Source organism: Sinomicrobium halophytocola, from assembly GCF_052983395.1.
This window is the reverse complement of sequence record NZ_JBRKIT010000018.1, coordinates 57,672-109,267: the sequence shown is the minus strand read 5'-3', so window position 1 is coordinate 109,267 and position 51,596 is coordinate 57,672. Positions and strand designations below refer to the sequence as shown.

General features: G+C 43.2%; 44 protein-coding genes and 2 tRNA genes (1 of these 46 only partly in view). 30 read left to right on the top strand and 16 right to left on the bottom strand.

Features of this window, described 5'->3' with window-relative positions; all coding sequences use genetic code 11:
* Positions 1-954, top strand: a 954-nt coding sequence (locus tag ACVBDY_RS06560) for an ISAon1 family transposase (RefSeq protein WP_447174663.1), incomplete at its 5' end; no start/stop codon positions are given.
* A gap of 144 nt (positions 955-1,098) precedes the next feature.
* On the opposite strand, the gene ACVBDY_RS06555 is transcribed toward ACVBDY_RS06560, so the two are convergent.
* Together ACVBDY_RS06555 and mce are read right to left on the bottom strand one after the other, a co-directional pair.
* Positions 1,099-1,172, bottom strand: a tRNA-Ile gene (locus ACVBDY_RS06555).
* Positions 1,173-1,276: 104 nt separating this feature from the next.
* A complete protein-coding gene (mce, locus tag ACVBDY_RS06550) occupies positions 1,277-1,675 on the bottom strand; it encodes a methylmalonyl-CoA epimerase (RefSeq protein ID WP_447174662.1) in 399 nt (132 codons plus the stop codon).
* A gap of 109 nt (positions 1,676-1,784) precedes the next feature.
* Here mce and rbfA point away from each other — a divergent pair, with 109 nt between their 5' ends.
* Entirely contained in the window at positions 1,785-2,177 is a 393-nt protein-coding gene (gene rbfA, locus ACVBDY_RS06545; RefSeq protein WP_447174661.1) for a 30S ribosome-binding factor RbfA, read from the top strand.
* Between the two features lie 52 nt (positions 2,178-2,229).
* Positions 2,230-3,438: an ABC transporter permease gene (locus ACVBDY_RS06540; RefSeq protein ID WP_447174660.1), complete on the top strand. Its 1,209-nt coding sequence runs from the start codon at positions 2,230-2,232 to the stop codon at positions 3,436-3,438.
* Here the strand turns inward: ACVBDY_RS06540 and dusB are convergent.
* Positions 3,435-4,427 carry a tRNA dihydrouridine synthase DusB gene (dusB, locus tag ACVBDY_RS06535; protein WP_447174659.1) on the bottom strand — a complete coding sequence of 331 codons (993 nt, stop codon included), beginning with the start codon at positions 4,425-4,427 and terminating at the stop codon, positions 3,435-3,437. The two genes, ACVBDY_RS06540 and dusB, sit on opposite strands and share 4 nt — an antisense overlap.
* A 173-nt stretch (positions 4,428-4,600) precedes the next feature.
* Here dusB and ACVBDY_RS06530 point away from each other — a divergent pair, with 173 nt between their 5' ends.
* The 5 genes from ACVBDY_RS06530 (at position 4,601) to mtgA (ending at position 10,360) form a co-directional block, all read left to right on the top strand.
* Positions 4,601-6,031 carry a sulfatase family protein gene (locus tag ACVBDY_RS06530; RefSeq protein WP_447174658.1) on the top strand — a complete coding sequence of 477 codons (1,431 nt, stop codon included), beginning with the start codon at positions 4,601-4,603 and terminating at the stop codon, positions 6,029-6,031.
* A gap of 319 nt (positions 6,032-6,350) precedes the next feature.
* Entirely contained in the window at positions 6,351-8,147 is a 1,797-nt protein-coding gene (lepA, locus tag ACVBDY_RS06525) for a translation elongation factor 4 (protein ID WP_447174657.1), read from the top strand.
* 73 nt (positions 8,148-8,220) lie between these two features.
* Entirely contained in the window at positions 8,221-8,400 is a 180-nt protein-coding gene (locus tag ACVBDY_RS06520; protein ID WP_447174656.1) for a hypothetical protein, read from the top strand.
* Between the two features lie 156 nt (positions 8,401-8,556).
* On the top strand, positions 8,557-9,675 hold the full coding sequence (locus ACVBDY_RS06515; protein ID WP_447174668.1) for an NAD(P)/FAD-dependent oxidoreductase: 1,119 nt from the start codon (positions 8,557-8,559) through the stop codon (positions 9,673-9,675).
* A 1-nt stretch (position 9,676) separates the two neighbouring features.
* Positions 9,677-10,360: a monofunctional biosynthetic peptidoglycan transglycosylase gene (mtgA, locus tag ACVBDY_RS06510; RefSeq protein ID WP_447174655.1), complete on the top strand. Its 684-nt coding sequence runs from the start codon at positions 9,677-9,679 to the stop codon at positions 10,358-10,360.
* 4 nt (positions 10,361-10,364) lie between these two features.
* Here the strand turns inward: mtgA and ACVBDY_RS06505 are convergent, their stop codons facing one another.
* The 3 genes from ACVBDY_RS06505 to ACVBDY_RS06495 all read right to left on the bottom strand — a co-directional run bounded on the left by ACVBDY_RS06505 (position 10,365) and on the right by ACVBDY_RS06495 (position 12,173).
* Positions 10,365-10,808, bottom strand: coding sequence for a GNAT family N-acetyltransferase (locus tag ACVBDY_RS06505; protein ID WP_447174654.1), 444 nt, complete (start codon positions 10,806-10,808; stop codon positions 10,365-10,367).
* A gap of 100 nt (positions 10,809-10,908) precedes the next feature.
* On the bottom strand, positions 10,909-11,340 hold the full coding sequence (gene rpiB, locus ACVBDY_RS06500) for a ribose 5-phosphate isomerase B (RefSeq protein ID WP_447174667.1): 432 nt from the start codon (positions 11,338-11,340) through the stop codon (positions 10,909-10,911).
* 593 nt (positions 11,341-11,933) lie between these two features.
* On the bottom strand, positions 11,934-12,173 hold the full coding sequence (locus ACVBDY_RS06495; protein WP_447174653.1) for a putative signal transducing protein: 240 nt from the start codon (positions 12,171-12,173) through the stop codon (positions 11,934-11,936).
* 356 nt (positions 12,174-12,529) lie between these two features.
* Between ACVBDY_RS06495 and rnr the strand changes: the two genes are divergently transcribed.
* The 3 genes from rnr (at position 12,530) to ACVBDY_RS06480 (ending at position 16,162) form a co-directional block, all read left to right on the top strand.
* A complete protein-coding gene (rnr, locus tag ACVBDY_RS06490; protein WP_447174652.1) occupies positions 12,530-14,725 on the top strand; it encodes a ribonuclease R in 2,196 nt (731 codons plus the stop codon).
* Positions 14,726-14,792: 67 nt separating this feature from the next.
* Positions 14,793-15,467: a head GIN domain-containing protein gene (locus ACVBDY_RS06485; protein ID WP_447174651.1), complete on the top strand. Its 675-nt coding sequence runs from the start codon at positions 14,793-14,795 to the stop codon at positions 15,465-15,467.
* An 11-nt stretch (positions 15,468-15,478) separates the two neighbouring features.
* A complete protein-coding gene (locus tag ACVBDY_RS06480) occupies positions 15,479-16,162 on the top strand; it encodes a LysE family translocator (RefSeq protein ID WP_447174650.1) in 684 nt (227 codons plus the stop codon).
* A gap of 194 nt (positions 16,163-16,356) precedes the next feature.
* On the opposite strand, the gene ACVBDY_RS06475 is transcribed toward ACVBDY_RS06480, so the two are convergent.
* Together ACVBDY_RS06475 and folB are read right to left on the bottom strand one after the other, a co-directional pair.
* Positions 16,357-16,427 (bottom strand) — tRNA-Cys (locus ACVBDY_RS06475).
* Positions 16,428-16,503: 76 nt separating this feature from the next.
* A complete protein-coding gene (gene folB / locus ACVBDY_RS06470) occupies positions 16,504-16,887 on the bottom strand; it encodes a dihydroneopterin aldolase (RefSeq protein WP_447174649.1) in 384 nt (127 codons plus the stop codon).
* 141 nt (positions 16,888-17,028) lie between these two features.
* Between folB and ACVBDY_RS06465 the strand changes: the two genes are divergently transcribed.
* The gene (locus ACVBDY_RS06465) at positions 17,029-18,714 is read left to right on the top strand and encodes a glutamine--tRNA ligase/YqeY domain fusion protein (protein WP_447174648.1); all 1,686 of its coding nucleotides are present in this window, start codon (positions 17,029-17,031) and stop codon (positions 18,712-18,714) included.
* Positions 18,715-18,847: 133 nt separating this feature from the next.
* On the opposite strand, the gene ACVBDY_RS06460 is transcribed toward ACVBDY_RS06465, so the two are convergent.
* From ACVBDY_RS06460 to gltX, 3 genes are all read right to left on the bottom strand, one after another.
* On the bottom strand, positions 18,848-19,267 hold the full coding sequence (locus ACVBDY_RS06460; protein WP_447174647.1) for a GNAT family N-acetyltransferase: 420 nt from the start codon (positions 19,265-19,267) through the stop codon (positions 18,848-18,850).
* Positions 19,268-19,489: 222 nt separating this feature from the next.
* The gene (locus tag ACVBDY_RS06455; protein WP_447174646.1) at positions 19,490-20,428 is read right to left on the bottom strand and encodes an SPFH domain-containing protein; all 939 of its coding nucleotides are present in this window, start codon (positions 20,426-20,428) and stop codon (positions 19,490-19,492) included.
* Between the two features lie 103 nt (positions 20,429-20,531).
* Positions 20,532-22,046 carry a glutamate--tRNA ligase gene (gltX, locus tag ACVBDY_RS06450; protein ID WP_447174645.1) on the bottom strand — a complete coding sequence of 505 codons (1,515 nt, stop codon included), beginning with the start codon at positions 22,044-22,046 and terminating at the stop codon, positions 20,532-20,534.
* Positions 22,047-22,204: 158 nt separating this feature from the next.
* Between gltX and ACVBDY_RS06445 the strand changes: the two genes are divergently transcribed.
* From ACVBDY_RS06445 to ACVBDY_RS06415, 7 genes are all read left to right on the top strand, one after another.
* Positions 22,205-25,504, top strand: a complete 3,300-nt coding sequence (locus tag ACVBDY_RS06445) for a coiled-coil domain-containing protein (protein ID WP_447174644.1) — start codon at positions 22,205-22,207, stop codon at positions 25,502-25,504.
* Entirely contained in the window at positions 25,497-25,916 is a 420-nt protein-coding gene (ybeY, locus tag ACVBDY_RS06440) for an rRNA maturation RNase YbeY (RefSeq protein WP_447174643.1), read from the top strand. Before ACVBDY_RS06445 ends, ybeY begins: the two co-directional genes overlap by 8 nt.
* Positions 25,917-26,013: 97 nt before the next feature.
* Entirely contained in the window at positions 26,014-27,885 is a 1,872-nt protein-coding gene (mnmG, locus tag ACVBDY_RS06435) for a tRNA uridine-5-carboxymethylaminomethyl(34) synthesis enzyme MnmG (RefSeq protein WP_447174642.1), read from the top strand.
* An 8-nt stretch (positions 27,886-27,893) separates the two neighbouring features.
* Entirely contained in the window at positions 27,894-28,412 is a 519-nt protein-coding gene (locus tag ACVBDY_RS06430; protein WP_447174641.1) for a hypothetical protein, read from the top strand.
* Entirely contained in the window at positions 28,412-29,293 is an 882-nt protein-coding gene (locus tag ACVBDY_RS06425) for a class I SAM-dependent methyltransferase (RefSeq protein ID WP_447174640.1), read from the top strand. The genes ACVBDY_RS06430 and ACVBDY_RS06425 overlap by 1 nt, the downstream gene beginning before the upstream one ends.
* A gap of 253 nt (positions 29,294-29,546) precedes the next feature.
* A complete protein-coding gene (locus ACVBDY_RS06420) occupies positions 29,547-30,062 on the top strand; it encodes an OmpH/Skp family outer membrane protein (RefSeq protein WP_447174639.1) in 516 nt (171 codons plus the stop codon).
* Positions 30,063-30,365: 303 nt separating this feature from the next.
* Positions 30,366-32,273 (top strand): alpha/beta hydrolase family protein, encoded by a 1,908-nt coding sequence (locus tag ACVBDY_RS06415; RefSeq protein WP_447174638.1) that lies wholly within the window; start codon positions 30,366-30,368, stop codon positions 32,271-32,273.
* Between the two features lie 14 nt (positions 32,274-32,287).
* Here ACVBDY_RS06415 and ACVBDY_RS06410 read toward each other — a convergent pair whose 3' ends face one another.
* Both ACVBDY_RS06410 and ACVBDY_RS06405 read right to left on the bottom strand, forming a co-directional pair.
* Positions 32,288-32,683: a DoxX family protein gene (locus ACVBDY_RS06410; RefSeq protein ID WP_447174637.1), complete on the bottom strand. Its 396-nt coding sequence runs from the start codon at positions 32,681-32,683 to the stop codon at positions 32,288-32,290.
* Positions 32,684-32,702: 19 nt separating this feature from the next.
* Positions 32,703-33,848, bottom strand: a complete 1,146-nt coding sequence (locus ACVBDY_RS06405; protein WP_447174636.1) for a DNA polymerase III subunit — start codon at positions 33,846-33,848, stop codon at positions 32,703-32,705.
* A 406-nt stretch (positions 33,849-34,254) separates the two neighbouring features.
* Between ACVBDY_RS06405 and ACVBDY_RS06400 the strand changes: the two genes are divergently transcribed.
* The 4 genes from ACVBDY_RS06400 to ACVBDY_RS06385 all read left to right on the top strand — a co-directional run bounded on the left by ACVBDY_RS06400 (position 34,255) and on the right by ACVBDY_RS06385 (position 40,483).
* Entirely contained in the window at positions 34,255-35,445 is a 1,191-nt protein-coding gene (locus tag ACVBDY_RS06400; protein ID WP_447174635.1) for a phosphoglycerate kinase, read from the top strand.
* A 156-nt stretch (positions 35,446-35,601) separates the two neighbouring features.
* Positions 35,602-37,149, top strand: coding sequence for a LysM peptidoglycan-binding domain-containing protein (locus ACVBDY_RS06395; RefSeq protein WP_447174634.1), 1,548 nt, complete (start codon positions 35,602-35,604; stop codon positions 37,147-37,149).
* A gap of 25 nt (positions 37,150-37,174) precedes the next feature.
* The gene (locus ACVBDY_RS06390; RefSeq protein WP_447174633.1) at positions 37,175-38,263 is read left to right on the top strand and encodes a DUF4837 family protein; all 1,089 of its coding nucleotides are present in this window, start codon (positions 37,175-37,177) and stop codon (positions 38,261-38,263) included.
* A gap of 90 nt (positions 38,264-38,353) precedes the next feature.
* Positions 38,354-40,483: a Tex family protein gene (locus ACVBDY_RS06385; protein ID WP_447174666.1), complete on the top strand. Its 2,130-nt coding sequence runs from the start codon at positions 38,354-38,356 to the stop codon at positions 40,481-40,483.
* A 99-nt stretch (positions 40,484-40,582) separates the two neighbouring features.
* Here ACVBDY_RS06385 and tatA read toward each other — a convergent pair whose 3' ends face one another.
* A complete protein-coding gene (gene tatA / locus ACVBDY_RS06380) occupies positions 40,583-40,774 on the bottom strand; it encodes a twin-arginine translocase TatA/TatE family subunit (protein ID WP_447174632.1) in 192 nt (63 codons plus the stop codon).
* A 110-nt stretch (positions 40,775-40,884) separates the two neighbouring features.
* On the opposite strand from tatA, the gene ACVBDY_RS06375 reads away from it, so the two are divergent.
* The 6 genes from ACVBDY_RS06375 to ACVBDY_RS06350 all read left to right on the top strand — a co-directional run bounded on the left by ACVBDY_RS06375 (position 40,885) and on the right by ACVBDY_RS06350 (position 47,860).
* Positions 40,885-41,766 (top strand): M23 family metallopeptidase, encoded by an 882-nt coding sequence (locus ACVBDY_RS06375; protein WP_447174631.1) that lies wholly within the window; start codon positions 40,885-40,887, stop codon positions 41,764-41,766.
* 68 nt (positions 41,767-41,834) lie between these two features.
* Positions 41,835-43,331: a GH3 family acyl-acid amido synthetase gene (locus ACVBDY_RS06370; protein ID WP_447174630.1), complete on the top strand. Its 1,497-nt coding sequence runs from the start codon at positions 41,835-41,837 to the stop codon at positions 43,329-43,331.
* Between the two features lie 5 nt (positions 43,332-43,336).
* The gene (locus tag ACVBDY_RS06365) at positions 43,337-43,987 is read left to right on the top strand and encodes a hypothetical protein (protein ID WP_447174629.1); all 651 of its coding nucleotides are present in this window, start codon (positions 43,337-43,339) and stop codon (positions 43,985-43,987) included.
* A 75-nt stretch (positions 43,988-44,062) separates the two neighbouring features.
* Positions 44,063-45,778, top strand: a complete 1,716-nt coding sequence (locus ACVBDY_RS06360; protein WP_447174628.1) for a DUF6909 family protein — start codon at positions 44,063-44,065, stop codon at positions 45,776-45,778.
* A gap of 60 nt (positions 45,779-45,838) precedes the next feature.
* On the top strand, positions 45,839-46,825 hold the full coding sequence (locus tag ACVBDY_RS06355) for a hypothetical protein (protein WP_447174627.1): 987 nt from the start codon (positions 45,839-45,841) through the stop codon (positions 46,823-46,825).
* 57 nt (positions 46,826-46,882) lie between these two features.
* Positions 46,883-47,860 carry a LuxE/PaaK family acyltransferase gene (locus ACVBDY_RS06350; RefSeq protein ID WP_447174665.1) on the top strand — a complete coding sequence of 326 codons (978 nt, stop codon included), beginning with the start codon at positions 46,883-46,885 and terminating at the stop codon, positions 47,858-47,860.
* A gap of 106 nt (positions 47,861-47,966) precedes the next feature.
* On the opposite strand, the gene tyrS is transcribed toward ACVBDY_RS06350, so the two are convergent.
* Complete coding sequence (tyrS, locus tag ACVBDY_RS06345) at positions 47,967-49,268, bottom strand: tyrosine--tRNA ligase (protein ID WP_447174626.1); 1,302 nt, start codon at positions 49,266-49,268, stop codon at positions 47,967-47,969.
* A gap of 309 nt (positions 49,269-49,577) precedes the next feature.
* On the opposite strand from tyrS, the gene ACVBDY_RS06340 reads away from it, so the two are divergent.
* The gene (locus ACVBDY_RS06340; RefSeq protein ID WP_447174625.1) at positions 49,578-50,600 is read left to right on the top strand and encodes an NAD-dependent epimerase/dehydratase family protein; all 1,023 of its coding nucleotides are present in this window, start codon (positions 49,578-49,580) and stop codon (positions 50,598-50,600) included.
* Here ACVBDY_RS06340 and ade read toward each other — a convergent pair.
* Positions 50,590-51,596 carry the 3' portion of an adenine deaminase gene (gene ade, locus ACVBDY_RS06335; protein WP_447174624.1) on the bottom strand. 625 nt of this gene lie beyond the right edge of the window, so only the last 1,007 of its 1,632 coding nucleotides appear in the window; its start codon lies beyond the right edge, outside the window; its stop codon occupies positions 50,590-50,592. The genes ACVBDY_RS06340 and ade overlap by 11 nt on opposite strands.

The window sequence follows — 51,596 nt, the reverse complement described above, 5'->3', positions numbered from 1 at the left end:
ATTGGATTTTTCTATGGCGTAAACGGGAAGAAACTCCAACGTCAATATAAGGATTACATGAGTGATTTTATGTCCTGGAATCAGAAGTCACATGCCCGCACATGGCTTTTATATCCGGAGAATATGGGGCCTTATCTCTCCATTGATGAAACAGCCCTTTCTAAAGGTGAACTCTACACGATTATCACCAATAAGAAAGCCAAGGGTAAAAAGGGTGCCTTGGTAGGGATTTTTCAGGGAACCAAGGCCGAACCCATCATCAAACACCTGCTAAAACTTCCTTGTTCAGTACGTAATAAGGTTCGGGAAATTACACTGGATATGGCACATTCGATGAAGCATATTGTCAAGGTATGTTTTCCTAAAGCTACGCAGGTAACGGATCGTTTTCATGTTCAGAAATTAGCCATAGAAGCACTTCAGGAACTTCGGATCAAATACCGGTGGGAAGCTTTAGATCAGGAAAATGAAGCTATTAAACAGTGCAAAATAAACGATAAGGAATATAAGCCGGTAATCCTTCCTAATGGAGATACAGCAAAACAGCTACTTGCCAGAAGCCGGTATCTGCTATATAAATCTCCGCAAAAATGGACTCCAAGTCAAAAGGAACGTGGAGAGATCCTATTTAAGGAATATCCATTATTAAAGAAAGCGTATAAGCTGGTTCAAGGATTAAGAAATATATTTAACCAGGATACGGATATAAAAATAGCCTACACCAAATTAGCCCACTGGTATAAAGAGGTGGAAGAAGCCGGGTTTAAAAGCTTCCAAACCGTAGCAAATAGTATGCGCTTGAATTATCGATCAATTCTAAACTACTTTGTAAATCGAAGTACAAATGCCTCAGCAGAATCCTTTAATGCCAAAATAAAAGCCTTTAGAGCACAATTTAGAGGTGTGAAGAATACTGAGTTTTTCCTATTTAGACTATCCAGAATTTTTGCGTAGTCCACAACAAATGGGAATGATCCGTAAAGTCTCGCAGCCCTTTATTCATGGGCGTTTCCGAAGAAGTTTGAGCATATATTTTAGCTGGCATAAAAAAGCGTTGCAAACCTTATTGATTTACAACGCTTTATATTTTATTTCCAGTGGTCCCACATGGGCTCGAACCATGGACCCCCTGATTATGAGTCAGGTGCTCTAACCAGCTGAGCTATAGGACCCGCATTTTGCGGATGCAATATTACTACATATTTTAATTTGCTGCAAGCTTTTTTGGCTTTTTATATTACTCCTTTTTTCTGCAATAACGGAAGATCCGGAGCTTCTAGATATCCTGGCAAAGTTCTATCAATACACCATTCGTGCCTTTGGGATGTAAAAAGGCCACTATTTTATTGTCCGCTCCGCGTTTAGGGATATCATTTAATACTGTAAATCCCTCATCTTTTAATCTCCGTATCTCGGACTCAATATCTTCTACCTCAAAAGCTATATGATGTATTCCTTCTCCCCTTTTTTCTATAAATTTATGTATAGGACTGTCCGTGTTTGTGGCCTCCAGCAATTCTATTTTGCTTTCCCCAACCTGAAAAAAAGAAGTTTTTACGCCTTCACTTTCCACAGTTTCGGTTTTGTAAGGTGCAACTCCCAGTAGTTTGGTGTACAAATCATTGGAAGTCTCTATATTGCGGATGGCAATACCAATATGTTCTATTTTTTTCATGCTTTTCTCCTTTTCACAAATATAGCGATCCCTATCTGATTTATTGAATATGTAACGATTTATGCCATACCCTTGTCCGTGGCTTCCCGGTATTTCCTATTTTTGCACTATGGAGAGTAACAGACAGAAAAAGATAGCAGGTGTAATTCAGCAAGATCTTGCCGATATATTACAACGCGCTGCGACAGACGGAGGCTTACATGGCGTATTGATCTCCGTAACCAAGGTTTCGGTTACCGTAGACCTTTCGGTCGCGAAAGTTTATCTCAGCATTTTTCCGAATGCCAAAGCTGCCGAACTTATAGCCGGGATACAGAAAAACAAAGCACAAATAAAACACGAACTTGCAAGGCGTACCAAAAATCAGCTGCGCAGGGTCCCGGAACTGGAATTTCTTGTAGACGATTCCCTCGAATATATAGATAAGATTGAAAAGTCCCTGAAAAGTTCGGAAAACCCGATTGAAAATCCGGATATACTGGACAAAAGAAAAAAATCCTGACAATCCCCATACGGGTTGTCCGGAATTTCGGCTAACAGAGTAACGACAAAACGTGCATTTCCCCACATACATAGCCAAGAGATACCTGGTTTCCAAAAGCAGCCAGAATGCCGTTAATATCATTAACCTGGTTACCTTCCTGGTAGTGGTTATCGGTGCGGCTGCCCTGTTTATCGTACTCTCGGGTTTTGCCGGACTTAAAACCTTTAGCCTGTCGTTTAGTAATTCCTTTGATCCGGACCTCAAGGTCATGAGTGACGGGGGAAAATTTATGACACTGAGTGACGCAGAGAAGAGCCGTTTGAAAGACATTCCGGAAGTTGTGTTTTTTTCCCGGGAAATCGAAGAGCAGGTACTCCTTACCCACCAACAAAAAAATCATGTTGCCCTTATCAAAGGAATAGATACTTCCTATGCCAATGTGGTAAACATCGACAGTATTCTCTATTACGGGAACTGGTTCGACAGAGAACTGAACGAAGTGGTCACCGGAATCGGCACCGCGAATCTGCTGAGCATGGCGCTGAACGATTATATGAACCCGCTCCGTATCCTCGTGCCCAAACCCGGAAAAGGAAGTATTACGTCCAATACCACCCCCTATAACGAAGTGGCCGTTACGGTCTCCGGCGTGTATGCCGTAACCGAAGACCTCGATAAAAAATATGTGTTTGCCGACCTGGAACTGGTGCAAAAAATACTCCACAAAGGACCTTTCGAAATAACGGGAATTAATATCAAGCTGACACCGGGAGCAAATGTCCCCAAAGTCAAACAGGAAATAGCTGCCATATTTGAAAGCGAAGTGGTAGTCAAAGATCGTGTGGAGCAAAACGATGCCCTGTATCGCATGCTGAATACCGAGAACATGGCTACCTACCTTATCTTCACCCTGGTGCTTATCATAGCGCTTTTTAATGTCGTGGGAGCTATTATTATGATGATCCTGGACAAACGCAAAAATTTGAGTACCCTGTTCAGTATGGGGGCAACGGTAAAACAACTACGTCTTATTTTCTTTGTACAGGGACTTATGGTTACCCTTGTGGGAGGTATTATAGGAATTGCCTTAGGCATAGTGCTCACCTGGTCGCAAATGGCTTTCGGATGGCTTCTTATTACTCCTTCCCTGCCTTACCCCGTAGAGATCCACCCATCCAATATAGGCGTTGTTTTCGGCACCATTGCCATCCTGGGGCTTATTGCCTCCAAAATAGCTTCCGGAAGGATCTCGGAACAACTTATCCTGGAACAGAATTAAATGAACTCATAGTTACCGAATTCCTCCAGGACCTCATCAAAAGCCGCAAAAACATCGGCAGCATCGTCCGAAGTTACCATTTTCTGACGGTATTCCTTAAAATGCGGTATTCCTTTAAAGTAGTTAGTATAATGTCTCCTGGTTTCAAACACCCCCAGCTTTTCTCCTTTCCAGTCAATAGCCATGTTCAGGTGCCTTCGGGCAGCTTCCACCCTTTCTTCCATTGTAGGAGGCGCAGCGTGTGTTCCGGTTTTAAAGAAGTGTTTTACCTCTTTGAAAAACCACGGATATCCTATACTGGCGCGGCCGATCATGGCCCCGTCCAGTCCGAATTTATCCCGCATTTCCAGTGCTTTTTCCGGGGTATCCACATCGCCGTTGCCAAATACCGGGATATGCATCCTGGAGTTGTTCTTCACTTCGGTTATCGGTCGCCAGTCTGCTTCTCCTTTATACATCTGCACCCGGGTACGGCCATGAATGGATATAGCCTGTATGCCTACATCCTGTAGCCGTTCCGCTACTTCCATGATCTTTATGGAATCGCTGTCCCAACCGAGCCGGGTTTTTACCGTAACGGGCAGGTTCGTGCGCTTCACTATAGCTTCGGTAAGCTTCACCATAAGCGGTATATCGCGCAATATTCCCGCGCCGGCATTTTTGCATACTACCTTTTTTACCGGGCAGCCGAAATTGATATCTATAATATCGGGATTGGATTGTTCTACGATATCCACTGCCTGTAACATGGAATCCAGTTCCGCGCCGAAAATCTGAATGCCCACCGGGCGTTCCTTTTCGTAAATATCCAGCTTCTGAACACTCTTGGCCGCATCCCGTATCAAACCTTCCGAAGAAATAAACTCGGTATATACCACATCTGCCCCCTGCTCCTTACAAAGCGCCCGGAAAGGAGGATCACTCACATCTTCCATAGGCGCCAGCAAAAGCGGAAACGCTCCCAATTCTATGTTACCAATCTTAACCACAATACTTTAGTTTATCGCGGTGCAAAGATAAAATAAAAATCGCGAATGCATCATTATCCCCGCTCCCTTTGCCGGAAAGAGAATGGCAGTCATCCATTTCCGACATGTTTATATAGGATATTCCGGGAAAAATCCTTTATTTGTTCTTTTGACGTCCGAAACCAGAATATGCCATGTTAAAAAAAATTCTACCTCTCGCTATTATACTCATTGCATTGTTGGCATGCACAAAAAAGGAAAAAACAAAAGAAAAAGACACGCCGCCCAATGTGATTATCATTTTTACAGACGATCAGGGTTATGAAGATGTAGGCTGTTTCGGTTCGCCGGACATCAAAACCCCGAACCTGGATCAAATGGCGAAAGAAGGGATCAAACTCACTTCGTTTTATGCAGCGCAGCCCGTTTGCTCAGCTTCCCGCGCAGCATTGCTTACTGGGTGTTATCCCAATCGCATCGGTATTCACAATGCGCTGATGCCCCATTCCGAGACAGGTCTTAATCCCGCGGAAACTACAATGGCCGAAATGCTGAAATCCGGTGGATATACCACCGCCATTTACGGAAAATGGCATTTGGGCGATAATTCGGATTTTATGCCGAACAACCAGGGTTTTGACGATTTTTTCGGCATTCCTTTTTCCAATGATATGTGGCCCAACCATCCGCAACAGGGAACCGTATTTGATTTTGATCCGCTGCCCTTATACCAAAACGAAAAAATCATCGATACGCTCAATGACCAGTCCATGCTTACGACACAGATCACCGAAAAAGCCGTCGATTTCATTGAAAAAAACAAAGAAAATCCGTTTTTCCTATATGTAGCACATCCGCAACCGCATGTGCCGTTATTTGTTTCGGACAAATTCCGTGGTAAATCGGAAAGAGGGCTTTACGGCGATGTGATTATGGAAATAGACTGGTCTGTCGGGGAGATTCTCCGGACACTTAAAAAACAGGGGCTGGACCAAAATACCCTGGTTATTTTTACTTCCGATAACGGCCCCTGGTTATCCTACGGTGACCATGCAGGTTCCGCATACCCGTTCCGGGAAGGAAAAGGTACTTCGTGGGAAGGCGGGCAGCGGGAGCCTTTTATTGCCCGTTTTCCCGGTAAATTGCCCGAAAACAAAACCATAGGCACCCCTGTAATGGCCATCGACCTGTTCCCCACCATCGCATCCTTAACCAACAGCACCCTGCCGAAACATAAAATAGACGGAAAGAACGTATGGGATATTCTGACCGGAAAAACGGATGAAAATCCGCATGAAGCTTATTATTTCTATTACAAGGTAAACGAGCTGCACGGTGTGCGCTACAAAGACTGGAAATTATATTTTCCGCATAACTACCGGACCATGGAGGGGCAGGAACCGGGCAGGGGAGGACTACCCGGAAAATACAGGTATGTGGATCTCCGGGAAATGGAATTATACGATCTTGCCACCGATTCTACCGAAACCCGGAACGTAGCAGAAAAACATCCGGAAATAGTGGAAAAAATAGTGCAACTGGCCAATACCAAAAGGCAGGAACTCGGAGATAACCTCCTGCAAATCGAAGGAAGCGGAAACCGGGCGCCGGGTAAGGTAAAATAATTTTTTCCGGCCACTGATCCACAGATAGCTAACAAGAATTATCTTAAAATTATCAGTGAATCAGTGGCTAAAATTTATAGAAACTCAGTTAACACAGGCGGCATGCAGGTTTTTGACCTTTAACCGGATCATAAAAAAGTAGCTCCGAAACCTCAAAATTCTTTAACCGTTCATCAAACATAAACTATTGATACGTTTGCCCTGAACCCCAGAGTAATTAAATCCTAAATACCCGAAAAATAAAATTATATTTGCAGATTGAACCTGTCCTGAACAGGCCGGGCATAAAATCCGGTGAGACGGACACATAAAATTTGCTATGAAGCACATCCGGAATTTTTGCATTATTGCCCATATTGACCACGGTAAAAGTACCCTGGCCGACAGGCTGCTGGACTACACCGGATCGGTAACGGAGAGGGAAAAGCAAGATCAGTTACTCGATAATATGGACCTGGAAAGGGAGCGGGGTATTACTATTAAATCCCACGCCATCCAGATGGAATATGTTTACAACGGTGAAACGTATATACTGAACCTGATAGACACTCCCGGTCACGTGGATTTCTCCTATGAAGTATCCCGTTCCATTGCAGCCTGCGAAGGAGCATTGCTTATCGTAGATGCTGCACAGAGTATCCAGGCGCAGACGATATCCAACCTGTACCTGGCACTGGAAAACGACCTGGAGATCATCCCGGTACTGAACAAAATAGATCTTCCGAGCGCAAGTCCGGAAGAAGTAACCGATGACATCGTGGAACTCCTGGGCTGTAGTCCGGAGGAGGTTATTCCCGCCAGTGGAAAAACAGGGCTTGGTGTAGATAAAATACTGGAAGCTATTGTAGAACGTATTCCTCCGCCAAAAGGAAATACCGATGAACCGTTACAAGCCTTGATCTTCGATTCTGTTTACAATCCTTTTCGCGGTATTGAAGTTATTTTCCGGGTGGTAAACGGGGAAATAACCAAAGGGCAGAAGATAAAGTTCATGGCTACCGGGAAAGAGTATTACGCGGATGAAATAGGCACGCTCAAACTCGCCCAGGCACCAAAAAAAATCATAAAAACGGGAGATGTAGGTTACCTCATTTCCGGTATCAAAGAAGCTAAAGAAGTAAAAGTAGGGGACACGATCACCGATGCCAAGACCCCTACCAAAAATATGATCGGGGGTTTTGAGAATGTAAAACCGATGGTATTTGCCGGTATTTATCCCGTAGATACAGATGAGTACGAGGAACTCCGTGCTTCCATGGAAAAACTCCAGCTTAATGACGCTTCCCTGGTATTTACCCCGGAAAGCTCGGCCGCGCTCGGATTCGGTTTCCGTTGTGGTTTCCTTGGTATGCTTCATATGGAGATCATACAGGAGCGCCTGGAACGCGAATTCGACATGACCGTAATAACCACGGTACCCAATGTTTCATATCTCGCATATTCCAAGAAAGAACCGGATACGGCCGTTATTGTAAACAACCCTTCCGACCTTCCAGATCCGTCCAAACTGGACAGGGTGGAGGAACCATATATCAAGGCTACAATTATAACAAAATCGGATTTCATAGGCCCCGTAATGAGCCTTTGTATTGACAAAAGGGGACAGATCACCAACCAGACCTATCTTACTCCGGAGCGTGTAGAACTCTCTTTTGATATTCCGCTTGCGGAAATTGTTTTTGACTTTTACGACCGGTTGAAAACCGTATCCAAAGGTTATGCTTCTTTTGATTATTCGCCTATCGGTTTGCGCGCTTCCAAACTGGTAAAAGTGGATATCCTGCTCAACAACCAGTCGGTAGATGCCCTTTCGGCCCTGATACACGCGGATAACGCATACAATATTGGTAAAAAAATGTGCGAAAAGCTAAAGGAACTCATTCCCCGGCAGCAATTCGACATACCTATACAGGCCGCTATCGGCGCAAAGATCATATCGCGCGAAACCATCAAAGCACTCCGTAAAGATGTTACAGCCAAGTGTTACGGGGGAGATATTTCCCGTAAACGAAAACTGCTTGAAAAACAGAAAAAAGGCAAGAAACGTATGCGCCAGGTAGGTAATGTGGAAATTCCGCAACAGGCGTTTATGGCCGTACTGAAACTGAACGATTAGCGACCGGAGAAGTATTTCATTTTTATTTCACCCTTTTATTTTGTAAATTATGAGGGTAAATCATTTGAATATAATGAAATACAAATTCTTGAAACTATCCGGTATTATCGTATTCATGTTCGGAATCATTGCCTCGACGGTTTATCATTCGACTTCCGGGGAAAATATGCTCTGGCTCGATTTTATACTGGGCACCATTACGGGAACGGGAATAGGCCTGACTCTCGCCCTGATGCAAAAAAAATCTGCCTGATCCGTATGGGTACTTTTGGTTTCATCTTTTTTCCGGGTGTGATTACCATAATTTTCTTAACTTGAACTTCCTGTATATATTCCGGGGAAGTACATGGATTATAACCTGTGTATCTCCCCGATCATAAACAGGTATGACACCCTAATTTTGCTGAATATGCAACTCTCTTACTGGGAAAAAACGGAATGGTTGTCCGGTACGGATTTTACTATTATAGGTAGTGGTATTACCGGGCTGAATTGTGCCCTTGCGCTTCGTGAAAAATATCCGCAATCGAGCATACTCGTACTGGAAAAAGGTATCCTCCCGCAGGGAGCGAGTACCAAAAACGCCGGATTTGCCAGTTTCGGGAGCATTTCCGAGCTCCTGGACGATTTAAACAATACCACAGAAGAGGAAATGGTAACCCTTGTGGAAAAGCGCTGGAAAGGCCTTCAAATGCTTCGAAAGAATATCGGGGATCATATTATGGATTACCGCCAGTACGGCGGGCAGGAACTGTTTCCGAAAGACGATCCTGCCTTTTTTGAAAATTGCCTGGATAATATAAACCGGATAAACAAACTGTTACATCCCGTATTCGGAGAAGAAGTATTTTCGGTTAAAGAGAATGTATTCGGATTTAAACAAATACAGGAGAAGTATATCTTTACTCCTTTCGAAGGGCAGATAAATACCGGGAAAATGATGCAGGCACTGCTCAAAAAATGTACGGAGAACGATATATGGATTCTCAACTGCACAGCAGTAAAAGAGTTTGAAGATACAGGAAGTAACGTCTTTGTACGCACCTCCAATTTCGAATTTTCAACAGGAAAACTGCTCATTGCCACCAATGGTTTTACCCCGGAACTGATAAAAGAAGATGTAGTTCCCGCAAGGGCACAGGTACTTATTACCAAACCAATTAAAAACCTGAAAATAAAAGGCACTTTTCACCTCGATAAAGGTTATTATTATTTCCGGAATGTAGGAGACAGAATATTGTTTGGCGGCGGACGAAACCTGGACATTACCGGGCAGGCTACTATTGAATTCGGGGAGACAAAACTAATACAGGACCGGCTGGAACACCTGTTGAAAACAGTCATCCTGCCCGGAACACCTTATGAGACGGAACAGCGGTGGAGTGGTATTATGGGCATGGGCAAACAGAAAATACCTATTGTAAAAACCCTGTCAGACAATGTGTATTGCGGTGTCAGGCTTGGTGGTATAGGAATTTCTATCGGTACATTGACCGGAAAAGAACTCGCAGCACTTACTTATGAATAATATGCTAAGAAGAATAATCAGATTTATCGTAAAATGTGTTTTCTGGTTCGTAATCGCCTCCGTTTTTCTGGTACTCCTTTTTAAATGGTGCCCGGTTTACGTGACACCGCTTATGCTCATACGAAGCGTGGAACAAAAACAGGAAGGGAAAAGCATAGTTATGAAACATCGCTGGATATCCATAGACAAAATATCACGGAATATGCAACTGGCGGTTATATGTAGTGAAGATCAGAATTTTCCGGATCACAACGGTTTTGACTTCGAAGCCATAGAGAAAGCATATCAAAATAACCAAAAAGGAAAACACATACGCGGTGGAAGCACCATCAGCCAGCAAACAGCAAAAAACGTATTTCTATGGCCGGCCAGGAGTTGGTTGCGAAAAGGCATGGAAACCTATTTTACTTTCCTTATAGAGCTATTCTGGAGCAAAGAACGTATCCTGGAAGTATACCTCAACTCGATAGAAATGGGAGACGGTATTTACGGTGTGGAAGCAGCAGCAGTATTCTGGTTCAACCTACCTGCCGAAAACCTCAGTAAAAGACAAGCTTCGGCTATAGCCGCAATTTTGCCAAATCCCAGAAAACTGTCCGCGAATCCACCATCCGCGTATATAGGAAACAGAATAAACTGGATAACACGCCAGATGAACTTTTACGGTAAACTGGAACTGGATTAACCCTCTATTGCCGTACCATGGCAATATGCGGTATGCCATCCTCCAGGTACCCTTCACCAGTCTTAACAAAACCGTGCTTTTCGTAGAAACGAACCAGGTATTCCTGGGCGGATATTTTTATTTTATTTTCCTTGAAATGATTTTTAACAGCTGTTATGGAAGCTTTCATAACATCATGCCCGTAACCGTATTGCCGCTCCGATTTACTAACCACTACACGCCCGATACTGGCTTCTTCGAAATATACCCCGCCGGGAAACAGCCGGGTATAAGCCACTATCTTATCTGCTTTCTTCCCAATAAGATGCAATGCCTTTTTATCCTTACCGTCCATATCCTGGTATACACAGTCCTGTTCTACCACAAAAACTTCCGATCGTAACTGCAGTATGTCGTATAACTCCTGCAGGGTAAGTTCATTGAAATATTTTACTGATATGGAAAGCATAACCTGTATTTGTATAAGAATAAGAAAGTTCTCCGTGGAGAACTTTTATAAATAAATTACCTCTTTCATCCTGTTTGACCAACAGGAAAAACAATCATTACTAACATGCCGGGATCTTATCGATCCTGTTCTGGTGCCTTCCGCCTTCAAATTCCGTGTTCAGGAAAGTCTTTACCATATCGAGGGCCTGGGGCAAAGAAACAAAACGTGCGGGGATGCTCAGTATATTAGCATTGTTGTGTTCCCTGGCCAACTGGGTTATTTCTTTGGTCCAACAGAGTGCGGCACGAACCCCCTGGTGTTTGTTTGCAGTCATCGAGGCACCATTACCGCTACCACATACAATAATACCGAAATCCACCGCCTTTTTTTCCACATCATCAGCTACGGGATGTACGAAATCCGGGTAATCCACACTCGAACTCACATCCGTTCCGTGATTTACCACCTCTATCCCCATACTTTCCAGGAGTTCTTTTACAGCAAACTTATATTCCGTGCCCGCATGATCGTTACCAATGGATATTTTCATCATATAAACATTTAATATTACAGTATACAAAGGTACTAAATAAGCCTTTTTTAAGCGATATAAACAGCCTTGTTAATTCGATTTCATAATTATTTAATTTTCAATTAATTATAACTTAACATAGATTGTTGATATTTATAGATTAACTACTCACAAAATAATTTGCATATATCGGAATATATTGCAATATGCTTTTCTTCCTGAAGAAAACAAATCATTTCTATGAATTTTTCTTCCCCGTTTATTAAACTTTGACCGGGGTTTATCAACATATATTAACAGTTGAATTATTAAAAATATTCTGTTGTTTACAGTTGTTGACAACTGTTAATTACTTTGTGTTTTACTGTAAAAACTAATCTTTTACATCACGTATAAGTTGTTAATTATCCTGTATAATTTTTAATAAACCCCGAAGTCAAGCTTTACCGGATAAACTTACGCTACAAGTTAACAGCCTATAATAACACCATCAATAAGTTTTTTTAAAAAATAATTAATAATGTAATTATATATATTGTTAACTACTTTTAAAAAACAAGAATGTATAGTGAAAGAAATATGGAGTTGAAAGCAGGATAAGAATAGCTTCATTATACGATACGTAAAGAACCGTTATTGTCCATGTTTTTGATAATGGCAATAGCCGCTTCGGCATCTTCCCGGTGCACTTTGAGCCTTATACCTCCCAGGGCATTGGAATAAAAAGGAGTGACATTGACTATGGTTTCGTTTTCAAAAACATATGGTATACCTTCGTCTTCGAGTATATGTCGTAATACGGTGTATTCATGCGGATACGTAAAGATAGCCACTACAACAAAATCTTTCATGTAAATGATTGTTGGTAAACTTCTTATAAAATTAAAAAAAATAGACGGATATTTGCTAAAATATTTTAGTGTACACTGTTGAAGTTCTTGTGGTAGTACGTACCTCCCTTATATCCTCTTTTTTCTCCAGTGAATAATCTATATATCTTATAAAAGAAAGTATTCCCGTGATAAGGATGAGTAGGAAAACAGCTATTATGTTATAAACTTTTTTCAAGAGTTTTGTGGTCTTTTAGATATAAGACGATCGAAAAAGGGAATTGTTACACTTTTTTTAATATAATTTTAACTTTTCTTTACCCCCGGAACTACTTCAATTATTATTTGTACTTTTCAACTTTAATAGAAACGATTATATGACAAGAAAGAAAAAGCGTGCGGAAAAGCACAAAACTCATGAAATAACAAAAGGTGTCTTTTCCATATTGGAAAAGAATCCGGATGAATCATTTAACTATAAACAAATAGCTGCCAAACTTGGTATAACAGATGCCAACGGAAGAAATCTCCTGATAAAAAAACTGGTAGAACTCAAGGAAAAAAAATCTATAGAAGAAGTAGAAAAAGGAAAATATAAGGCAGTACCTTCCCTGAATTATTTTACCGGACGGGTCGACATGACCGGACGGGGAAATGCGTATGTGGTCTGTGAAGAACTGGACCAGGACATTTTTGTACCTTCTAACATGCTGGGAAAAGCGCTGCATGGCGATGAGGTGGAAGTTTATGTGTTTCCTAACCGGAGGCGAAGCAGCAAGAAAGTAGAAGGAGAGATCACCAAGATACTTACACGTAAAAAAACAGCCTTTGTGGGGATAGTGCAAATGCAGAAGAATTTTGCTTTTGTTTTACCTACGGATTTCCGGATGTATACGGATATTTTTGTTCCCAAGAACAAGATAAATGGCGCCGAGAACGGAGATAAAGTTCTGGTAGAAATCACCGAATGGCCGGAAAAGGCCGATTCTCCTTATGGTCATATTACAGAAGTATTCGGTAAACCGGGAGACCACGACACGGAAATTCACGCTATTCTTGCCGAATACGGTCTGCCCTATACCTTTCCGGCGGAAATTGAGCATTTTGCCAATCAACTGGATACATCCATTACTGAGGAGGAAATAAAAAAACGCCACGACATGCGCGATGTACTCACTTTTACCATAGATCCCAGGGATGCCAAAGATTTTGATGATGCTTTGTCTTTTCGCATACTGGAAAACGGTAATTATGAGATAGGTATACACATAGCCGATGTTTCGCATTACGTAGTTCCGGGAACCTTACTGGACGACGAAGCCTATAACCGGGCCACTTCGGTGTACCTTGTGGACAGGGTAGTGCCCATGTTGCCTGAAATATTGTCCAATAATGCGTGTTCTTTAAGGCCTAATGAAGAAAAATATACTTTTTCTGCGGTGTTTGAAATGAATCGTAAAGCCGAAGTACTCGACCAGTGGTTTGGTCGCACGGTGACCTATTCCGATCGAAGGTTTGCCTACGAAGAAGCACAGGTCATTCTGGATACGGAAGGAAATCAGGTTCCGGAAGAAGTTTCCCTCACCGGTAAAACCTATGAGGTGGAACAGGAAATTACGGATGCGATACTTACGCTTGACAGATTAGCGAAGATCATGCGTTCCAAACGGATGGCAAACGGGGCTATTTCCTTTGACAAGGTGGAAGTAAAGTTTCATCTCAATGAAGAACACGTCCCTACAGGTGTGTTTTTTAAGGAAGCAAAGGATGCCAACAAACTCATAGAAGAATTTATGCTACTGGCCAACCGGAAAGTAGCGGAATTCATTGGACGTAAAAAACCACAGAAGACATTTGTTTACCGGGTGCATGACGAACCGGATGAAGATAAATTAATACTGCTGCAGGGCATTATTTCCAAATTCGGGTATTCCATCAACATGAAGAGCAGAAAAACCATTACAAGCTCTCTGAATGGCCTGCTTGCCGAAGTACAGGGAAAGAAAGAACAAAACCTGGTAGATACCCTTACCATACGAAGTATGAGCAAGGCCGAGTATACCACGCAGAATATAGGTCATTACGGATTGGCATTTGATTATTACACACACTTTACGTCACCGATCCGGAGATATCCGGATGTTATGGTACACCGGTTGTTACAGTATTATCTCGATGGCGGAGAATCTGCCAAAGAAGAGGAATACGAAGAAAAGTGCAGGCATTCTTCCAGTATGGAAAGCCTGGCCGTTAATGCCGAAAGGGATTCCATTAAATACATGCAGATTAAATTTATGGAAGACCGTCGGGACCAGGAGTTCCTCGGTGTTATTTCGGGGGTTACCGAATGGGGTATTTATGTGGAGATCGTCGAGAATAAATGTGAAGGGATGATACGTACCCGGGATATTAAAGATGACTATTATGTTTTTGACGAAAAACAGTATGCCCTCGTAGGAGAAGTGACCAAAAATATGTACCAGCTCGGTGACGAAGTTGTAGTAAGAGTAAAGAATACCGATCTTATAAAACGTCATCTGGACTTTGAATTACTGGGAAAAGCGGAAGAATAAGGATATCTTTGGAATAATTATTGCCGCGGATTATCTGTAATTTTGTATTCACTAAAAAATGAGATCTATGAAACGCGTATTTTTTGTTTTATTTCTTTTAATAATAGCCACCGGGTTTTCCCAGGAAAATATTACGAAAGAAACCGGAAAGTTTGATACGGTAAAAGTATTTGACGGTATTTCGGCACAGCTTATTCCTTCCAGTGAAAATAAGGTAATAATATCGGGTGAAGATGCTTTAGAGGTGAGTGTGGTTAACAACAATGGTAACCTGAAGGTACGGATGCAGTTGAAAAAAACGTTCAGCGGGCATAAGACGTTTGTGGAAATACACTTTAACCAGAAGCTGAGCCTTATCGATGTCAATGAAAATGCTTTTATCTCATCACCGGAAACCTTCAAACAGATCGATCTGGAACTGAGAGCACAGGAGGGCGGGGAGATAGATGTTACCCTGGCTGTTGAAAAATTAAAGACCAAAGCTATAACAGGCGGCATTCTGGATGTAAAAGGAACGGCAAAGAATCAGGAAGTAAATATCAATACCGGTGGGCAGTTTGAAGGCAGGTCATTGGAAACAGAGCAAACTACCGTAAATGTAAATGCAGGAGGTAGTGCCGAAGTTCGCGCTTCGGAATATGTGGAAGCCAAAGTTAAGGCGGGCGGTACAATAAAAATATACGGAAACCCTAAAGTAATAGATAAACAAACCTTCCTCGGCGGAAAGATATTAGAACAATAAAGGTTGATTTCATGATGCAGGATATTCTGGCCGCCATTCCCTGGGGAATATTACTTGCCTTTACCATTGGGCCTGTGTTTTTCGTTCTCCTGGAAACCAGTGCCATTAAAGGGTTCCGGGCAGGAATTTCGTTTGATCTGGGGGTAGTGACAAGTGATATACTTTTTATTCTCATAGCATATTTCAGTACCAATCAGATACTGGAAAAACTGAAAGATGATCCCGCACTTTTTATTTTCGGTGGTGTATTGCTCTTGTGTTATGGGGTGATCTCTTATGTAAAGATTCAAAGGGATTTCAGAAGGAACGAAGATAATATGGAGGATTTTGTTATCCCGAAAAAGAATTATATAGCCCTTTATATGAAAGGGTTTTTGCTCAATTTTATCAATATTGGTGTATTGGGATTCTGGTTGGGGATTATCATAGTTTTTGGTCCTAAACTGGATATGGAGCCTGACAGGATCACCACCTTTTTCGGTACTATAATTATTACGTATCTGTTTGTAGACGGTATAAAAATACTGCTGGCCAAACAGTTAAAAGGAAAACTTACGCCGTGGCGGATTTATAAGGTAAAACGCGTTATAAGCATTGTTTTGATGGTATTTGGCATAGCTTTGATTATACAAGGGCTTTTTCCCGGGGAGAAAGAAAAGATAAAGGAAGCCATAGAAGACATCCGGAAGAAATAGTAATAATTTTGGATTTGATTAGTTGTGGAGTTGGGAGTTTTTTAAAGACTTGTTGTAAGTAAAAATGAAAAACAATATACTGTTTATAAATTGAAAGAGGCGGCTGAGTGCTTACACCGGAGGTGTAAGTATATTGAAACCCTGCATCAGTATATATAAAAAACGTCCCGCAATCTTACGGAACGTTTTTTATGAGGCACCGAGCGGATTCGAACCGCTGTAGAAGGTTTTGCAGACCTCTGCCTAGCCACTCGGCCACGGTGCCATACTTTGGGACGGCAAATCTACTAATTTATTTTTTAAATCAAATACATAATAGCGGGTAATTCCGTAGGTAAATATTACAATTCCTTTTGTTTTCTGTGGTTGTTTCGTGCCAGGGTCATTTCTATGGTTACCATTTCCACATTACCACCTATGGGAGGGTTTATTTTGGAAACTTCTACCGTGGCTTCCTCGGCTATTGGTATTTCATCAAAAATACGGTCGAGGATACGCCGGGCGACATGTTCGAGCAATTTCGATCGTATGGCCATTTCTTCTTTAACAATACTGTTTATATGTACATAATCTACAGTATCCCTTAAATGGTCCGTATCGGCAGAAGGTTGCAGGTTGGCTTTTACAGCCACATCCACACGATAGTCGCTGCCTATTTTTCCCTCTTCCACCAGGCATCCGTGATAGGCGTATGCCCGGATATTATGTAGTCTGATAATTCCCATTTTTTTCCTGTCAAAGTGCAAAAGTAACTCTATTCCTAATAAAGACAAAGGATATCTCCATACAGGAGATACATTTTGGCCGATACGCCTGTCAGGTTTCAAAAGTTGGCGTATTTTTGCAGCAAAAGAACCGCAATTGTCATGTCGGAAAAAGAAAAATCGCTTAACTTTTTAGAGCACATCATAGAGGAAGATATCAGGGAAGGTTTCCCTAAAGAAAATCTGAGGTTTCGTTTTCCTCCGGAACCCAACGGGTATCTGCATATAGGCCATGCCAGTTCCATATACCTGAATTTCGGACTCGGGCTCGATTATAAAGCCCCGGTAAACCTTCGTTTTGACGATACGAATCCCGAAAAGGAAGAGCAGGAATATGTGGATGCCATTAAAAGAGATGTGGAATGGCTGGGATATGAGTGGGATAAGGAATGCTATGCTTCCGATTATTTCCAGCAGTTATACGACTGGGCCGTTGAACTTATAAAAAAGGGAAAAGCCTACGTAGACAGCCAGACTTCCGAAGAGATAGCAGCCCAGAAAGGAACACCTACAAGAGCAGGAGAGGACAGTCCGCACCGGAACAGGTCGGTAGAAGAAAACCTGGAACTCTTTGAACGTATGCGTAAAGGAGAATTTCAATCCGGTGAACACGTACTCCGTGCCAGGATAGATATGGCTTCTTCCAACATGCTGATGCGCGATCCGATAATGTACAGAATACTGCACCGAAGTCATCACCGGACCGGAAACGAATGGCCCATATATCCGATGTATGACTGGACGCATGGAGAAAGCGATTATATTGAGCAGGTGTCACACTCTTTCTGTACACTGGAATTTGCCATGCACAGGGAGTTGTATGACTGGTTTCTGGAGAATGTCTACGACAATAAAAAGGTAAAACCGAAACAGCGTGAATTTGCCCGCAGGAACCTCAGTCATACCATAGTGAGTAAAAGAAAGCTTTTACAATTGGTTAAAGAAGGAGTAGTTACTGGGTGGGATGATCCGAGGATGCCTACCATTTCCGGCCTGAGACGAAGGGGCTATACGGCAGAATCCATTCGTAATTTTACGGATACGGTAGGAATAGCCAAACGTGAAAACCTGGTAGATGTATCCCTGCTGGAATTTTGTATCCGGGAGGACCTCAATAAAAAAGCGCCACGGGTAATGGCCGTACTGGACCCTGTGAAAGTGGTGATTACCAATTATCCCGAAGGTCAGGAAGAATGGCTGGATGCCGAAAATAACCCGGAAGATGAAGGTGCAGGATTCAGGAAAGTACCTTTTTCAAGGGAAATCTATATCGAAAGGGAAGATTTCCGGGAAGAGGCCAACAGGAAATTCTTCCGTCTGAAACTCGGAGGAGAAGTGCGGCTTAAAAATGCTTATATCATAAAAGCCGAAGATTGTGTAAAAGACAGCGAAGGCAATATTACGGAAATACGTTGTACTTATGATGCCCTGAGCAAAAGCGGAAGCGGAACGGAAGAAAGTATGCGTAAGGTGAAAGGTACCCTGCACTGGGTTTCTGTACCGCACGCCATAGAGGCCGAAGTGCGTATATACGATAGGTTGTTTACAGACGCGGAACCGGACGGGCATAAGGATAAGGATTTCATGGAGTTTATCAATCCGGATTCCCTTAACGTTACCAAAGGTTATATAGAGCCGTCTTTAAAAGATGCTGAAGCAGGAGAGAGGTACCAGTTCCAAAGACTTGGATATTTCTGTGTGGATAAGGATTCCGGTCCGGATAAGCTCGTATTTAATAAAACAGTAGGACTTCGGGACACCTGGGCAAAAGTTCAGGATAAGAACTGATATAGTTTTGGAGTCGGGAGTTTATTAGTTGTTGGTTTCTGAGTTGGTGAGTATACGAAACAGGATCATTGTGTTCAAATGACTAAGAACTCCCAACTAAAAAACGCAACAAGTTTAGTGCCGGATCTGTTTCTTACATAGAAACGATTTTCTCCATAATAAGTTCGGATTGCGTAGTATTGTGAAATCCGAACTTTTTATATAAACGGTGTGCATCCAGTGTTTTCAGTCCCCACTTCTCCACAACGGTGAGTTCCGGATGGTGCATTATGTTTTTCAACAATAACTTTCCGAGACCGTTTTTCCGGTATCCGGGAAGAATGAACACATCCATGATCCAGGCGAAAACGGCATAATCGGTTACGACACGGGCAAAACCTACCTGTATACCTTCTTTCGTGTAAACACCAAAACAAAGGGAATTGACAATGGACCTTTCCACAATGTCCCGGCTCCTGCCTTTGGCCCAATACGATTTGTTTTTGAGAAAATCTTCTATGAGATCAACATCAAGGACAGATTTGTCCGTGGAAACATAAAAGGAATTTTGCATGGGGATATGATATTAAATGAATCTATTGTTCGGATAAAAAATATAGGTAATTATTATTATTGATAAAAATTATTAATACGTTGTCTCATATCATCTTTTACAATCAAAAACGACCTTCTCTAATGCGATTTAAGGGAAGATCGTTTTGAAGGTGATGCAGAACTCATTTTTGATATGAAAAGCGGCGAGAGCCCGTTATTTGAAATATTTTTCCGGGAATTATCAGGCATTACCCGTGTTGGCGTCTCCCTTTTTTCTGGATTGTTTCATGGCCTCTCCGAGCTGGTTGCTGGTAGTAAATGCCGCAACCATATTGTTGAGCATATCCGATCCTGCCTGCGGTGAATTTGGCAGGAGAATAAGATTGCTGTTGGTAGATTCCCCGATGGACTGCAAAGTGTCGTAGTGTTGTGTTACCACGATAAGGGCAGAAGCTTCCTGGGAATTTATCCCTACCTTGTTCAGAACTTCAACGGATTCTTCCAGACCTCTGGCTATTTCTCTTCGCTGATCTGCGATACCTTGTCCCTGCAGACGTTTGCTTTCGGCTTCCGCTTTCGCTTTTTCCACAATACGTATACGTTCGGCATCCCCGTCAAACTGGGCTGCTATTTTTTCACGTTCTGCCGCATTGATTCGGTTCATGGCAGCTTTCACCTGGGAATCCGGATCGATATCCGTAACCAGCGTTTTGATGATGTCATAACCATAATCGAGCATGGCTTCCTGCAATTCGCTTTTAACGGCAATGGCGATATCATCCTTTTTAACAAAAACATCGTCGAGTTTCATTTTAGGAACTTCGGCGCGTACCACATCAAAAACATAACTGGTGATCTGGTCGTGCGGATATTCCAGCTTATAAAATGCTTCGTAAACCTTTTCACGGATTACGACATATTGTACGGAGATCTTGAGTTTAACAAAAACATCGTCCAGCGTCTTGGTTTCCACAATAACATCCAGCTGCTGGATTTTAAGGCTCACTTTACCTGCAATACGGTCTACGATCGGAATTTTTAATTGCAAACCGGAATGACGTATACTTTCAAAACGTCCGAAACGTTCCACGATGGCTGCGGTTTGTTGTTTCACCACAAAAAATGCGGAGATGAAGATGATGATCCCAAAGAATATCACCGGATAAAATAAGTAACTCATGGCTTCGTTTTTAATAGATTAATTATTCGTGAATATACATAAAAAAAACCTCACAGGTCTTGTTAAACCGTGAGGTTATGGTTATAAATATCGGGTAGAGAAATTACCCGAGCGTGTTTATGGCTTTGTTAATACGGTTAATGGTTTCTTCTTTGCCGAGTATTTCCGCAATATCAAAAATATGAGGGCCTTTCATTTCACCCACCAGGGCAAGACGGAGTGGGGGCATGATCTGTCCGAATCCGTAGCCCTTATCATTTATCCAGGCCTTAACCGTTTCTTCGGTGGCGGCAGAAGAAAAACCGGAAATATTTTCCAGTAAGGCGATGAGTTGCTGCATGAGGTCGGACGTATTCTCTTTCCATTGTTTTTTTGCCGCTTTAGGGTCATAGGATTCCGGTGTTTCAAAAAAGAAGGAAGCCTGGTCCCAAAGTTCACTTACAAAAGTGGCCCGTTCTTTTACCAGGGACACGATGCGGGTCAACGGAAGGGAAGTTTGTATTCCTTTGCCTTCCAATAGTGTTGCAAAAGCTTTTCCGAGCGCGGCGTCATCTTTTTGTTGGAGGTAGTGGTGGTTGAACCATTTTATTTTTTCCGGATCAAACCTGGCGCCGGATTTGTTTACCCTTTCCAGGTCGAAAGCCCCGATGAGTTCTTCTTTGCTGAACAGTTCCTGTTCCGTGCCCGGGTTCCATCCGAGAAGGGCAAGGAAGTTCATTACTGCTTCGGAAAAATAACCGTCTTCGCGATATCCGCGGGAAATATCTCCGGTAACCGGATCGGACCATTGTAAGGGAAATACGGGAAAACCGAGTTTATCACCGTCTCTTTTGCTCAGTTTTCCTTTGCCCGTAGGTTTTAAGATGAGGGGGAGGTGCGCAAATTCCGGTGCTTCCCAGGCAAAGGCACGGTATAACAATACGTGAAGCGCCAGGGAAGGTAACCATTCCTCCCCGCGGATCACATGCGTGATCTCCATCAAATGGTCGTCTACGATATTGGCCAGGTGATAGGTTGGCATACCATCGCTCTTAAAAAGGACTTTATCATCCAGTATTTTGGTCTCCACCGTAATTTCACCACGGATAATGTCTTTCAGCTTTAAAGTTTCGTCTTCCGGGCATTTGAAACGGATAACGTAATCTACCCCGGCGTCTAACTTCTTTTGTGTTTCTTCTGCCGGAAGCGCGAGGGAGTTATTCAGTTTCTGTCTGTTATGCCAGTTGTAGATAAATGTTTTACCCTCGCTTTCATGTTGCTTGCGGTGTGCATCCAGTTCTTCCGCCGTATCAAAAGCATAATAGGCCATGCCGTTTGCAATGAGCCGGTCGGCATAATCTTTATAAAGATGTTTGCGTTCGCTTTGTCGGTAGGGGCCAAAACCTTTGTCTTTGCCAATCCCTTCGTCAAATGGTATACCACACCATTCGAGGGATTCGACGATATAATTTTCGGCGCCTTCAACATAGCGGTTCTGGTCCGTATCTTCTATACGGAGAATAAAATCCCCTCCGTTCTTTTTGGCGAAGAGATAGTTGAACAGTGCGGTGCGAACACCTCCGATGTGTAAGGGCCCCGTAGGGCTGGGCGCAAAACGTACGCGAACTTTCTTTGTCATTTCTTCCTTGTTTGTCCCGCAAATTTACGGGTTTCTCCACAAGCCGCAAATCGCAGTTTGCAGTACGGAAAAAATTGTAACTTTATAGGTTATAACAAAACTATAGTTGAGCGGAGTATTTTTCGCCGCCAAAACACCAAAACAGGAATATGCAGAGTATGGATTCGATACGGCAAAAGCTGGAGGTCTTTATAAGGAAATATTATGTAAACGAACTTATGAAGGGCATATTGCTGTTTACAGCTATAGGGTTGTTGTATTTTATAGGTACGTTACTCGTGGAACATTTTCTGTGGCTGGGCAGTACAGGGCGCACCGTATTGTTCTGGCTGTTTGTCGGTGTGGAAATATTTTTACTCTATAAATTTATTGCTATTCCCGTACTCAAACTATTACGCATTAAAAAAGGGATAGGGTACAGGGAAGCTTCCGGAATAATAGGAAACCATTTTCCCGAAGTCGGGGACAAGCTGATCAACGTACTGCAACTTTCGGATAGCCGTAAAGGAACAGAAAGCGAAAACAATGAACTGCTTCTTGCCGGTATAGAACAGAAATCGGCAGAATTGCAACCTTTCCCGTTTCAGATCGCCGTGGATTTCCGGAAAAATCTTCCTTATGTAAAATACGCACTTATACCTGTGTTCATTGTATTGGTAATATGGATTTCAGGTAATATTAGTTGGTTTTCAGATAGTTATGATAGAGTAGTACATTACAGTTCCGCATATGAACCACCCGCGCCGTTCCGGTTTTTTGTTGTGAACAGTTCTTTGAAGGGAATTGAAGGAAAACCTTTTGAAGTGGAGGTAAAAACAACGGGAGAAGTCGTTCCGGAAGATGTGGAAATACATTTCAACGGGGAAAATTATTTTATGCGTAAAGAGGGTCCCGGCAGTTTTCGTTACGAGTTTAAAAGACCCGGCGGAACTACCGAGTTTTATTTGTCGGCTAATAATGTGCGGTCAAAGCCCTATTGGCTGGAGATCGTGAATGCCCCCGTAATGACCGGTTTTGAAATGTATATGAATTATCCGGAATATCTTGGGATGAGTGCAGATACCCTTAACGGGACAGGGAACGCAACAGTACCGGAAGGGACGGAGATTACCTGGAAACTGAAAACGAGAAATGCAGGTAATGTACATTGGATTTCCGGCGATTCCATAGCCCCCTTCAAAGAAGTTTCACGTGAAGGGAATATTACAGCATTTGATAGATCGGTTAAAGTATACCGGGATACACCATATGAAATTAGAACGGGAAACAAAGATCTTCCCGATTACGAATCTCTTGGTTTTGATATCTCGGTCATAAAAGATGAGTATCCTGAAATAGAAGTAAAGGAAATCCGGGATTCTACAAAGTCTTCCGGAGTACATTTCGTCGGGCAGGTTTCCGATGACCACGGGTTTTACGGATTGGAGATGAAATATTACCCGGAGGATAAAGAAAATGAAGCGAAAGAAAAGAAAATAGCCGTTAATACATCATCGAATGTAGATCGTTTTGCGGATGCTTTTCCGGGGAATCTTCCATTGGAAGAAGGGAGCAATTACGTAATTTATTTTGAAGTCAGGGACAACGATGCTTTAAGAGGAGGTAAGAAGGCGAAGTCCTGTATGTTTACTTACAGGGTACGCACGGAATCGGAAGTGGAGAAGGAGCGAATGGAGAAGCAGAAAAATGCTATTCGGTCCCTCGAAAGATCATTGGGAGAAATGGAAGATCAGCAGAAGGAATTGAAAGAGATCAATACGCTGAATATGGAGAAAGAGCAAAAATCTTTTAACGACCGACAGAGGATGGATCATTTCCTGGAGCGGCAATTGCAACAGGAAAAGATCATGCAGCGGTTCACCGAAGATCTGGAAAACAGACTGGATGAAGTTCCCTCGGAGGAAGATGAAGAGCGTAAAAAATTATTGGAAGAACGGCTTCAGCGACAAAGGGAAGAGTTAAAGAAGAACGAGGAATTACTCAAGGAATTAAAAGAAGTTGCCGATAAGATAAACCGGGAAGATATGGCGAAGCGACTGGAACACCTCTCTAAGTCGCAACAGAACAATAAGAAAAACCTGGAGCAGGTACTGGAACTGACCAAGAGGTACTATGTGACACAGAATGCCGAACGTTTGCGTAAAGAGTTGGAGAAACAGGGAGAGAAGCAGGAAAAAGCGGGTAAGGAAGATATTGAGGAAGGAAAAGTGAAGAATGAAGAGAAGGCTGCGGAACAGGAGGAATTGAATAAGGAATTCGAAGACCTGAAAAAGGAACTTGAAGATTTGGATAAGGAAAACCAGGATTTGAAAAAGCCGATGGATATCGGGAGAGATGAAAAAAAGGAGGATGCTGTTTCCGAAGATCAACAAAAAGCTTTGGATGAAATGAAGAAGGGAGCGGAAGAAAAAGCTAAAGAAAAACAACGGGGAGCGAGTAAGAAGATGAAGCAAATGGCAGCGGAAATGAAATCAAATATGCAGTCCGGGGCATCTTCCGATGACCTGGAAGATGCCGAGGTGTTGCGACAGATATTAAAGAACCTTATCGCCTTTTCTTTTGAGCAGGAAGACCTGATGAAAATGGTGGAAGATATGCAGGACGGTCACCCGGCACTCACCCAAAGCCTGCACAGGCAACATAACCTTAAGGAAATGTTCTCGCATATAGACGACAGCATCTTTGCCCTTTCACTACGAAGGCCTGAACTGTCTGAGCACGTAAACAAGGAAGTAACCGACACCCATTTTCAGATAGATAAAGCTATCGAAAGATTGTCCGATAACGAATTGTACCGTGGAGCATCAAGCCAGCATTATGCTTTTACTGCGGCCAATAATCTCGCAGCATTGTTGAGCAATATTCTCGATAATTTGCAGCAGAATATGAGCATGGGAAACGGGCAGGGCAATAACGAGATGCAGTTACCTGATATCATTCAGGGACAGGAGGACCTGAACGAAAAGATGAAGGATGCTATGAAGGGAGATAAGGAAAAAAATGAGGATGGTAAAGGAGAAAAGAAAGGTGAAGGGGAAGGAGAGTCCGAAGAACTGTTTGAAATCTATAAGCGACAACAAATGCTTAGACAAGCTTTGGAGAAACAATTATCAGACAAGGAAGGACCGGGTAAAGGAAAGGGTAAGGAAAAGTTACTTAAGGAAATGGAACAGGTAGAAGATCAATTATTGCGGGACGGTATAAATCAAAGTACATTGAAGAAGATGCTTAATATGCAGCACGAGTTATTGAAGTTGAAGAATGCGATAAAGGAACAGGGAGAAGAAAATAAGAGAGAGAGCCATGCGAACGAAACGGAATTCGAACCCGGAGAAGGCGGGAGGTTGCCGGAAGTGGAGGAATATTTGCAGGGCATGGAGATATTAAACAGACAAGTATTACCTTTGCGGCAAATTTATAAGGAGAAAGTAAAAGAATATTTTAAGAAGGATGATTAGCTTTCATTACGAATTGGAATTCGCCCTGGGGGACGAACAGAAATATGCGGATTGGATAGAGGGAACAATCGTTTCTGAGGATAAAGAGCCGGGTGAGATAAGTTATATTTTTTGCGATGACGAATATTTGCTCGGGTTAAATCAAAAATTTCTCGACCATGACACCCTCACCGACATTATTAGTTTTGACTATACCGAAGGGAAAACCATTCACGGGGACATCTATATATCGATCGAAAGGGTGTGGGATAATGCTTCCGAATTCGGGGTTAGTTTTGAAGACGAACTCCGGAGAGTAATGGTACACGGTGTGCTGCATTACTGCGGATACAAAGATAAATCAGATGAGGATGCTGCTTTGATGCGGACTAAGGAAGAAGAGAAAATGAAGATGTTCCACGTGGAACAATAGAGTAGGGAGTGGGTTTTGTTCCACGTGGAACAATGCGTGTTTCTAATAGGAAAAACAGTATTAAAAGCATACAGACAATATAAAATAAAATGTAGGGATGTTTGACAGAACGTATGATGTTATTGTTGTAGGAGCGGGCCATGCCGGTTCGGAGGCTGCCGCGGCAGCGGCCAATATGGGGTCCAGAACCCTGTTGATTACTATGAATTTACAGAACATCGCGCAGATGTCCTGTAATCCTGCCATGGGCGGAATTGCGAAAGGACAGATTGTGCGGGAGATTGACGCCATGGGCGGATATAGCGGAATTGTGACCGACAAAACGGCAATTCAGTTTAAAATGCTGAACAAGTCTAAAGGACCCGCGATGTGGAGTCCGAGAGCACAGTCGGACCGGATGCGCTTTGCGGAGGAATGGAGATGGATGTTAGAGCAGACTCCCAATCTGGATTTTTACCAGGAAATGGTGTCGGGACTGATCGTGGAAAACGGAAAGATCACCGGGGTGAAGACCTCACTGGGTATCGAAGTAAAAGCAAAAGCCGTAGTGCTTACCAACGGAACCTTTTTGAACGGATTGATTCATATAGGAGAAAAACAATTCGGAGGAGGCCGGGCAGGAGAGCGGGCGGCAACCGGAATTACGGAAGACCTGATCGAACTCGGTTTTGAGTCCGGAAGAATGAAAACCGGAACGCCGCCAAGGGTAGACGGAAGGTCTTTGGATTATTCCAAAATGCAGGAACAACCCGGAGATGATGTGCCGGAAAAATTCTCGTATTCCGACCAGACGAAGCCTCTCGAAAAGCAGCGGTCGTGTCATATGACCTATACCAGTCTGGAAGTACACGATCTGCTGCGTGAAGGTTTTGATCGTTCCCCCATGTTTAACGGAAGGATAAAGAGTATCGGGCCCAGGTATTGCCCTTCCATAGAAGATAAAATAAACCGTTTTGCCGATAAAGACAGGCACCAGCTATTCGTAGAACCGGAAGGGTGGAATACCGTGGAAGTTTATGTAAACGGCTTTTCCACATCACTGCCCGAAGATGTGCAATTTAAAGCCTTGCGTTCCGTAAGCGGCTTTGAACAGGTGAAATTTTTCCGCCCGGGTTACGCTATAGAGTACGATTATTTTCCGCCCACACAACTCAGGCATACGCTGGAGACCAAGCTGGTGGAAAACCTGTTTTTTGCCGGACAGATAAACGGTACTACAGGATATGAAGAAGCAGCGTCTCAGGGGTTGATGGCGGGTATTAACGCGCACCTGAAAGTATACGAAAAGGAACCTTTTATACTGAAAAGAAATGAAGCGTACATCGGGGTTTTGATCGATGACCTGATTACCAAAGGCACCGAAGAACCCTATCGTATGTTTACTTCCAGGGCAGAATACCGGACGCTATTGAGGCAGGATAATGCCGATTTTCGACTTACGCCTAAAGCCAATAAAATAGGCCTGGCATCAGAAGAAAGACTGCGACGTATGGAAAATAAAAAAGAAAATGCGGATGCCTTTATTCATTTTTTTCGGGAGACCAGTGTAGAACCTGCTGAAATGAATCCTGTTCTCGAAGAAAAAGGATCTTCCCTGATGAAACAATCCGATAAAATGTACAAGGTTTTTTCCCGTCCGAATATAACTATGGAAGATATGCTTCAGGTAGGGGACGTGAAAAAGTATGTTGAGGAAAATAAGCTCGATAAAGAAGTTATGGAACAAACCGAAATACAGGTAAAGTATTCCGGGTATATAGAGAAGGAAAAAAACAATGCGGATAAATTAAACCGTCTCGAAGATATTGCTATTCCCTCTGGTTTTGATTACGATAAATTAAAGTCACTTTCGTTCGAAGCCAGGGAAAAACTGAAGGGTATTCGCCCGGCAACACTTTCACAGGCTTCGAGAATAAGCGGCGTGTCCCCCAGCGATATTAGTGTGATGCTCGTTTATATGGGGAGATAATAAAAAAGATGAAAAAACGATCGTTCCACGTGAAACATTTATACCAACCCCTTTGTTTGCTGGGGTTGGCTTTTTTAATATACGGATGTATTCCGTTGCGTATAGCGCCACGTATTTCAAATTATGAAGTGAGCAGGGGAAAAGATATAGATAAACGGATAAAATTTAAGGAGCATATCTTTGTCTTTGAAAATCCGAAACGAAAAACCCAGTTCGAAAAATTTCTGGAGAACAACTATAAATTGATTCCGTACGGATATGGTGACCGGTATGAAGTGGTGTTGAATGATAATACTTTTGATGTCCGGGTAAGTAATCTTATCCTCAACGATTCTTATATCGACCTGACCGGTATCTGGAATAACGATGACGAAAATGCAGATGATGATATGGACACCTATCACTATATTACTATCCGGGTTTCTTCCGAGTATGAAGAAGATTGCTTGTCCGTAAATTCATTGCATTATGATCTGGTACTCGATTATCTGGAAAAACTCAGAACAGCATATTTAAGTTCCCTCTAATGGACAAAACCGAAAATTCCCTTTATCTGAAATGTAAAGACCATACCGTAAGTGGTGAAACTTTTTCGCTGCTTTGGGATGAAAAATATAAGATGCTCCAAACCTATCCGGTCCCGGATGCCGAAAAGTTACCCGGATATTACCAGAGCGAGGATTATATTTCTCATACCGATTCCAAAAGAGGTTTGTTTGAAAAAGTGTATCACCTGGTGAAAAATTATGCGCTTAAACAAAAACTGAAATATATTCTTTCTGAAAATCCGGGAAAAGGAAACCTTTTGGATATAGGAGCAGGTACGGGAGATTTTTTGAACGTGGCAAAAAATGACGGCTGGAAAGTGGAAGGGATAGAACCGAATGCTTCCGCGAGAAAAAGATCGGCGGAAAAAGGAATTCCGTTACGGGAATTATCCGACGCCTCTTTTGCAGAAGAAAATACCTCCGGATACGATGTAGTAACCATGTGGCACGTACTGGAACACATACCCGATCTGGAAACACAACTCACGCAATTGAAAAAACTGCTTAAAGACAACGGAACTCTTTTTATCGCGGTTCCGAATTTCCGATCCTTCGATGCCGCATATTACGGAGAATTTTGGGCGGCCTATGATGTGCCCCGCCATCTTTGGCATTTTTCTTCGGAGGCCATGACATTACTTTTTGCAGAAAAGGGAATGAAAGTTGTCCGGAAGATCCCGATGAAGTTCGATGCCTTTTATGTAAGCCTGCTTTCCGAAAAATATAAAAACGGTAAAATGAATTTCTTGCGCGCATTCTATACCGGATGGCGCTCCAATCGTAAAGCTTCCCGGTCCGGCGAATATTCTTCCCTGATTTATGTCATAAAGCAGGCGAATAATCAAAATAAGGCGATTTAAGCGGTTTTTAGGCGAAAGACGGGCTGAGCGTCTGATGTGTTTTTGATTTGGCCCCAGGCAGCCCTTATTGAGTCCGATTTTCATAGCTTTTGTTTATTCTTTTGTTTTCACAGATAGACATTTATTATAATATTGTTTTTCAACAAAAGAGAGGTAAAAAATATAAAAACCGGATATGTTAAAAATTTAAACCCTGCTGAAGAGGCTACTTTGAAAACTTTCCTATTTTTGCGTGTAAACAAATTTTAAACCGATGAAAAAAATTTTCATAGCCGGAGTGGCTTTATTTGGATTGTTTTCCTGCCAGCAGGATAAAATTGCTTATGTGGATAATACAACCCTTATCAATGACTACCAGGAGAAGAAAGATATAGAAGCAAAATTTAAAGGCAAGCTTGAGACTTTCGAGAAAAAAACAGACAGCCTTTCCAGGGCGCTGCAATCCGAAGCCCAGGCCTTCCAGTCCGAAGCGTCTAAAATGTCTCAGAGTAAAGCTCAGGAAAAATACGAGCAACTGATGCAAAAGAGACAACAAATACAACAACAGGTACAGCAGGAAGAAATGCTGTTACAACAGGAAAGCCAGGGTCAAATCGATTCCCTGGTAAAAAAAGTACGCGAGTTTGTAAAAGAATACGGTAAAGATAACGGGTATACTTATATTCTTGGAGCCAATGAGGCCGGAAGCGTACTTTATGGTGAAGAAACCAAAGATATTACCAAAGAACTACTGAAAGTACTTAATGATAAGTATTCGGAGAAAAAATAAAAAGCTGTAAGCAACTTATTTTCAAGGCCCGGTTTTCCAATCGGGCTTTTTTATTTCTTGTATTTACAAGAGTTTTTCGGAAGAGGACGTTGTTCCACATGGAACAACGAGTCAGGTAGTGTTGGTTCCATCCGGCCTGAACAGTATCCGGACATTATTTATAATTTTATTTGTTTGTTAATCAGCACTTTACTTTCGTGTTGAGACTGGATTAAATAAAAATTGGCTATATATGTGGAAAAGCGTAACTTTCTGATACCATTAGTCGTCAGATAGTTACAATAACCGATTAAAAAATAAATTATGAAAGCACCGTCATTTTTCCTGATCGCATTATTCCTGGTTTCCTGTAATACGGAGAAAAAGAAAAAAACCGAACCAAAGGAAGTCAAAGAGTATAGCATAGAACAATTTTATGGTAACAGCAGGATAAGCGGAGGAGCCTTTTCCGATGACGAATCCAAATTGCTGGTAAGTAGTGACGAATCCGGAATATTTAACCTGTATGAAATAAATATCGGGGATAATTCCAGGAAGCAGATAACCGATTCTTCGGAAGAGTCTTTTTTTGCCATCGGGTATGTTCCCGGAACAGGGCAGATGCTGTATTCCGCAGATAAAGGAGGAGACGAAATAGATCACATATACTTGTTGGAACCCGATGGTACCACTACCGATCTTACCCCGGGAGAAAAAGCCAAGTCCAGTTTTGCGGGGTGGAGTGAAGACAAAAAATCCATGTATTTCCTGTCCAATAAGAGGGACCCGCGCTACTTTGACCTTTATAAGATGAGCATGGCCGACAAGAAACAGGAAATGCTTTATGAAAATACAGAAGGTTACGCATTTTCCGGAATGTCCGAAGATGAGAAAATAGTTGCATTGAGCAAGTCCGTGACCACCAGCGAAAACCGCCTGTTCCTCTATTACCGGGATTCCGGGGAAATGAAGGAAATATCCGACCCGGAAAAGCCCGGGAGTTATTCCGGTTCCGGTTTCAGTAAGGACGGAAAATACTTTTTCTATATCACAGATACCGATGCCGAATTTTCGTATCTCGTTAAATATGAATTAGCTACGGGAAATAAAAACACGTTGTATAAAGCGGATTGGGATGTGATGTACAGCTATGTAAGTGAAAACGAAAAGTACAGGGTGGTTGCCCTTAACGAAGACGGGAAGAATACCCTGGTGATCCTGGATAATTCGACGGAAAAAGAAGTGGATTTCCCCGAAATACCGGATGGCGATATCGTGGCGGTAAACATTTCGGACAGTGAGGACAAAATGCGTTTGACCGTAGGGACTTCGAAGTCGCCGAATAACCTGTATATCTATGGCTTTAACACAGGAGAAATGAAGAAACTCACAGAGACTCTCAACCCGGAAATCAACAAGGAAGACCTGGTTGCCGCAGAAGTGGTGCGTTTCAAGTCGTTTGACGGCCTGGAAATACCCGCGATTTACTATAAACCCCAAACCGCAACAGAAGAAAACAAGGTACCTGCCCTGGTATGGGTGCACGGCGGACCCGGGGGACAGTCCAGAACAGGATATTCCTCACTGATACAATACCTGGTGAACAGTGGTTATGCCATACTGGCTGTAAACAACAGGGGAAGTAGTGGTTATGGAAAAACATTCTATAAAATGGACGACAAAAACCACGGGGATAAGGATTTGAAAGACTGTATCTGGGGTAAAAAATGGTTGCAGGAACAAGTGTATATCGACTCGGATAAAATAGGGATCATTGGTGGCAGCTATGGCGGATACATGACCATGGCGGCGATGACCTTTGAACCGGAAGAATTTAAGGCGGGAGTGAATATTTTTGGTGTAACCAACTGGCTGCGGACCCTCAGGTCCATTCCGCCGTATTGGGAATCCTTCCGTACAGCGCTCTACGAAGAACTGGGAGACCCGAATACTGCCGATTCCGTACGACTACGGGCGATTTCCCCGCTTTTTCATGCCGATCAGATCAAAAACCCCGTGATGGTTTTACAGGGATCTAACGACCCGAGAGTACTGCAGGTAGAATCGGATGAGATTGTGGAAGCGATGGAACAAAATAATATTCCCGTGGAGTATATCGTATTTCCGGACGAAGGCCATGGTTTTGTCAAAAAGGAAAATGAAATTGAGGGATACGGAAAAATACGCAGCTTTCTGGACACTTATCTGAAAGGGGAGGGCGCTGAAAAATAAAGAGGATATGGACTTTATTGCAGTAAGTAAACCCCGGAAATAGCAGGGATAAGGTAGATGACAATGCCCCGCGCACCGTCATAATCTTTGGCTACACGCTGTCCGAAAAGGAGGAGTAATAAGGTAAAGCAGCAAAGAGCGGCACCGTAAAAACCATAAGTCTTGTCATTGTCCGTAAGAATGGATACGACACCCCATATACAAAGTATTCCGGCGATGATCTCCAGCACAAGTATCATCGCTACGGAAAAGGGGATCAAGTTTTCCAGGAAAGTTTTGGCAAAATGTTCGCGAAGCCAGGATATATTGCCTTTCCAATCCGTTATTTTGTCTATTCCGCTTTGGAGGAATGTGATGATGAGCAGCAGAAGTATGAGGATTTCGGCGCTGTTGTTCCGAAGATTTTCCATAGTATTGTTTTTTGCCGGATCAGTATTTGTGCAACAACCTGGTGAGTTTTATGGAGAGGTCCGTGAGGACAATCTTGGAGTTCCCGTTACGTTCAATATGGTAAATGGCATCCTGTAATTCGCGGGTGATCTCGTTGATATTGTTACCGCTTACGAAAGGAGCGAATTTTTCCAACCGGAAATTTTCGACCCGGAATTCCATGAAAACCAGTGAGCCGGCATTATAGTTAAGCAAAAGGGCCTGCCGGAAGACGTCCAGGCAATAATTCAGGAAGAGTTTCTGTGTTTCCCTTCCCGTAGCGGCTATTTGTTCTCCCCAGGCGATCAGGTCGAGTATTGCCGCCTTATTTCCCTTGGCGCGGAAAGCGGACCGGACCCATTGCACGAACCAGGTTTCGAAAGTCAGGTCACTGTTATCCCTGTTTGCCAGAATCATGGCCCGGTTATAGTCCCCGTTGGCCTGGTGGGCTATTTTTATCGCGTCTGTTTCCGAAATGTCCTGTGCCATAAGCCCTTCCCGGACAGCGACTTCCGCAAGCGGGGGGAAGTGCAGGATCTGGCACCGCGAAAGTATGGTTTGTATAATCTGCTCTTCCTCCTTTGCAATGAGTATAAACAGGGTTTTATTCGGTGGCTCTTCGATGAGCTTGAGCAATTTATTGGCAGCAGAAGTATTGAGTTTTTCCGCCATCCAGATAATCATCACCTTATAACCACCTTCATAAGGTTTCAATGAAAGCGATTTTACGATTTCCTGAGCTTCGTCCACACCGATTTGTCCCTGCTTGTTCTCAATTCCCAGCATCTGGTACCACTCAAAGAGAGTTCCGTACGGATGTTCCCTGACAAACTGCCGCCATTCCTCCAGGAAGTTATTGCTGACCGGGCGCGATTTTATTTTGCCGTTGGGAGCAACCGGAAAAGCAAAATGCAGGTCCGGATGGGCGAGGTTGCCGAATTTCAGGTTACAGGATTCCGAACCGGTATTGTTTTCACCTCCGGTATTATTACAGAGGATATACTGTGCATAAGCAATGGCCATAGGCAGTACCCCACTGCCTTCGGCACCTACGAATAATTGGGCATGCGGTATCCTGTCTTGTTCCGCACTAACGGTCAGGTGTTTTTTGATATGTTCCTGTCCCAGGATGTCTTTGAATAGCATACGGCAAATATAAAAGGTTTATGACAATATAAAATAGTCTCTTATGATGGGTTCGGGGCTGTATCTAAACTGGCGGGCTTTAAATCCTATGATGGTTTAGTTGTCCGGTTAAGAAGAAAAACAGCTTTACGGCCCGCTGTTTCAGGTTTTAATCTTTAATATGATCACAAAAAAAGATCTTCAAAACTCCGAACTCATGAACTCCAAAACTCTTTAACTTCTCATCAAACCTTAAACTTTCTTAATATGATGCGTTTGCCCCGCTATCCCGTACCGATTTAACATTATTCTAATAAAACTCCTATTTTTACAAGCCAATATTTATTTACATTTGTGCTTTCGTACCGGCCTTGTACATATCCGGAAGGTGCGGAAAACCCTCTAAAATACGTAAACACATACTTTTATGAAGACAATAGATGATTTTGACTTTAAAGGAAAAAAAGCATTGATCCGTGTGGATTTTAACGTGCCTATGGATGCAGAATTTAACGTGACTGATACAACCCGTATAGAATCTGCAAAACCTACGGTTATTAAAATTCTTGAAGATGGAGGAAGTGCCGTATTGATGAGCCATCTTGGGCGGCCGAAAGGGCAACCGCAGGATTCCATGTCTTTAAAGCATATCGTAAAAGCGGTGTCTGATATACTGAATGTCAAAGTAAATTTTGTGGAAGATTGCGTAGGGAAAAAAGCGGAAGAAGCCGTTGCCAATCTGAAGAGCGGAGAAATATTGTTATTGGAAAATCTGAGGTTTCACTCTGAAGAGGAAAATGGAGACGAAGCCTTTGCGGAGCAACTGTCCAAACTAGGAGATGTTTATGTAAACGACGCTTTCGGTACTGCACACAGGGCCCATGCATCTACCACTATAGTGGCAAAATTTTTCGAAGGCCGTAAATGTTTCGGGTATTTGCTCGCGAAAGAAATAGAGAGTATAGATAAAGTAATGAAAACCGGGGAAAAACCGGTAACTGCCATACTTGGAGGATCTAAGGTATCTTCCAAGATCACCATCATTGAAAATATTCTGGACAAAATAGACCACCTCATCATAGGCGGGGGGATGACCTATACTTTTATCAAGGCACAAGGAGGCAAGATAGGAGATTCTATCTGTGAGGATGACAAGCAGGAGCTGGCGATGGAAATACTGAAAAAGGCCGGGGAAAAAGGAGTGAAAGTACATTTACCCGTGGATGTTATTGCTGCGGATGACTTTGACAATGATGCCAACACACAGGAGGTTGCGGTAAATGAGATCCCTGACGGATGGCAGGGACTGGACGCCGGTCCGAAGACCCTGCAGAATTTTAAAGAAGTTATTCAGCAATCCAAAACTATATTGTGGAATGGTCCCATAGGTGTTTTTGAGATGGAGAGCTTCCAGAACGGAACCAAGGCCATCGGCTATGCTATTGAAGAAGCCACTAAGAATGGAGCTTTTTCCCTCGTTGGAGGAGGAGATTCCGTAGCAGCTGTAAAACAGTTCGGTTTTGAAAATAAAGTGAGTTATGTGTCTACGGGAGGCGGGGCCATGCTCGAAAGCCTGGAAGGAAAAACATTGCCGGGAATTGCCGCAATTTTGAAATAGCGTAAGTTTTTACTTGGCTAGTAGTACAGAATAAATCCCTGTTCCGGGTTTGCGGAGGCAGGGATTTTTTATTTTAACACGTTTTAAAAGTCTTATTTAAATAAAAAATACGATTTTTACGGGATTTCCGTTAATCCAAAAAAGAACCTAAACCAGATGAAACGCTATTTTGCTACCCTAATTTTGGCCACAGTCACCACATGGAGCTACGCGCAGGAAGTTGCCGAAATCGATGAAAATCAGGGATATCCGGAAGGGACAGAACTTACCGTCGAAAAGAAAGACTCCTTATTACCGAAAGTCACCATTGAAAAAATTGATGGGAAGTACAGGTTACGCGATCATTCCCTGGCAGCGAAGATAGACAGTCTTTGGCTCAAGGAATTATACGATAACAGTTTGTACGATACTATTGTGAATACCGTTACCGAACTGGACTATGAAAAGGTAAAGTATAAGGAATTACCTACTAACGTCCTGAAAGCGCGACTCGCAGAATTGAATGAAAAAACACCTTTCAATGTAGAATACAATCCCGAACTGGAGAGTGTTATTAAAAACTTTCTGAAGAACAAAAGAGGTTTTCTGGAAAGAACAATGCTAAAGAGCCAGTATTATTTTCCTATGTTCGAACAGGAACTGGATAACCATGACATTCCTTTGGAGATGAAATACCTGGCCATCATAGAATCTGCATTAAATCCGAGGGCAAAATCGTGGGTGGGAGCCACCGGTATATGGCAGTTTATGTATGGTACCGGGAAAATATACGACCTGGAAGTGAGTTCTTATGTCGACGAACGGAGTGATCCCGTAAAATCTACTAAAGCGGCGTGTAAATACCTGGCCAAACTCTACGAGATATTCGGCGACTGGGACTTGGCATTGGCCGCATATAATTCAGGACCTGGAAATGTATCGAAGGCGATCCGCCGCTCTGGAGGATACCAGAATTACTGGAACCTGAGGCCTTTCCTGCCCAGAGAAACGGCAGGTTATGTACCTTCTTTCCTTGCCATGATGTATATATTCGAATATGCCGGCGAACACGGATTGCATGTACAAAGACCGGAAGTAGCTTATTTTGAAACCGATACGGTCCATATAAAACGCTCCGTAAGTTTCGACCAGATATCCGAACTTATCAATGTGGATGTAGACCAGTTGCAATTTTTAAACCCTGCATATAAACTGGATATTGTGCCTTTTATCAAGGATGAAGTACACCCGTTACGGCTTCCGAGTGCTGCCCTGGGAAAATTCGTAGCCAATGAAGGAGCTATCTATGCCCATATAGAAACCGAAGAAGCTAAGAAAGAAAAACCCCTGCCCCAGTTTTTTGCAAAGAACAGCAAGATAACCTATAGGGTGAGAAAAGGAGATTACCTGGGAAGGATAGCAAATCGTTACGGTGTTCGTGTCAGCGATCTGAAACAGTGGAACGGACTGAGAAATAATCGTTTGAGAATAGGACAGCGCCTTACCGTATATCCGAAGAAATCAGTTATGAAACCAGTGACGAAAACGGCTTCGGCAACCCCGGTTTCTTCCGGCAACAATGTGTATACGGTGAAGAAAGGTGACTCGCTATGGACGATTTCCAAAAAATTTCAGGGAATTTCTGTTAAAAATATTCAAGATTGGAACGATATTAGTGGGAGTAGTTTAAAACCGGGAATGAAGCTGAAGCTTTGTAACTGTTAGAACAAACCACTAAATCTAAAACAAAATGACAGAAAATGCGCCTGCCCGTTACAAGGCAGACAGGATGTTAAAAAACTACCGAAAGAAGGACAATGCAGGGATGGGCCTGCATCGTAACGGTTTACTCACCATTTTTTTGGCCTGTATTCTTTTGGTATTTGCTTCCTGCGAAGAGAAGAAAAAAGACAAGAAACGTTATCTGCCTGACTCCGTAGGGGCTATCAATTCCCTCGCGGTGGTTATAGATAACGATATGTGGAATGGTGAAGTAGGAGATGAGATACGGGAATATTACGCCGCTCCCGTAGATGGACTTCCCTGGGAAGAACCTGTTTTTACCCTGCACCAGATACCCCTTCAGGTCTTTAAGGGATCGACAACCAAGAGTCGGAACATTCTTTTCGTTCAAAAAGACAGCACTACAAATTCCGGAATAAGTACCGATGCTTATGCACATCCGCAAAAAGTAGGTGTTGTACAGGCGCCGGACAACGGTAAACTGATTGATCTTATCGGAAAAACATCGGAACAGTATATCCGTGAATTCAAAGACAACGATATAAAGGAGAACCAGAAAAGATTTCACAAGGCTCTTAATAAAGAGACGTATATACAAAAGAAATTCGGGGTTTCTCTTACCATGCCGTCCATCTATAAAACGTCAAAACAGGAAGATAACTTTATCTGGATAGAACGGATTATTCCCAAAGGGGCCATGCACATTTTTGTGTACGAACTTCCTTTGAACAGTATTCCCAACGACTCTTCCCGTGTAGATGCCTTTATAAAAATGCACGATTCCATTGGCAAAAAATACGTCCCCGGACGAGAGGAAGGCATGTACATGATCACACAAAAAGCTTATGCGCCTTATATTTTTGACATTACCCTGGCCAAAAAGCCTACCATAGAGGTAAAGGGTATGTGGGAAATGAAAAACTTTGCTATGGCAGGACCTTTCGTATGCTATTTGATCCGTGACGAAGAAAACGATCGGCTTTTAGTACTGGAAGGACTTACCTTTGCCCCCGCCGAAGACAAACGCGATTATATGTTTGAACTGGAAGCCATACTGAAGAGTGTAAAATTTATCTCCGAAGAGAAACCGGAATAAAACCCACAGAAACTAACCGAAAAAATACATGTAATAATAATGGCGGATAATTCCGCCCGAAAAACTTTTGCATTTAATCTTCCTTTTATCGTGAATTTTTTAAATTACGTTTCCAGTCATACGGACCTTCCCGAAAGAAGCATTACAAACACATTAAAATTACTGGAAGAAGACAGTACCGTTCCTTTTATCGCCCGTTACCGTAAAGAAATGACAGGGAACCTGGATGAGGTACAGATCTCGGAAATACAAAAGCTGAAAAATGCTTTTGAGGAGTTACAAAAACGAAAGGGATCGGTACTTAAATCCATAGAAGAGCAGGAAGCACTCACCCCCGAATTGAAGCAGAAAATAGAAAAAGCGGATTCCCTGACCGAAGTGGAAGACCTGTACCTGCCCTTTAAACGTAAACGAAATACCAGGGCGGGGATAGCGCGGGAAAAAGGATTGGAACCCCTGGCCAAAATACTTATGGCGCAGTCCGCAGGTGCCGATCCGGAAAGTGCCGCATCGCGGTTTCTAAACGATAAAGTTGAAGGGGTTGAAGATGCACTGCAGGGGGCTGTGGATATTATTGCGGAATGGATAAGCGAAAACAGTAGGGTTAGGCACACCTTAAGGCGAATGTTCCGCAGAAATGCCGGGATCTCCGCCGTGGTGGTCAAAGGCAGGGAAAAAGAAGAACAGGCCCAGAAGTATCGCCAGTATTTCGACTGGAACGAACCACTGTACAGGTGTCCTTCGCACCGCCTGCTGGCCATGCTTCGTGCGGAAAAAGAAGAAGTCATCCGGGTAAAGATTAATGTGGATAAGGATACAGCCCTGGAAAACATTGAAAAAGCCGTTATACGGAACGAATTTTCTCGGGCCGTGGAATATGTTCGAAAAGCCTCAAAAGAGGCTTACGAGCGTCTTCTGTACCCCGCAGTGTCCAACGAAGTACTTAAAGAAGCCAAAGAAAAAGCAGATGAAACGTCTATAAAAGTATTTTCCGGGAATTTACGGCAGCTGCTGCTGGCCCCTCCCTTAGGAGAAAAACGCATCCTTGCCATAGATCCGGGATATAAAAGCGGCTGTAAGATCGTATGCCTGGATGAAAGGGGAGACCTGTTGCATAACGAAAACATATATCCTCATCCGCCGCAAAGAGAATCCACACAAGGAATGAAAAAGATCCGTTCGCTGGTCAATGCATATCGTATAGAGGCCATTGCCATTGGTAACGGTACCGCATCGAGGGAAACCGAGGCCCTGGTAAAGAAAATAGCCTTTGACCGCGACGTTCAGGTTTTTGTGGTGAACGAGAGCGGGGCATCGGTATATTCTGCTTCAAGTATCGCAAGACAGGAATTTCCGAATTACGACGTTACCGTAAGAGGGGCGGTTTCCATAGGAAGACGACTGGCAGACCCCCTGGCCGAACTGGTAAAGATAGACCCTAAATCCATAGGAGTGGGACAATATCAGCACGACGTGGACCAGGGCCGATTGAAGACCGGGCTCGATGCCGTGGTGATGAGCTGCGTAAACAGTGTAGGAGTTAATGTAAATACCGCAAGTCCCAGTCTTTTGAGCTATGTTTCGGGTATAGGGCCTTCCCTGGCAGAAAAGATCGTGGAATATCGCAGTACAAACGGGGAGATACGCTCCAGGAATGAATTGTTGAAAGTACCGAGGCTGGGAAATAAAGCCTTTGAGCAGAGTGCCGCTTTTTTTCGTGTATTACAAAGCGATAATCCGCTGGACAATTCCGCCATTCATCCCGAAAGCTATGCCGTAGTGGAAAAGATGGCAGCAGACCTGCAGCTTAAAGTTTCGGAAGTGATAGGCAATAAAGAGAATATTGCGAGGATACGCCCGGAAAAATATTGTACCGAAACCATAGGCCTTCCTACTTTGACGGACATTGTAAAAGAACTCGAAAAACCCGGCCTGGACCCGAGGAAAAAAGCGGGAGTTTTTGAGTTCAGCAAAGATCTGAAGAGCATTGAAGATGTGAAGCCGGGGATCACAGTTCCGGGCATCGTAAACAATATTACCAATTTCGGCTGTTTTGTGGATATAGGGGTAAAAGAAAGCGGACTTGTTCATATTTCCAAACTCAGCAATGAATTTGTAAGTGATGTAAACAGCGTGGTGAAATTACATCAGCACGTTATGGTAAAAGTGATAGATGTGGACCTGGAGAGAAAGCGGATACAACTTTCTATGACAGACTGATATATTGGTTTTGTGAAGACTTTACGATCCTAATTAAGCAAAAAAACCCCTATCCCGGTTGGGATAAAGGTCGTTCAGATTGTCTATAGTAGAATAAAACTATTCTTTCTTGTTGCTTTCGGGAGAAGGTTCCTCCTCTTTCGTCGCGTCTTTAAATTCTTTTATCCCACTTCCAAGCCCCCGCATCAGTTCCGGTATTTTTTTACCGCCGAAAAGCAACAGAAGTACTACTACTACTAATACTATCTGCCACGGGCCGATCATTCCTAAAAAAATATTCAATGACATCATTTTTCCTTAAATTTACTATAGCAAAGGTAATAAGAAAAGTTTAATCGCGGCGTTAATTATTATATTTTTAAGAACAGAGCTCTGTATAGAACGTTATATTTGCAAGAACTATGGCAGAAAATAAACCAAAAAGAAAGAAACTTGCAAAAAAGCTTTTGCACAAGTATCGACTGGTTATTCTGAACGAAGATACTTTTGAAGAGCGGCTTTCCTTCCGGCTTAACAGGCTTAACGTTTTTGTGGTGGGGACATCCTTTGCCGTATTTCTCATAGCGATCACCACTATTTTGATTGCGTTTACCCCCTTGCGTGAATACATTCCCGGATATTCTTCCACAGCGTTAAAAAGACAGGTTGCCGAACTCACATATAAGACGGATTCTCTGGTTTCCGTCCTGAATTATAACGACAGATACATAGATAACGTTAAAAAAGTTCTGACAGGAGAAATAAGTCCGGCCGATATGGAAGCAGAAACGCGGGCAGATTCTCTGGCCGAAGAAGAACGTCCGGACCTTTCCGAGGTAGACCTTACCCCCGGTGAAGAAGATATGGCACTGCGAGAGGAAGTAGCCATGGAAGATAAGTATAACCTGGTAGGAAGCGCCCTTTCCAAAGTGGATTTTGTACTGTTTCCCCCGGTTTCAGGGGCTATATCCAATACTTTTAACCTCGAAGGAAAACATTTTGCCGTAGATATAACCGGTGTTTCCGGCACCCCGGTAAAAACAGTTGCCGATGGTGTTGTTATATTTGCCGAATGGACGGTAGAAACGGGTTACGTCTGTATTATTGAGCACTCTTTCGGCCTTATATCCGTGTATAAACACAACGGAACCCTTACGAAGTCGCAGGGAGAACTTGTAAAGGCCGGGGAAGTAATCGCTACCATGGGCAATACCGGCGAACTTTCTACAGGCCCGCATCTTCACTTTGAGTTGTGGAGTAATGGCTATCCGGTGAACCCCACCGACTATATAGATTTTGATTAAAATAAAAAACCGGGAAACCGCTTTCGCCACTACTGGGGCAACTCGCGGTGATTTGTCAAATTCAGCATATGTCTTTAAAATCTTTTGCCGCAAAAATATTTGCGCGAATTACATACGGAAAGATTCAGCAATGGGCGGACCGTCCGGCAGAAACCCAGGAAAAAATATTCCGGGAGCTCATAGCTTCCGCTTCCGCGACCGCTTTCGGAAAAGACCACGATTTCGGGCAGATCCGGAATCATGAGGATTTTGTGGAGAGGGTTCCCGTCCGCGACTACGAAGCCCTGAAACCCTATGTAGAGCGTGTGGTTGAAGGTGAAGAAGATGTGTTATGGAAGGGTAAACCGGTGTATTTTGCCAAAACTTCCGGCACCACCTCCGGGGCCAAATACATACCCTTAACGGCCGATTCCATGCCTCACCATATCAAAGCGGCAAGAAATGCCATATTGTGTTATATTCACGAAACCGGGAATGCCTCCTTTGTAGACGGGAAAATGATCTTTTTACAGGGAAGCCCCATACTTCAGGAGAAAAACGGTATAAAACTTGGCAGGTTGTCCGGCATCGTAGCACATTATGTGCCCAAATACCTCCAGAAAAACCGGATGCCCAGCTGGGAAACCAATTGTATCGATGACTGGGAAACCAAGGTAAACAGGATTGTGGAGGAGACACTCAGGGAAGATATGGCCGTTATAAGCGGAATACCTTCGTGGGTGCAGATGTACTTTGAAAAATTGCATGCCAGGACAGGTAAAAAGGTGGGCGAAATTTTCAGGAATTTCCGGCTTTTTATTTACGGCGGCGTGAATTACGAACCCTACAGGGCCAGGTTTGAAAATCTTATCGGAAGAAAAGTAGACAGTATAGAACTCTTTCCTGCCAGCGAAGGGTTTTTTGCCTATCAGGACTCCCAAAAGGAAAAAGGGATGTTGCTTCAGCTGAATTCCGGCATTTTTTATGAATTTATTCGTGCCGATGTGTTTTCTGAGGAAAACCCGGAAAGAATTACCATCAAGGATGTGGAAACCGGTGTGAATTATGTGATGATTATATCCACCAATGCCGGCTTATGGGCATATAACCTGGGAGATACCGTACAGTTTACTTCATTGAAACCCTATCGTTTAATTGTTTCCGGAAGGATAAAACACTTTACATCCGCCTTTGGCGAACACGTTATAGCCAAAGAAGTAGAAGAAGCGATGCGCCAGGGTCTTGAAAATTTCGGGGGAAGTATAAACGAATTTACCGTGGCCCCGCAGACCGATCCGGGAGAAGACGAACTCCCGTATCACGAATGGCTGGTGGAATTCGGGGAAGAGCCGGAAAACCCGGGAGGCTTTGCCCTCAAAATCGATGAAGCCCTCCGGAAACAGAACAGTTATTACTATGATCTTATCGCAGGCAACATACTGCAACCCCTGAAGATAACGAAAATAAAAAAAGACGGTTTTGCAGATTATATGAGAAGCATAGGAAAACTTGGCGGTCAGAATAAAGTACAACGCTTGTCTAACGATCGTAAACTGGCAGAAGCATTATATCAATATAAAATTTGAACCCAATGAAACATCAAATGACTCTTACAAAACTATTTATTTTTACATTTTTTGCATTACTGTTATTGGGGAGCTGTGCCTCCGGAAATATATCTTCATATACGATAAAAGAACCTGTAAGGATTTACGATAAGATAGCCGTGGTGTGGACATCGTCGAAAAATGACATAACCGGTTTGGATTCTATTACCTATAACGAGACCTTCCGCCGGAATTTTAACAATCTGGACGGCGCTAAATACAGAAAACAACTTGAAAAAACCTTTACCAGGAATATGTTCCCTACACAGGTTATAACGGCAGGAGAGCTTTTTGATATTAATAGAGACTACGGTTATGATGAATTTATCGATAAGATAGAAGCCTGGGAAGCCCCTGCAATCCTGGTTATAAAACAGGCATCCTGGCAACAGAAGCAGCATATTGACGGGTTGGACGGGGATATCTCCACCAGGTATGAGCCCGATGCCAAATTTCATGTGTATCTCATCGATGCCGCTTCGAAAGAAAATATATGGATGGCGACCTCCGGGGTTTCCGGAGACTTCTATGCCGGTTATGAAACTATAAATAATAACCTGGCGCGTAAAGTAGTGAGGAAATTGCGCAAGGAAGGGTACATAGCAAATAAGGACCTGAAAAGAGCCATGCAATAGCTTCCACTCCCTTCCTTACAAAAATTACATATGCAGATAATATAAAATCCCGTATTTTTGTGCGGAAAATAAGATATGAGTAAAATTAAAGGAAGGACACGGGCACAGGAATCTACCAATGCTATTGAGCGGATGTACATTACCATGCGACATCTGTTCAACCGGGGGTTCTATAAGCCTATGGGAATTTCCGGGGAAACATTGCGGCAGTCCCTTTTACAGCTTCGCCCGGAGATCTACGGCTCCATTGCCGAAGATAAGGTAGAGCTGAACGGGCTGATGTATATCCTGGACAGGCTTCCCATAGGTATTGAAGAATGCCGTTATATAAACCTGACTTCCGACGAAGGATATAAAAAATCGCATTTTCAACCGATTATTCCACCCAAAAGAAGAAGAAACTGTTACCGGGTAGACGAAGAACAGATGAGTATTGAAATTACCCGCGGACGTTCGGATATTTATGATATTCTCACACACCTTACCTTTTTGTACATAGAGTCGCAGAAGATATGCAGACGTGTTTATATGGATGAAACCGGCGAAACCAACAGGGATTGGTTTAAACTGGAAAATGCCGTACAGAAAGGAAAACTTACCCGGGCAGAAAGAGAAATAGCCCTTATACATATAGCTAACATCCTCGGAAGGACTTTTGACGAAGCCCTCGATGCCCACCGGGCCTTTGCCACCAAACAGATGCCTGATCGCTTTTTGCATATTGTTTACTGGATGGGAAAACTGGCCATAGAAGAAGAGAGAGACAACAATAAGCGGACCGTTACTTTTAGTCCTATACTAAGGGAGAGGCTCGGACATCATATTCACGGAGAGGCCTGGGCGAACAATATAAAAAAGATTCTGCAGAAAGATAAACTGTTACATCGGCCCATACACATTATCAGCGCCAATATGCACAGTGTGATGAACTCCATTTTTGCCGCGGAAGCCCTTAAAAAAGAAGTCTCTGGGAAAGAGCGTCTGGAACTTTATGAGGCGCTTAGTCTTCCCGGTAACGGGTCCATGCGCGATAAGGTAAAAGCATTTGCCCTTAAAAACGGTATGGTCTCTATAGACGATACCTCCGGCACCAATATAGATGTGCAGGTATTTGACACGGCCAGGATAAATTTCAGCCATGCCGATTATAATTTTAACACGGATCTTCCCGACAACGAAAAGCCCGTACTTTTTGTCATGGATTATGCGTTCGGGGAACAGGCATACGAAACTATAGACGAACTCTTAAAGCCGTATAAGGATAAAAATAAGCAGGCGAAAGGAACAGAAAAGAAAGACAAACTCCATTTTCTGAACGTGGTTTCCGTGTCGGTTATGGGAAAAGCGGGAATCCTCGAAGGAGGCAAGGGAGACCTGATGATCCCTTCGTCCCATATTTTCGAAGGAACGGCGGATAATTATCCTTTTAAGAACGAACTTTGTAAAGAGGATTTCGAAGGACACGGGTTGAAAGTCTTTGAAGGAACTATGATTACCGTACTGGGAACCTCTTTGCAAAACAAGGACCTGTTGAAGTTCTTCCACGACTCCACCTGGAATGTAGTCGGGCTGGAGATGGAAGGAGCACATTATCAGAAAGCCATTCAGTCTGCATCGAGGATAAGAAAAAGCATAGCCGAAGACGTTAAGGTACGTTACGCGTATTATGCCTCCGATAACCCGCTGGAAACGGGAAGCACCCTGGCCTCCGGAGGCCTGGGCACCACAGGAGTGAAACCCACTTACCTGATAACCCGAAGAATACTGGAACAAATACTTAACAAAGGTTGAAACAGAACACCCCGGCCGGGTTCTAAAAGATTATCCGGTTCCTGAAAAACTACCGATATTATGAATGAAAACACACGACAAAACGATACTTCCGACGAAATAGATCTGGGCGTTTTACTTCAGAAGATCAAGGATTTCTTCAAATGGATTATCAGAGGCATCTATAGCGTATTTCTCTTCTATAAGAAATTTGCCATACTATTGCTCATCCTTATCATAGCGGGGTTTATCGCCGGGTATTTTATGGATTCTTCCGGTTCCAAAACCTATAGTAACGAGGTTATCGTCGTGCCCAACTTTGGCAGCGTGGATTATTTGTACACCAGTATTCAGGAACTCGATGCGAAAAGACAGATTGGAGATATCAGTTTTTTCAAGAGGATGGGAATAGATTCCGTGAATTATTTTTCCGGCATTGAAATAGAACCTATCGTAGATATCTATAGCTTTCTGGGAGAAAACCGCACCAATCTCGAGGCATTTAAGGCACTGAAAGGAGATGCGTCTACGGTAGGTGCTATGGAAACTGCGAAAAACTACAAGTTTCACAGGATAACCATCTATACCAAAACGAGGAAGAACTCTTCAAAAGTAGTTGCAAAAATCCTGGATTTTCTGAATGATAACGATTATTACAATACGATAAAAAGCAGCCTGGGCGATAACTTGTCATCGCGAATAAAAACGAATAAGGAAGCCGTACGGTATATTAATGATATACTTAAAGCTCAGGGAAATGCGAAAGCCGAAGGGATCAAACCCGAAGATAACCTGTTCCTGTTCAGGTCCGAATCCCAGATCGGATCAATGGGGACACTGGTGAATTCGCAACAGGAACTGTTCGAAGAGATTGACAAGCTTACGGTTGAAGCTACGGATGCGGATAAAGTGATAAAAGACGTATCCATAAAGATCAACATTCCCAGAAAAGGAATCACTTCATCGAAAAAATGGCTGTTACCCTTGGTAATATTCACGGCATTTTCCGGCCTGTTCCTGCTGATCTTCCTCTTTAAGAGGATGAAGGAAATAGCCACGGAAGAATAGAACATGCGTTCAACGCCGGCTTACCCGGTTTTTGCAGGTAAAGTACAATGTCGTCCGATGGGAAATGATGCTGTTTTTAATATAGCCAATGATACGGATTTCGAAGCTGTTGCTCTTCATGTCTTCCGATACCAGTACCGGAATAATGTGGTATACCGGAAATTCTGTGATCTTCTTGGACGTAAACCCGAAAAGATAAGATCAATAGAGGAAATCCCTTTTTTACCCATTTCATTTTTCAAAACGCATACCGTAGTTGCTTCGAAAGATACTCCCGAAGAAATATTTACCAGCAGCGGTACTACGGGGATGAGTACCAGTAAACATTACGTTACGGACCGGAGCATATACGAACAAAGCTTTTTAAGGGCATTTAAGCGTTTTTACGGAGATATTGAGGGCTATACAGTACTTGCCCTGTTACCGTCTTATCTGGAGCGCGAGGGCTCTTCCCTGATCTATATGGCAGATGAGCTCATACGCAGGTCGGCCGATAAAAACAGTGGTTTTTACCTGCACGACCTGGCTGCACTGAGCGATAAACTGGAAGATCTGGACAAAAGCGGGAAAAAGATACTGCTTATCGGTGTTTCGTTTGCCTTGCTGGACCTTTTGGAAAGCCGTGAATTTCAATTGAAAAATACGATCATCATGGAGACGGGAGGGATGAAAGGTAGGAGAAAAGAACTCATTCGCGAAGAACTGCACCGGATATTGTGTAAAGGCTTTGACGTACCGGAGATACACAGCGAGTATGGGATGACCGAATTATTATCACAGGCATATTCTTCCGGGAACGGCAGTTTTAAGTGCCCCCCGTGGATGAAGATCGTTATAAGAGATCCGGAAGATGCACTATCGTTACAGCCCGGAGGAAGGACAGGCGGTATCAATGTCATAGACCTTGCTAATATAAATTCCTGTTCCTTTATTGCCACCCAAGACCTGGGCAAAACACACCCGGACGGAAGTTTTGAAGTATTGGGCAGGTTCGACCATTCCGATATACGCGGATGTAATCTTATGGTAATGTAGTTATCCTCCGGTAGCGTTGCACGGCCGTGTAACCATCAAAAAAACAGGGACAAAAAGCCCCGTTTTTAAATACCGCATCTAATGTCTAAAATCTCAGATCTCAAATCTAAACCTTAACCAACACGAAATAGTTCTTCTTACCGCGTTGCAGTAAAACAAACTTATTGTTGATGAGGTCTTTATCCGTAATCGTATAGCCTTCGTTTACTTTTTCTTTGTTGACAGAGATTGAGTTTTCCTTGAGTGCACGTTTGGCTTCACCGTTGGATTTCAGGAATCCGGACTTTTCGCTCAACGCGCCTATAACATCCAGTCCTTCTTCTATAACAGCCGCGGCAACTTCGGCTTGTGGTACGCCGTCAAATACATCGAGAAAGGTTTTTTCGTCAAGAGCTTTCAGATCTTCCGAAGAACTTTTGCCAAAAAGTATTTCCGAGGCTTTTATGGCCTTTTCAAGTTCTTCTTTACCATGTACAAAGGTGGTGATCTCTTCGGCCAGCCTGCGTTGTAAAATGCGCGTATGCGGAGCTTCTTTATGTTCGGCTATTAGTCCGTCTATGGTTTCCTTATCCAGGAAGGTGAATATCCTGATGTATTTTTCCGCATCCTCATCCGAAGTGTTCAGCCAGAACTGGTAGAACTTGTAGGGTGAAGTCTTCTCCGGGTCCAGCCAAACATTTCCGCCCTCTGTTTTTCCGAATTTAGAGCCGTCTGCCTTGGTGATAAGCGGACAAGTAAGGGCATAGGCCTTGGCGCTGTCATCGCTCATTCTGCGGATGAGCTCCGTACCGGTGGTAATATTTCCCCATTGGTCGGACCCACCCATTTGCAACAGGCAGTTATGTGTCTTGTATAAATGGTAAAAGTCGTATCCCTGTATAAGCTGGTAAGTAAATTCCGTAAAAGACATTCCCGAACCGGAATCCGAGCTCAGGCGTTTTTTAACCGAATCTTTAGCCATCATGTAGTTTACGGTAATGCGTTTGCCTACGTCACGGGCAAAACCGATAAAGGAAAAATCCTTCATCCAGTCGTAATTGTTTACCAGTAAAGCTGCATTGGACAGGCCCGAATTAAAGTCCAGCAATCCGGATAATTGCGCTTTGATTCCTGCAATATTATTTTGAAGCGTGTCTTCATCCAGAAGGTTGCGTTCTTCGGATTTCATGGAAGGGTCACCGATCATTCCGGTGGCGCCACCTACAAGAACTACGGGACGATGGCCTGCAAGCTGAAAGTGGCGGAGCATCATAACGCTCACCAAATGCCCTATATGCAGGGAATCCGCAGTAGGGTCAATACCCACGTAAGCAGATGTAGGTTCCTTGTTCAGTTGTTCTTCCGTTCCCGGCATAATATCGTGGATCATTCCTCTCCAACGCAGTTCTTCAACAAAATTTTTGACCATGTCTTCTTCCTTTTTGGGTAAACAAGCGCAAATTTACAATAAATAGGCAATTGAGGAACCCAATAAAAGTTATTTTGGATCAGGGATGAAAGTTGTGAAGATTGAATTCTGTAAAGCCTGCAGGTTTCAGGTTAAGGAGCGGAAATATTCGGCTACCTGTGCCGTCTAACAAAGATTAGTGGATTCATGGCAGTCAAAACACCATTTTTTTACACGACGTGCCCTCCCGTAGTTTCTACTCATCCTGATCCGCTATTTTGTAGATAGATACCGGGAAGAGGTCTCCGTAAAATACATATCTTTGGTGCTATGATTTTAGTCACCGGAGGAACGGGGCTTGTTGGATCCCGTTTATTATACGCATTAACCCGAAAAGAAGATAAAATACGGGCGGTTTACAGGAAAGGCAGTGATATTGATGCCGTGGCCGCCATGTTTTCCGGTTCTGCGGAAGACAGGGCACGGTTTGACCGTATCGAATGGGTGGAAGCGGATATCACCGATGTTCCCGCATTTTCGGATGCCTTTGGTGGCATTAGCCGGGTATATCATGCGGCAGCGCTCATTTCTTTTGACCCGTCGGACTATGCTGTTCTGAGGAAGATCAATACGGAAGGTACGGCCAACGTGGTAAACCTGTGCCTGGTGCACGGTGTAAAAAAATTATGCCATGTCAGTTCCGTTGCCACCCTCGGAAAGAGCATAGGAGGAGACCTGATCACGGAAGAAACCAATTGGAACACCGAGTCGGAAAACAACGTCTATGCGCTCACCAAATACGGTGCGGAAATGGAAGTATGGCGGGGCAGCCAGGAAGGCCTGGAAGTGGTGATCGTAAACCCGGGCATCGTACTGGGCGTACCGCCGGGTAAAAAAGGGTGGGAGAAAGGAAGTGGAAAACTTTTCAGGCAGGTTTACAAAGGATTAAACTATTATACCCATGGTGTTACCGGTTATGTGGATGTTGAAGATGTGGTTGCCATAATGACAGGACTTATGAACAGCGAGGTGAAAAATGAAAGGTTCGTAGTTGTGGCTGAAAACCTGAGTTTTAAAGAAGTACTGACCATGGTTGCGGCTTCGGTTGGTAAAGAAGCTCCCCGCAAAGAAGTGCCCGCATGGGCCTTCAAATGGTTATGGCGACTGGACTGGCTGAAAAGTAAACTGACAGGGCGGAAAAGAAAACTAAGCAGGTTGCTGGCCGCAACGGCAATAACCAAGAACCCGTATAACAGTGCGAAGATCAGGGAAGAACTCGGCCTGGAATTCAAACCACTTTCCCGGACGATAGAACACATCGGCAAAGAATATGTGTCCGGTATTAAGAAATAAATAATTCGGTAAATGCAAATTTCTGCCCGTCAAATAACCCTTTATCGCTTAATTTCAGATCGGGAATAACGAGTAGGGCCATAAAACTCAGGGTCATAAAAGGAGATTGCAGGGAGGCTCCCATGGATTTTGCCATGGAATCAATGGCGGTATACGCTTTTGCAACTTCATACCCGTCATCTGCAGACATAATCCCTCCGACGGGAAGGGGGAGGAGCAGATGTTCCTCTTTTCGGACCGCAGAGATTCCGCCTTTGCTTTCCATAATAAAGTTTATTGCTTTTGCCAGGGAAGTATCATCCGTTCCGACGGCAATAATATTATGTGAATCATGGGCGACAGAAGAGGCTATAGCACCTTCTTTCAGACCGAAGTTCCGGATAAATGCCACAGCAGGAGGAGTTTCTTCATAACGGTTGACCACTGTAATTTTCAATATATCGCTTTCTATATCCGGTATGGCATAACCGTCTTTCACTTTTACGGGAGAGACTGTTTCGGAAGTAATAAGTTCCCCATCTTTGGGTTCGATGATGCGGATGTGTCGTCCCTCCGCTTTCACGGCAAAATCGGCAGGGGTTTTTAAGGAGGTCCGGAAGTTGTTTATGATGTTGTTTTCCGAACGCGGAATAAGGGTTTTCCCGTTTTTAGCTACTATTTTCCCATCGATATACGTTTCCATTACTTCAAATGTTTCCAGGTCCTTCACGACAATAAAATCTGCCGGGTCTCCTTCCCGTAGTTTGCCTACCTGCATATTGTAATGATCTACGGGATTCAGGCATGCGGCTTTCAGTACGTGGAAAAGGTCTTTTCCTTTAGCTATGGCGCGGGCCACCAGTTGATCTATATGCCCTTTCACAAGATTGTCCGGATGCTTGTCGTCCGAACAGAACATCATATTGTCGGAATGCGTATCGATGAGGTCGATGAGGGCTTCGAAATTTTTGGCGGCACTGCCTTCGCGTATGGCTATTTTCATGCCGTGTTTTAATT

Coding starts and splice junctions, on each gene's coding strand:
- ACVBDY_RS06420 (WP_447174639.1), top strand. CDS start 29,547: ATGAAAAAAATTTTCATAGCCGGAGTGGCTTTATTTGGATTGTTTTCC.
- mtgA (WP_447174655.1), top strand. CDS start 9,677: ATGCTAAGAAGAATAATCAGATTTATCGTAAAATGTGTTTTCTGGTTC.
- ACVBDY_RS06515 (WP_447174668.1), top strand. CDS start 8,557: ATGCAACTCTCTTACTGGGAAAAAACGGAATGGTTGTCCGGTACGGAT.
- ACVBDY_RS06400 (WP_447174635.1), top strand. CDS start 34,255: ATGAAGACAATAGATGATTTTGACTTTAAAGGAAAAAAAGCATTGATC.
- lepA (WP_447174657.1), top strand. CDS start 6,351: ATGAAGCACATCCGGAATTTTTGCATTATTGCCCATATTGACCACGGT.
- ACVBDY_RS06350 (WP_447174665.1), top strand. CDS start 46,883: ATGGGAAATGATGCTGTTTTTAATATAGCCAATGATACGGATTTCGAA.
- rbfA (WP_447174661.1), top strand. CDS start 1,785: ATGGAGAGTAACAGACAGAAAAAGATAGCAGGTGTAATTCAGCAAGAT.
- ACVBDY_RS06375 (WP_447174631.1), top strand. CDS start 40,885: ATGGCAGAAAATAAACCAAAAAGAAAGAAACTTGCAAAAAAGCTTTTG.
- ACVBDY_RS06505 (WP_447174654.1), bottom strand. CDS start 10,808: ATGCTTTCCATATCAGTAAAATATTTCAATGAACTTACCCTGCAGGAG.
- ACVBDY_RS06395 (WP_447174634.1), top strand. CDS start 35,602: ATGAAACGCTATTTTGCTACCCTAATTTTGGCCACAGTCACCACATGG.
- gltX (WP_447174645.1), bottom strand. CDS start 22,046: ATGACAAAGAAAGTTCGCGTACGTTTTGCGCCCAGCCCTACGGGGCCC.
- ACVBDY_RS06425 (WP_447174640.1), top strand. CDS start 28,412: ATGGACAAAACCGAAAATTCCCTTTATCTGAAATGTAAAGACCATACC.
- ACVBDY_RS06480 (WP_447174650.1), top strand. CDS start 15,479: ATGATGCAGGATATTCTGGCCGCCATTCCCTGGGGAATATTACTTGCC.
- ACVBDY_RS06465 (WP_447174648.1), top strand. CDS start 17,029: ATGTCGGAAAAAGAAAAATCGCTTAACTTTTTAGAGCACATCATAGAG.
- ACVBDY_RS06445 (WP_447174644.1), top strand. CDS start 22,205: ATGGATTCGATACGGCAAAAGCTGGAGGTCTTTATAAGGAAATATTAT.
- ACVBDY_RS06360 (WP_447174628.1), top strand. CDS start 44,063: ATGAGTAAAATTAAAGGAAGGACACGGGCACAGGAATCTACCAATGCT.
- ACVBDY_RS06390 (WP_447174633.1), top strand. CDS start 37,175: ATGACAGAAAATGCGCCTGCCCGTTACAAGGCAGACAGGATGTTAAAA.
- ACVBDY_RS06365 (WP_447174629.1), top strand. CDS start 43,337: ATGAAACATCAAATGACTCTTACAAAACTATTTATTTTTACATTTTTT.
- ACVBDY_RS06520 (WP_447174656.1), top strand. CDS start 8,221: ATGAAATACAAATTCTTGAAACTATCCGGTATTATCGTATTCATGTTC.
- mnmG (WP_447174642.1), top strand. CDS start 26,014: ATGTTTGACAGAACGTATGATGTTATTGTTGTAGGAGCGGGCCATGCC.
- tatA (WP_447174632.1), bottom strand. CDS start 40,774: ATGATGTCATTGAATATTTTTTTAGGAATGATCGGCCCGTGGCAGATA.
- ACVBDY_RS06485 (WP_447174651.1), top strand. CDS start 14,793: ATGAAACGCGTATTTTTTGTTTTATTTCTTTTAATAATAGCCACCGGG.
- ACVBDY_RS06405 (WP_447174636.1), bottom strand. CDS start 33,848: ATGCTATTCAAAGACATCCTGGGACAGGAACATATCAAAAAACACCTG.
- ACVBDY_RS06495 (WP_447174653.1), bottom strand. CDS start 12,173: ATGAAAGATTTTGTTGTAGTGGCTATCTTTACGTATCCGCATGAATAC.
- ACVBDY_RS06340 (WP_447174625.1), top strand. CDS start 49,578: ATGATTTTAGTCACCGGAGGAACGGGGCTTGTTGGATCCCGTTTATTA.
- ACVBDY_RS06355 (WP_447174627.1), top strand. CDS start 45,839: ATGAATGAAAACACACGACAAAACGATACTTCCGACGAAATAGATCTG.
- ACVBDY_RS06455 (WP_447174646.1), bottom strand. CDS start 20,428: ATGAGTTACTTATTTTATCCGGTGATATTCTTTGGGATCATCATCTTC.
- mce (WP_447174662.1), bottom strand. CDS start 1,675: ATGAAAAAAATAGAACATATTGGTATTGCCATCCGCAATATAGAGACT.
- folB (WP_447174649.1), bottom strand. CDS start 16,887: ATGGGAATTATCAGACTACATAATATCCGGGCATACGCCTATCACGGA.
- ACVBDY_RS06415 (WP_447174638.1), top strand. CDS start 30,366: ATGAAAGCACCGTCATTTTTCCTGATCGCATTATTCCTGGTTTCCTGT.
- rpiB (WP_447174667.1), bottom strand. CDS start 11,340: ATGAAAATATCCATTGGTAACGATCATGCGGGCACGGAATATAAGTTT.
- ACVBDY_RS06430 (WP_447174641.1), top strand. CDS start 27,894: ATGAAAAAACGATCGTTCCACGTGAAACATTTATACCAACCCCTTTGT.
- rnr (WP_447174652.1), top strand. CDS start 12,530: ATGACAAGAAAGAAAAAGCGTGCGGAAAAGCACAAAACTCATGAAATA.
- ACVBDY_RS06370 (WP_447174630.1), top strand. CDS start 41,835: ATGTCTTTAAAATCTTTTGCCGCAAAAATATTTGCGCGAATTACATAC.
- tyrS (WP_447174626.1), bottom strand. CDS start 49,268: ATGGTCAAAAATTTTGTTGAAGAACTGCGTTGGAGAGGAATGATCCAC.
- ACVBDY_RS06460 (WP_447174647.1), bottom strand. CDS start 19,267: ATGCAAAATTCCTTTTATGTTTCCACGGACAAATCTGTCCTTGATGTT.
- ybeY (WP_447174643.1), top strand. CDS start 25,497: ATGATTAGCTTTCATTACGAATTGGAATTCGCCCTGGGGGACGAACAG.
- ACVBDY_RS06530 (WP_447174658.1), top strand. CDS start 4,601: ATGTTAAAAAAAATTCTACCTCTCGCTATTATACTCATTGCATTGTTG.
- ACVBDY_RS06410 (WP_447174637.1), bottom strand. CDS start 32,683: ATGGAAAATCTTCGGAACAACAGCGCCGAAATCCTCATACTTCTGCTG.